Source organism: Enterobacter cloacae complex sp. P12RS, from assembly GCF_014895875.1.
Lineage (GTDB): Bacteria > Pseudomonadota > Gammaproteobacteria > Enterobacterales > Enterobacteriaceae > Enterobacter > Enterobacter bugandensis.
The window spans coordinates 1-57,671 of sequence record NZ_JADBQO010000052.1; the positions used below are offsets into that span (position 1 = coordinate 1).

The following is a 57,671-nucleotide window of genomic DNA, read 5'->3' on the forward strand; positions in this document are numbered from 1 at the left end:
ACATTTTTATAGACATGGCCGAACTCATTTATAGTTCTGGTATTATCCGTAGGAGGGAAATACTCACCTTTGAAACCTTCATGCCATTTGATCGTACAGCCAGTTTTACTTGCAATTAAATCTGCAATATCAGATGCTTTGGTATTTACACCAGAAGCAATGTTATAGATCTGATGTTCATTCTTACGGCTGATGAGGTAAATCATTTCTGCAACATCCGTAACTGAAACATAATCTTTTGCATATGCAGGCGCAACATACATATCAATATGTTTATTCGAAATTGCATTTCTTATTATGCTTGGCAGGAATAACTTACTTTTTAACGCCAAACCGTAAACGTTACTAGGTCTGACAATAATCGTATCTCGGCTGCTTTTAAGGCATAACTCTTCACTTACCAGTTTAGTAAGGTTAAAAAGTCTTCGGTTATCGCTGCTGCATACCGTAAGATTATCATTTTCCGACGCGCTATCTTGTTCCATATATACGCGCGTTGATGAAATATAGATTAATTTCGAGAACTCAGCGCGTTCCAAAATTGATGCCAGCAACTCGGTGTTTGATTTATATACATCAAATGGTGTGTTTGCACAATCACCATTGCCAGCAGCATAGATGACAATGCCCAGATCTCTATCAAAAAGAGTCTCATCATCGCGTGGCGGGACTTCAACTTTTTCCCCCTTAGCCAGAAGGTTTTCCACGATTTCACTACCAATGAAACCACGTCCACCGATCACTGTATAATGTGCTTTCATAACGTTTTCTTATACTCAGCGAGTGTAATTAATTTGATGTCTTTTTCAGAGAGGAGTGGTGATGTTATCGGCCAGTCAATGGCAATATCCGGATCATTCCAGATAATCCCACCTTCATCCTTTGGATCGTAAAAATCAGTACACTTATAGTGGAAATCGGCATAATCGCTTAATACGCAGAATCCATGGGCAAACCCAGGAGGAACGTACAACTGGTTATTCTTCTCGCCTGAAAGAAGTACACCAACATATTGGCCAAACGTATCAGAATCTTGGCGAAGATCCACTGCAACATCATAAACTTCACCGCTGATTACGCTAACTAATTTACCCTGAGGCTTCGTTTTCTGGAAATGCAGTCCACGTAGAACATTTCGACTCGAACGTGAGCGATTATCCTGTACAAAAGTACCTTTAATTCCTGCATCTTCATATTTTTCTTTATGCCAGGCTTCAAGAAAAAAACCGCGAGAATCACCAAAAACCTTAGGCTCAATGATCACACAATCTTTTAAAGGTGTTTGAATTACGTTCATTATAAATCCTTCGGTGGGAAAGAATCTCTTTCCCATCTACTTTGTGAGTTAATTTCAGATTTTGGTACTAACTTAAAATACTTAACTGTTGTTTTCTTTCCAGAGTAAGTCACAGATGTCATCAGTAGGATTAAATGCAGTAGGTGCATTTAGCAATATTTTGCGCACCCGTTCATAATCAAAGTTGCGACATGAGATATCCAATTCTGCAAGAATATTTTTCATTTCACTCCACGGAAGCATGACTTCATTAGCCGTTTTAATTCGTGGATGTTGTGTTATAGAGACGTTATCGCCTATTAAAAGCTCTTCATAAAGCTTCTCACCAGGCCGCAGTCCCGTCGTTTTGATAGCAATATCACCATAAGGATTTTTATCATCACGGACGGAAAGTCCCTGCAAGGCAATCATGCGGTGGGCGAGATCAATAATTTTAACCGGGTCGCCCATATCCAGCACAAAAACATCTCCCCCACTACCCATTGCTCCAGCCTGGATCACAAGCTGCGCTGCTTCAGGAATGGTCATGAAATAACGGGTGATATCAGGGTGCGTTAATGTTACCGGACCACCAGCAGCGATTTGTTTTTCAAATAGGGGGACAACCGAACCGGACGAACCTAACACATTCCCGAACCGGACCATGCTGAAGCAGGTTTTACTCGATTCTGATGCCAGGGCCTGCAGAATCAGCTCCGCCATACGCTTTGTTGCACCCATTGTGTTTGTTGGCCGCACAGCTTTATCTGTAGAGATAAGAACAAAACTTTCGACGCCACAATTTTCGGCAGCTTGAGCGCAGCACAAAGTTCCAAAGATATTGTTACGGACACCGTCAATAACATTGAATTCAACTAGCGGAACATGCTTATAGGCTGCCGCATGGTATATAGTCTCAACGTTAAATGCCTTGATTAGCCTTTCAAGATGTTCCATATCCTGAACGTTACCTAAAATTGGGTAAATCTTAGTATTCAAGGATTGTGTCAGAATTAAATTTCTTAGCTCAGAATCGATAGAATAAAGTGAGTATTCTGATAACTCGAAAAGAATTAGTTGTGAAGGTTTATTTTTGATTATTTGTCGGCATAGTTCAGAACCAATAGACCCTCCTGCGCCAGTGACCATGACCGTTTTATCAAGAATATTCTTTGAGACTAATTCAGGGATCGGTGAAACAGGGTCGCGACCTAACAGATCGGTAATTACTACTTTACGTAAAGCATCGATTCTCGCTTTTCCTTCAACCAAGTCAACCATTCCCGGAATCGAAAGCACCTCACAAGGTAGTCCTTCGAGGGTAGAAATCACCTCATTTTTTCTCGCACGGCTGGCACTTGGCATCGCCAGCAGAATTTTCTTAGCCTCATACTTCTCGATTAGCCATGCCATTTTTTCTGGCGAAAACACACTTACACCATGGATAACCTGCCCCTGTAATGAGCGATTGTCGTCAACAAACGCAACGGGATAGTATTCATCCATCTGGCTCAACGCGGGAAGTAACTGTCGTCCTGAAGCTCCGGCCCCATATATGATGACGCGGGTTCCCAATTTTAAGCCACGATTAACTAGCATTCTCATTCCAAGGCGCGAGCCCGCCACAAGCAATACCCCGAACGAGAAATAAATAAAGGGGATGGTTCTTGGAAGATAGAGGTTTGTGTAAAAAGCGGCAATAATCAGGAGTAACGACGAAATTAGCATTCCAAGAGAAACAACAAGCAGTATTTTCGCGGTTATGTAACGTATTACAGCTCTATAAAGTCCAAGTTTTACAAAGATGGCAAGAGTAATTACTATTATTGATGTGAGCAGTAACCAGTGGGATACGCTAGTTAACGGTGTCATAGAATCAATACGAACCCAAAATGCAAACCAAAATGCACACGTTAACAAAACAACATCAATGGAGAGTGTAATAATCCGTTTTATTGGTCTTGGCAAAGAAATTAAATAAGTTAGCATACTAAAAACTAGTCGCCTCGTTAAAGCTTGCTATTAATTTATAAAATAGTACCGGGAGGGCATATGGCATGCTCATCCACTGTTGCACTATATCCACCCACTGTTCCCGCTTGCAGAAAAGCCGATCTCCCAATATTCGCACCACCGGCAAGATGCACGCCAACCCCTAAGTGGGCAAAATCACCAAGAGTCGAATCATGATCCACCGTCGAATGACTATTAACTATCGTACCTGCCCCTAAGGTTGAGTTTGCGCCAATAACTGCACCGGCTAAAACTACGCTCCCGCTCCCCAAGGTAGCGGACGGACTCACAAATGCAAAGGGGTGTACCAGCGTTGTAGGAGTAATACTTAAACTTTGAAGCTGATGGTGGAATACTTCTCTTAGCTTATTATTGCCAATGCCTATAGCAATATGTTTGGCAGTGTCCGCATAGAGATTAAGATCTGATGTTTTCCCAATAACATGAATCTCTGAAGTATTTAAGCACGATTCATTATCATCGAGGAATACAATCTTTTCATATCCCAAAAGTCTAGCAGTTTCGTACAGCGTACGTCCATGCCCTCCAGCTCCTATAATGATCAGATCATTCATTTATGCATTCTCTTTGTCTTTGACTCCAGCCCCACATTTGAAAGCGATAAATATCAATGGTAGCCACGCGATGATGATGCCAACAATTCCATCAATTTTTGCAGAAACGATTAAGTATGCAATTGGGAACAACCACACAATATTTATTGCAATCGCCGCCAATGTTACCGGAACATGGCTCTTATATTTGCGGGCAAGAATTTGATAGCAATGGCTTGCATGTGCTTCATAAACTTTTTTACCAGCCAGTAATCTTCTAAGCAAGGTAGTAGTTGCATCCACAATAAAAATGCCAAGCAGACAAAGTTCAGCGAACAAGACATGTGAATCTAGCTTTGCAAAATAAAGAATCATCAGGCCAATAGTAATACCTAAAAAACCACTTCCAGCATCCCCCATGAAGATCCTTGCCACAGGGAAGTTCCACACAATGAATCCTGCGGCAGCCCCAGCGAGAGCCAGTGCAATCATCGTCATCGCATCAGGAGAACCAGCGTTTTGGCTAAGCGTTATTATAACGACACTGCACAGAGAAAAAGTAATGGCTTGAGAGCTTGCAAGACCATTAATGCCATCCATAAAGTTATATAGATTCAACATCCACACAAGATAGACGCTTCCTATGATTATTCCAAACCATGACAAAGATACGACATAGCCAAATATATCAATATCCGGAAACGTTCCTAAGAAATAGAGACCTATTGCTGCTGCTAAGAAATGCATCAGCAAACGCCAGCGCGCAGCAATGTGTCCATGATCATCGAGAAAACCGATAACCGCAATCAATAAGCCCGGCACGAAGAAGCCTAAAAATGTCTCATAAGAAATATGTTTTGTCAGTACCAACCATAGTAATGCAGCTAATAATGTTAATACTATAGCAACCCCTCCACCGCGCGGCGTCGGCACACTATGTGAGCTTCTTTGGTTTGGCTGATCAATCACATTATTCTTGATGGCGTACAACCTTAAACCCCAGGTCATCGCGCATGAGATAAAGAATGCAAAAACGACAATCCCCAGATACAACATTATTTTTTACCTTCAATAAAATTCTTCGCTGTTTTTACCATCGTTTCCTGCAACGTAANNCTGTTCCCTTGATTTCGTTGAGTCGACTTCCAGATCGCCATACAGTTGGTCATATATACTTTTTTTCCTCATTGCTGAAAGAAAAATTTTAAGTAATGCCCGAGGGAAATAAACAATCCGCGCTGTCATGCCCATCCCGGTAGAAAATGCCGTAATCATTTCTTCAGTTGAAGGATGCTCCTGGTCAGCCAAAAGATAAAGTTCATTTTTTGACTTTTCATTTGTTGTACATTCGCTTATAAAGCTCACAACATTGTCCAGTGAAACAAGGGCGCGCTTATTTTTTACTGACTTAAAAGGCAGAGGCAGGTTTTTAGACACTAACTTTAATAAGCGTTGAATATTACCCGGAGCATTTGGACCACAGATTAAAGCCGGACGAACGATTGTTATTGCCATATTACTACCTGAAAATGCCTTGAGAAGGCTTTCCTCGGCTTCCAGCTTGGAAATAGCATAATCTGACGTTGGTCTGGCAGGTGTCGATTCACTGAAAGGGATTCCCGATGTGGAATTACCATTTACTCCAATTGAACTGACGAAGATGAAATGTTTTACGCCACAGTTTGCAGCGTCATTAGCTAATTTCATTGTCGCATCATGGTTGACACGACGAAATTCTGTCAGCGCATCTTCAGCATCATCTTTAAGGATATGAGCTCTTCCTGCGGTATGAATGACAGTATCACAACCTTGTAAAAGCGTAGTCCAATTCGTTTGAGCCGAAATATCGCCAAGATTATACATTCCCTGTTCAATATTTTCTTCTCGACGCGTAGTGAAAATTACCTGGTGACCTGCTGATCTTAACGTTTTGACTAAAGCAGTACCGAGAAATCCAGTTCCCCCAGTCACTAAAATTTTCATTGTCGTCCCCTATCAGCTAATTAACCATATAAATATCGAGGCGGACAGCCCTTAACGATTTTGATAATTTTGTACAATCCAGGTCTTATAATTCCCGCTTTTAACGTTTTCTACCCATGTCGTGTTTGCCAAATACCATTCAACTGTTTTACGAATCCCACTTTCAAATGTTTCCGCAGGCTTCCAGCCAAGCTCAAGTCCAATTTTCTCAGCATCAATCGCATAGCGGCGGTCATGGCCCGGACGGTCAGCAACATAGGTAATCTGATCGCGATACGACCCCTCTTTAGGCACAATCTCATCCAGCAGATCGCAAATCGTATGCACCACATCCAGGTTTTGCTTTTCGTTATGTCCACCAATGTTGTACGTCTCCCCCGGTTTCCCTTGGGTGACCACGGTATAGAGTGCACGCGCATGGTCTTCAACATAGAGCCAGTCGCGGATTTGATCGCCCTTGCCGTAAATAGGCAGCGCTTTGCCGTCCAATGCATTCAGGATAACCAGCGGAATCAGTTTTTCCGGGAAATGGTAAGGGCCATAGTTATTTGAACAGTTGGTGACGATGGTCGGGAAACCGTAGGTACGCATCCAGGCACGAACGAGATGATCGCTGGAGGCTTTTGACGCTGAATACGGACTGCTGGGCGCATACGCGGTAGTTTCAGTAAAGAGTGGCAGCTCAGTTGATGCAGGATGCTCATCAGGATGCGGCAAATCTCCATACACTTCGTCGGTAGAGATGTGATGGAAACGAAACGCTTTCTTCGCCTGCTCATCAAGCGTGGACCAGTACGCACGGGCGGCTTCCAGAAGCACATAAGTGCCGACGATATTGGTTTCGATAAACGCTGCCGGGCCCGTAATAGAACGGTCAACGTGGCTTTCAGCAGCCAGATGCATTACCGCATCAGGCTTATGTTTTGCAAAGATCCGATCCATGGCGTCTTTGTCGCAAATATCGGCATGCTCAAAGGCATATCGGTTGCTATCACTAACTTCTGTTAGCGACTCCAGATTTCCGGCATAGGTGAGCTTATCTACATTGACGACATCGTCCTGTGTATTTTTAATAATATGTCGCACAACCGCTGAGCCGATAAAACCAGCCCCGCCCGTCACAAGAATTTTCACGTTATCTGTTCCGTCTAGTGTATATGTCTGGATACTGGGGTTCTGAAACCTGAGTGTTTAATAACGGTTTCAGAAATTGAGCACGCTACCGCCCCTGGCTTAACAGCTACCAGTGCACTGAGCGATGTTTGATTAATGATTTTGCTTGTCTGGTTACAGACAAAAACTGGCGTTAATTGTCGTCCTAAACGACCAGAGAAACAAGCACAAATCGCTACAAAGCTGCTGAGATTTGAATCAGATAACCCTATGTAATCATTAAAATTAATAACAAAAAACGGCAGTTATCATTTTGGTTATGTCTCAACACCAAAAATGATAACTGCCGTTTGTTCTGGACGCGGAATGAATATCAGTCGTTAGCCAACAGCTTCTCAATCCGGCTTCTGAACTTCGCACCTTCCTTCAGGTTGCGCAGCCCATAGTTCACAAACGCCTGCATGTATCCCAGCTTCTTACCGCAGTCGTAGCTGTCACCTGTCATCAGCATTGCGTCAACGGACTGTTTTTTCGCCAGTGCTGCAATTGCATCGGTCAACTGGATACGATCCCAGGCGCCTGGCTCAGTTTTTTCCAGCTCCGCCCAGATATCGGCATTCAGGACATAACGGCCAACCGCCATCAGATCTGAATCCAGCGTCTGCGGCTGATCGGGTTTTTCGATGAACTCAACGATGCGGCTCACCTGCCCTTCTGTCTCCAGCGCTTCTTTTGTCTGGATAACGGAGTACTCGGAAAGATCGCCCTTCATGCGTTTCGCCAGCACCTGGCTACGGCCGGTTTCATTGAAACGAGCCACCATTGCCGCCAGGTTGTAACGCAGCGGATCGGCTGAAGCGGTATCGATGATGATGTCCGGAAGAACAACGATGAATGGGTTATCACCCACTACCGGACGGGCACACAAAATCGAGTGACCCAGACCCAGCGGCTGTGCCTGACGCACGTTCATAATGGTTACGCCTGGCGGACAGATAGACTGCACTTCTGCCAGCAGCTGGCGTTTGACGCGCTGCTCAAGCAGCGCTTCGAGTTCGTAAGAGGTGTCGAAGTGGTTCTCAACCGCATTCTTGGACGAATGGGTAACCAGGACGATTTCTTTGATCCCTGCAGCAACAATCTCGTCGACGATGTATTGAATCATCGGTTTGTCGACGATCGGCAGCATCTCTTTAGGAATGGCTTTAGTGGCGGGCAGCATATGCATGCCCAGGCCTGCTACCGGAATGACTGCTTTCAAATTAATCATTATTTCTTCCACCTTAAAATGGTTGACGAATTATAGCTCTTAAACCTGTTTTCGCCAGCATGATTTGCCGTAATCCTCTGGCAATGTTACGCCTTAGCCCCACAAATTTCTGTAGTTGCAATCTGAATAGATCACACTTCTGTGCCAGGAATAGTCTCAAAAAAGAAAATTGTCGATTATCTGTGCGGAAGCGCAAAATTCAGCCTTTCCACATTCACTACCTGCTGATCCACTCGGTCAATATCCACCGAACTCTGCCCCTTCTCATTCACCGCTTTGATGTTCGCCAGCGACAGCAAGGTTTCGTCTTTGGCCATAAATTTACCCCGCACATCTTTACGCAGGTCGAAGTTGATCTTCAGCGCGGGGCCAATAGCCGCTTCCTGCATCACGTTGATATTACGTAAAAAAAGATGTTGCGGCTTATTGTGCAGCTCAAGCGTCGCCCGCTTCATCTCCACGTTGGTGATCGCTACAAAGGAGGTCGCATTACCGGATGAAATTTGTATTCCGCGCAGCTTATACGCTAGCTGGCGATTATCCAGATGGATATTGTTAAGCTTGAAGTTCTGCGGGATGGACAAATAATCGCCTTTAATTACGCCATAGCCGATTAACATTCCGGCACTATTGACCATGTCGACATTATCAATAACGAAATTATCGCAGCCATAAATGGCGACCGTTGCGTTGTCTATACCCGCCTTTTTACTGAAATCGGGGGTAATATTTTTGGCCTTTATATTGCGGATAACAAAGTGTTTCCCGTTCTCAACGTGCACCAGCTGGCGACAGTTGCTGCCGGTGATATTTGCCACCACGAAGTTCTTTACGGTTTGCTTTTCCGGGTAGTCGTTATCGTAGGTGCTGCCGGCGAGGCCGATGCCGATGCCCCAGTTGATCTTGCCGTTGGTGCAGTTGATGTTATCGATCACATGATCGGAGATGAGGATATTGCGGTCATTGATGGCAACGTTCCACTCGATCGCATCGCCCTGCAGATGGCTGAATTTGCTGTTGGTGATCCGGGCGCCGTCAACCTGATTGTGAAAGCCCTGGCGCAGGATGGCGTAGTTAGCCTGGCTCACGCTGATGTTATCAATCACCAGATTGCGCATCACGCGCGGTTTCTTGCCGCCAATGTAAATCTGCGTCACCGGCCCAAATCCGCTCATTGCCAGCCCTTTGATCGCGCAGTCAGAGCCGCGAACGTCGAGCGTGATGTTCTCCGTGCGCCCGCCGCCTTCACCGATCACTTTGCAGCCTTCCTGCAGCACAAAACGCCCACGTCCGTTGCCGGTTAACGCTCCGCGGATCAGCAGCGTTTTACCGTCGGGAATGAAAATGCCCGTATTGATGTTTTCGCAGGTAAGTCCGGCCGGGACAACGACGGTGTCACCATCCTTGAACGCCTGCTTAAAAGCGGCGATCCAGTCGTTGTTATTGTACTGATTAATGGAGACCGTCTTTCCGCTTGCCGCCCGCGCCATGCGGAACGACAGCAGCGGCGAGGCCGCCAGAACAGACAGAGAAGAGACAAAGGTGCGTCGGGTAATCTTTTTCAGCATACAACCTCGGCGTTACAGCGTTTGCAGCAGGCTCGCTAACTGGCGATTGATTACCTGCTGGTTAAAATCGGTTTCAACTTTTTGTCGGGCATTCTGGAGCACGGGCTCCAGCGCCTGCTGGTCGATGTCGCTAAAGGCAGCCAATCGATCTGCAAGAGCCATCGCGTTATTCTCCGGCACCAGCCAGCCGGAATGATCAGATTTGATCAACTCCGGGATCCCGCTGTGCAGCGTCGATACCACCGGGATCCCAACGGCCATCGCCTCCATCAGCGCCACCGGAATGCCTTCCATATCGCCATCGGCGCCCGTTACCGAAGGCAGCAGGAATACGTCCGCCTCATCAAGCATGGCTTTAACCTCGTGGCTCGGCTTGAAGCCCGGCATCTCCACGACATCGTCCAGCTGATACTGTTCGATAAGCGTGCGCAGACGACGTTCCCACGGACCAATGCCGAGAATGCGATAGTGGAACGCCACCCCGCGCGCCTTCAGCTGTCGGCAGGCTTCGATGGCCACGTGCAGACCTTTCTTCTCGGTCAGACGGGCTACGGAGATGATCTGCAGCGGTTTTCCCGGCACCTTAACCGGGCGGCGAGTGAAGCGCGTTAAATCGACGCCCATACGCGACACGGCAATTTTCTCCCCCGGACAGCCCATGCTTTTCAGGCGACCGGCCCACAGGTCGCTGATGGGCAGCATCATGTCGCCGCGGCGGAAAAGCGCCTGATACTCCGGCGTGTAGTGGTTCAGCACCTCGCGGCTGGAAATGTCGATACCGTGGAAGATGGTCGCAATTTTGCCGTCAATTACGCCAAGCTCACGCAGTTTCGCGGCGGTGACCCCCGCCGGTCCAAAGTGGGCGATAAACACGTCGGCACGATACGGCTGCGCCGTTTGCCCGCAGATGGCCGACAGAATTAAATTGCGAGATTCCGATCCATAGCGGGAAACGTTCAGTGCGCGCCACGTCGACGCGCGGTGGATCCCGCGTAACGTCTGGCTGGCCCGGTAGCGCAGCTTGCTCAGCTTCCCGGCCGGTTCGTCCTGCAGCCAGCGGGTCTTCGCCTCCAGCCCATACTGGGCATACGCCGCATGGGTATTTTTGGTGTCGCCCTTTTGCAGGGCGACGATCTCCACGTCATATCCCATATCGATAAACGCGGTGATTTGGTTCAGTACAAAGGTCTCAGACGACAGCGGAAATTTCAGCAAGAAGAAACCAACCTTCATTTCCCCTCCCGCACGCGGTCAAGTACCGACTTCACCATGTCAATGCCCTTCTCGCGCTCGGCTTTCACCGCCACCGCCAGGCGTTCATTGATCGCGGGCAGTTGACCCAGCGTGTCCCCCACCATTGCACCGAGCGATCCGTCCAGCAGATGACGAATATCCACGGCCATCTCCGGCATGCCAAGCTGCTGCATAATCCCGGCGGACTTGTGCTCATAGTTAATGGCGATGGCCGGCGTGCCAAAGTTCATGGAGATAATCGCCGAGTGCAGTCGGGTACCCACCGTCAGGTCGCAGGCTGCGAGCAGTTTGCCCATCTCCAGGTCGTTCAGCTCGTCCATCACCACGTGATAGCGGGACGGGTCGTTCACCAGGTTGCGCAGGTTCAGCGCCACCATGCGGTCATCTTTGTTGTAGCTGTCGATACCGGTACAGGTTGAGAGCGCCAGCACCTGATAACCGCTGTCCAGTACGCGGTTCACTACGTCGGCGAACGCTTTCTCATAGGCTGCCTGGGTGGTGCCAAGACGCTTATCGAACGGGGCGAGTTCACGCAGGGTAATCGCAACGGTTTTTTGTTTCGCCGTCACGTCGAGCCAGTGCTGCACCGCGTAGCTCGGCTGGAAGTTATCGTCCTGGTGATCCACCAGCCAGGCGGTATCCACGCCGTGTTCAACTTTAGAGGTGTCAATTTCGCTACGCTTCATCATGTCGAGGCTGACCGATTCGCGCAGGATCAGCGCGTCGCAGTGGCCAAACACATAATTTGCCAGCTGGTTAAACTGCGGATCCTGGAACGGCCCGACGCTGTGGCCGATCATAAACAGCGGCTTTTTCGCCATGAACGTGCACAGCGCATGCTCAAACTGCGGCACGCCGTAGAGATCGACGAAGAACGAGCCGCCGACCTGAATAATGGCGTCATAGCCGGACAGCAGACGTACGAAGTCCGTAAAGCCCTGCGCGATAGCAATGTTGCGCAGTTTACCGGTATCGGTCACCCGGGAAAGCAGCACCTGATGCTGGTAGCGACGGCGCAGCACTTTCTTCACGCGCCCCATCACGCCCGCGGCGTTGTTGTGCTGTTTCATCTGGCTGTAGAGCGGGTCGCCCATCACCGGGCGGTTCAGTAACCAGGATGAGCTGACCGGATAACGGCTCATCACGTCCACTTCGGTCTCAGGCTTAAGGGTGTTAATTGCATCCAGTAAACCGCGCAGGATGGCGCTGTCGCCACGGTTGCCGCAGGTATGGTTGCCAAGAATTAATAATTTCATAATGGCCTCTTAAAGAACTAGCCTGCGCGAAGCAGCGTTTTCATTTTTTCGTTACGGCAAAACTGGCGCTTCATCTCTACCACCAGCGCGTTGCGCGACAGCACAATCATCACGCCAAAGGCCAGCGCGCCCGCGGCAACCTGCACCGCCAGCAGCGCGGCGAGCGGCAGATGCCCGCTGAGGATAATGCCCAGACCGTAGCTCACCGCCAGGGTCGGCAATGAGAGATAGAACGGCAGCCACAGGCTCAGGATGTACTGACGGTAGCTGGAGCCCAGCACCGGTTTGATCATGATGAAGTAGCTCAGAACGGTATTGACGATCTGCACCAGCAGGAAGCCCAGCGTGACGCCGATGGCGCCCGCCATATGCCCGCCGACGATAATCGCCGGAATAAACAGGAAAGTTTTGAACACGTTGAACTTAAAGCTGATATCCACGCGCGCCTTCGCCATCAGCAGAGAACCAATCGGATTGCCCACGGAGCGCAGCAGCCCCACCACGCACAACAGCTGCAGGATCGGGATAATGCCGTTCCACTTCTCGCCAAACACCAGCGGCACGAAGTTGCTGGAAACCACCATCAGCCCCAGCAGCACCGGGAAGTTGATAATCCCCACCACGGAAAGCAGCTTGTAGAAGTTGACGCGCAGCTTCTCGGTGTCGTCCTGAATCTTGGCGAACGCCGGGAATAGCACGCGGGTGATAATGGGGTTCAGCTTCATAGGAGGAACAACCGCAACGTTATAGGCCAGGTTGTAGCCCCCCGCCACGCTCGCGCCCAGGATGCGCGCCAGCACCAGCGTCGAGAGGTTGGTATTCACATAGTTAATAATGCTGTCCGCCGTCAGCCACGCACCAAAGCGCAGGTTGGACGAGACGGACGCGAGAGAGAAGTGCAGCCCCGGACGATAAATCTTGCGGCCAAAGTAGCCGAACAGCAGCGTACGCACGGCAGAGTTAACCAGGTAACCGAGGATGGCGGTCATCGCCAGCGGCCAGAAATGGGCGCTCACCACGGTAAAGGTAAAGCCCGCCAGCACCGCGCTGGTTTCAATCATGCCGATTTTGTTGAACTCCAGCTCTTTCTGCATCAGCGCACGGAACTGCTGCCCGTGCGGGATCACCACAAAGGCAAACGACAGCGTGCGCATCAGCGGGGCGAGATCCGGGTTGTGCAGCACGCTGGCTATGGTGTCGCTCAGCAGGAACACCAGCACAAACACGAAAATCCCCAGCCCCACGTTCAGCCAGTAGAGCGTGGTCAGCTCGAGATGGCTAATCTCTTTACGCTGGATAATCGAGTTGGCGATACCAAAGTCAGACAGCGTGTCGGCCAGCGCGATAATCACCAGCGAGACGGTCAGCAGGCCGAACTGGTGGTTATCGATAATGCGCGCCAGCACCGTCATCTGCACCAGGCCGAGGCCAATGATGACGATGGTCGCCATCGCTGACCACTTGGCGCCGCTGATGGTTTTTTCACGTAAGCTCATCTTAGTACGCCGCTTTGTTCACGAAACCTTTGAAGATGGTCAGAAAAACAATCTTGATATCGAACCAGAGGCTCCACTCGCGGATGTACTCCAGATCGAATTCGATGCGTTTTTCCATTTTTTCCAGCGTGTCGGTCTCGCCGCGCCAGCCGTTGATCTGCGCCCAGCCGGTAATACCCGGTTTCACCTTATGGCGCAGCATGTAGCCTTCAATCAGCGAACGGTACTGCTCGTTATGCGCCACCGCGTGCGGACGCGGACCAACAATCGACATGCCGCCGGTAAAGACGTTGATGAACTGCGGCAGCTCGTCAAGCGAAGTGCGGCGCAGGAAGTTCCCCACGCGGGTGACGCGCGGATCGTTCTGCGTCGCCTGGGTCACCACCTTGTCGTTCTCCATCACCTTCATGGAGCGGAATTTCCACACCATGATCGGCTTACCGTCCATGCCGTAGCGGGTCTGACGGAAGATAACCGGGCCGGGAGAGCTCAGCTTCACCGCCAGGGCGATGCAGCACAGCACCGGTGAAATAAGCAGTAAGATCAGCGAAGAGAGTACGATATCTTCCACGCGCTTAAGCACGCGGTTAATACCCGACAGCGGCGTGTCGTACAGCGGTACTACCGGCACGCCGTTCACCTCTTCAATGCGGGAATGCAGAATGTTGAAGGTAAACACGTCCGGGATCAGGATCACCGAACAGGTGGTGTCCGCCAGCTCGCGCATCAACTGCTTGATGCGGGTTTCGTCTTTCATCTGCATGGCGATATAGACGTTATGAATTTTTCCGGCCTTCGCGTCTTCAATCAGCTGCGCGTAATTGCCCGCCCAGTCCGCAGGCACGCCGCCCGGCTTCGCGTCGTGGTAAATCCCCACCACTTCAAACCCTAACCACGGCTCTTTGCGGAAGCTGTCGAGCAGCACTCTCCCGACCGGTAAATCACCCGCCACGGCGACGAAACGACGGTTATAGCCGCGGTTACGCAGCCAGCCCGCGCCAAAGCGGATCAGGGAACGGCACACGACCATGCCGACGCTGGTTAACAGGTACCAGCAGAGATAGGTCACGAAGCGGTTGTCAAAATCATGGCTGAACGCCACCAGACCGGCGCTGAAGATCAGGCTCAGGGTCCAGTTCTGCAGCAGCAGCATCAGTTCGGTGGTCATTTTCACGCCGCGCCACGAGCGGTAGAAATCGGTCATCCCGCCGATCATCTGAAACACAACCAGCGCAATCAGGGCCATCAGAAGATGCATATATAAGAACGGCAGCCCGCTGATCCGACACACCGCCCACAATCCACCGACCATGATGGTGATATCAGAAAAACGCTGCACCATAGAGATTAACGATGCATTCGTTCTCGCTCGTTCGCGTTTTTTTAGATTCGTCATCGTTGTTCCTGTATTCGGTTCCCCCTCCCGCCGGGAGGGGCAATTGTTACTGATTCAACAGCGCCAGAATGTCCTTCGTTCGGGCTTCCATCAGCGCCGTATCAGCGCGGGATTCCACGTTCAGGCGCACCACCGGCTCGGTGTTGGACGAACGCAGGTTAAAGCGCCACTGCGGGAACGCCATGCTGATGCCGTCCGTACGGTCAATCTCCAGCGCGTGAATGGCAAAGTGCTGTTCTACGCGGGCAATCGCCTCGGCCGGCTGCGCCAGCTTGCTGTTGATCTCCCCGCTCGCCGGGAAGGCCGCCATGCGGTCGCGCACCAGCTCGCCCAGGCTCTGCCCCTTCAGGCACAGCAGCTCGGTCACCAGCAGCCACGGGATCATCCCGCTGTCGCAGTAGGCAAAATCACGGAAATAGTGGTGCGCGCTCATCTCGCCGCCGTAGATGGCGTCTTCTTCGCGCATGCGCTCTTTGATGAAGGCATGGCCGGTTTTAGACATCACCGGCTCGCCGCCCGCGGCCTTCACCACGTCGACGGTGTTCCAGGAAAGACGCGGATCGTGAATGATCTTCGCGCCCGGATTTTTCTCGAGGAACGCTTCCGCCAGCAGGCCAACGATGTAGTAGCCTTCGATAAACTGCCCTTTCTCATCAAACAGGAAGCAGCGGTCGAAGTCGCCGTCGAAGGCGATGCCCATATCGGCACCGTGCTCAATCACCGCGTTACGGGTGTCGTCGCGGCACTCCGGCAGCAGCGGGTTAGGAATACCGTTCGGGAAGTTACCGTCCGGCGTGTTGTGTACCTTGACGAAGGTCACCGGCACGTTCAGCGCCTTAAAGCGGGCTTCCAGCGCATCGACAACCGGGCCTGCCGCGCCGTTACCAGAGTTGATGACCAGCTTCAGCGGCTTGAGGTTCGCCACGTTGATGTAGCCCAGCAGGTGGTCGATGTACTCTTTCTGCAGGTTAATCTGCTTGTAGCTGCCGCGCTTCGCGTCGTTCACCGGCGGGAAGTCGTTGGCTTCCGCGAGGCGCTGCACGTCGCGCAGACCAGTGTCGCCGCTAATCGGGCGCGCGCCCTTGCGCACCAGCTTCATGCCGTTGTAGTCCATCGGGTTGTGGCTGGCCGTTACTTCGATACCGCCGTCCACGCCGAGGTGGAAGGTGGCAAAATAGATCTCTTCGGTACCGGACAGGCCGATGTCCAGCACGTCCACGCCCGCGTCCTGCAGCCCTTTTGCCAGCGCCAGCTTCAGGGATTCACTGGTCAGACGCACGTCGCCGCCCAGCACGATGGTCTTAGGTTTTAAATATTCGCCGTACGCGCGACCGATGCGCCACGCGATGTCTTCATTCAGCTCTTCGCCCAGCTTGCCGCGAATATCGTAGGCTTTAAAACAGGTTAATTTTTCCATGATGACCCCTTTTTCAGGCAACAGTTGGCCCTGACCACTTAATGGCCAAATTTATTTTTGTCATTCGTAGGCCCGGCAGGCGCAGCGCCGCCGGGCATGATGCGGCGTGCTACACGCGCCCGTAGCGATCCTGGAAGCGTACAATATCGTCCTCTTCCAGATACGAGCCGGAGCGCACCTCAATTAAGTCGAGAGGAATTTTCCCCGGGTTTTCCAGACAGTGCGTGGCGCCCAGCGGAATATAAATGGACTCGTTTTCACCCAGCAGCTTCACTTCGCCGTCGATGGTCACTTTGGCCGTACCCGCCACCACCACCCAGTGTTCAGCGCGGTGATGGTGCATCTGCACCGACAGCCCCTCGCCCGGCTTCACGGTGATGCGCTTCACCTGATAGCGGTCGCCCGCGTCGATGGAGTCATATTTGCCCCACGGACGGTACACTTCACGGTGAATGTGGTGTTCGTGACGGCCATCGGCCTTGATCTTCTCAACCACTTTTTTAACGTCCTGCACGGCATTACGGTCGGCAATCAGCACCGCGTCTTTGGTCTGGACAACCACCAGATCCTTTACCCCGACGGTGGTGACGAGGCCAGACTCGGCGTAAACGTAGCTGTTTTCGGTTTTGTGGCTAATCACATCGCCGTGATGGACGTTACCCTCCGGGGTATGGGCGCTGATCTCCCACAGGGAGGACCAGGAGCCAACGTCGCTCCAGCCTGCATCCATCGGTACCACCACCGCGTCAGCCGTGCGTTCCATCACGGCGTAATCGATAGACTCTTCCGGGCAGGCGAGGAACGCCTCTTCATCCACGCGGATAAAGTCGAGATCCGGGTCTACCACCGCCATCGCTTTTTCGCAGGCGTTCAGAATATCCGGGCGGTATTTGCGCAGCTCTTCGAGATAGCGTCCGGCGCGGAACAGGAACATCCCGCTGTTCCAGTAATATTCACCGCTGGCGACATAGGCCTGCGCGGTTTCGAGATTCGGTTTTTCGACAAACTGCGCCACGTCAAACGCCACGCTATCGCCCTCACCCGGCGTTACGCTGCCGCGACGGATGTAACCGTAGCCGGTTTCCGGCAGATCCGGCACGATGCCGAAGGTCACCAGCTTGCCACTCTCGGCGTAAGGGATCGCGGCACGCACCGCGTCGCGGAATGCGTCTTCCTGCTGGATAACGTGATCTGCCGCCAGGACCAGCATCAGCGGGTCACAGTCAGGGCTGCTGCGTTTTGCCGCCAGCGCCGCCAGGGCGATCGCGGGCGCGGTATTACGTCCGGCAGGCTCCAGGATGATGTTTTCCGTGAGCTTGTTCAGCTGGCGCAGCTGCTCGGCAACGATAAAGCGGTGCTGTTCGTTACAAATCACCACCGGGCTTTCACACTCCACGCCGTGCAGACGGTTTACCGTCGTCTGCAGCATGGTGAGATCCCCTTTCAGGCAGAGGAACTGTTTTGGATAGAGCACGCGGGACAGCGGCCACAACCGGCTACCAGAGCCACCAGCCATCACAACCGGATACAAAGTGGTTTGACTCATGATTTATCCCCGTATATCTGCAATAAATTGGCTCAGCACGTTCTCTTTCTCGAGCGTGCGTTCGGCATATTCACGTGCCACCGTGTTCACTTTTGGCATGGCGAGTGCCTGTTCAATGCCGGTGACCAGCGCCGGGACCGATTCCGGCTCCACGCACACGGCAATCCCCGGATAGCTGCCACACAGCTGGCCTAATTCAGTTTCGGCTTCGGCCGTAATCACCGCGTTACCGCCCACTGCCAGAATGTTGGTCAGCTTGGACGGCAGCACCGCATCCGCCGCGCCGCGTTTTTGCACGACCAGATGGCAATCCGCCATTTTCAGCAGCGCGGGCAGCGCGTCGTACGATTGCAGCGGGAAAAACTTCACGTTGGTCAGGCCGCGTTCACTGGCCATCTTCTCCAGCCGCGCTTTTCCCCCGCCCTGTCCGACAATCACAAACGTCCACGGCTGTTCGATCAGCAGTTGGGCCGCTTCAATAACGCTCTCCAGCCCCTGCTTTTCGCCGATGTTGCCTGAGTAAAGAATGATTTTTTGGTCTTCAGGCAAGCCGAGCCGGGCGCGCAGTGCCTGAGCCTCTTGCTCCGTCACGTCGCGAAAACGCGCCACTTCGGACCAGTTCGGGAAGAAGATCACCTTCTCCGCCGGGACGCCCTTCTCCTGCGCTTTGTTCATCATCGAGCGAGAGATCGTCGAAACGTAATCCACGTTATGCAGGCCGCTGCGCTCAAAGGCGCTGGCGAGCTTCGCCACCTTGCCGCCCTTGCCTTTCCCGGCCATACCCAGACCGAGCATGGCGTCCACTTCATAATCCTGAATGTGCAGCAGGGTGCGCGCGCCGGAGAGTTTTCCCAGCAGGCGCATGCCCGGCGTGCAGAACAGTGTGGGCACCACGCCGATAATGCGATCCGGCTTCCAGCGACGCTGCGCCATCAGCGGGAAGAAACTGCTGAGGGCAAAGCTGCCCAGATGAATTAAACGTTTCAGCGTCGAGGGCTGTTTCGGCACGTAGAGCGGGCAGCGCCAGACGGTCGCGGCCCCCTCTTCGCGGCGATAGCGCCAGCTGGAATAGCGTTCGCCTACCTTCCACTCCGGGTAGTACGGCGGGGCAGTAATCACCCGCACGTCATGTCCCTGGCTCGCCATCCACTCCACCATCTCGCCGGTGTATTTCCCGATACCGGTTAATTCCGGCGAGTAGTTAATTCCGTAGACGAGGATTTTCATAGTCCTGGCACCTCGGCCTGACGTTCCGCGAGGAAGTACGCCCGACTGTTGTCATGGACGTTGTCGCTTGCCAGCAGCGCCTCTGGCGTTAGCCAGCGGTAATCGTCATGCTGAGAATCAGGCAGACGCAGGTCTGCCTCACTCACCTTCAGGCGGAACCCCAGCACGATGTAGTGCGTGGAGAACCCGGTGCCTGAAAAGTTATCGTCATAGAAGTGCTGCCAGACCCCGTAAAACTGGCCCGCTGCCATCGGCAGCTGCAGGCCCAGCTCCGCCAGAGTGAGACGCTCAAACGCATCAACCAGCGTCTCATCCTTCTGCACGCGCCCGCCGGGCACGAACCAGAAGCCCTGTGCAGGACGATTGGTTCGTTTCCCCAGCAAGAACTCGCCGCGTTCGTTCTCCACGATCAAATCAATCGAGATGAGCGGAGTGGAACGCACTACCGTGGCAAAATCTTCCTGACTTAAAAACATCATTACCCCCGGAAGCGGTGCTGGTTTTCCAGGAACCACTGGTAGGTGCTGGCCAGCCCCTGCTCCAGTGAGACCTCGTGATACCAGCCCAGCTGATGCAGACGGGTCACGTCCAGCAGCTTGCGCGGCGTGCCGTCCGGTTTGGTCGCGTCAAACACCACGCGGCCCTTGTAGCCCACCACCTGCGCGATGGTCTGCGCCAGCTCGCGAATGGTGCAGTCCACGCCGGTACCCACGTTAATGTGCGACAGCATCGGCTCGGTGTTTTCCTGCCACACCTCGCGATCCAGCTCCATCACGTGAATGCTGGCAGCCGCCATGTCGTCCACGTGCAGGAACTCGCGCATTGGCGTTCCGCTGCCCCACACCACCACGTCCGGGGCGTTTTCGGCAGTCGCCTCGTGGAAGCGACGCAGCAGCGCCGGGATCACGTGCGAGTTGCTCGGGTGGAAGTTGTCGTGCGGTCCGTACAGGTTAGTCGGCATCACCGAGCGATAGTCGCGGTTGTACTGACGGTTGTAGGACTCGCACAGCTTGATCCCGGCAATTTTGGCAATCGCGTAGGGCTCGTTAGTCGCTTCCAGCGTGCCTTGCAGCAACTCACTTTCGGCGATCGGCTGCTTCGCCATCTTCGGGTAGATACAGGATGAACCGAGGAACAGCAGCTTGTTCACGTTGTGCAGATGCGCCGCGTGAATGATGTTGCTCTCGATCATCATGTTCTCGTAGATGAAATCCGCCGGGTAGGTGTTGTTAGCGACAATGCCGCCCACCTTCGCCGCCGCCAGATACACCTGGTCAATGCGTTCGTTGGCAAAGAAGTCCTGTACCGCACGGCTGTCGAGCAGGTTCAGCTCGTCACGGGTGCGGACAATCACTTCTACGTCACCGCGCTGTGCCAGCTGGCGGACAATCGCGGAACCCACCATTCCGCGATGACCGGCGACAAAAATACGTTGTTTTGTCATTCTCAGGACTCCAGCGCGATGGCAACCTCGTAGCCATGAGACTTGAGCAGGGAGTGTTTTTTCGCTGCTTCAAGATCTTTGGCCACCATCTCGGATACCATCTCCTGCAGAGTGGTTTCTGGTTTCCAGCCCAGCTTCTCGTGCGCTTTGGTTGGGTCGCCCAGCAGGGTTTCTACTTCAGCAGGACGGAAGTAACGCGGGTCAACCTGCACAATTACGTCGCCTGGCTTCACGCCCGGCGCGTCGTGGCCGGTCACGGACACAACGATACCCTTCTCTTCCACGCCGGTGCCTTCGAAGCGCAGTTTGATGCCCAGCTGCGCCGCAGCCATCTCAACGAACTGACGCACGGAGTACTGCACGCCGGTCGCGATAACGAAGTCTTCTGGCTGTTCCTGCTGCAGCATCATCCACTGCATTTTCACGTAGTCTTTGGCATGGCCCCAGTCACGCAGGGAGTCCATGTTGCCGAGGTGCAGGCAAGATTCCAGACCCTGAGCAATGTTGGCGATCGCGCGGGTGATTTTACGGGTCACGAAGGTTTCGCCGCGGCGCGGGGATTCGTGGTTGAACAGAATGCCGTTACAGGCGTACATACCGTAGGATTCACGGTAGTTCACGGTGATCCAGTAAGCGTACAGTTTCGCCACAGCGTACGGGGAACGCGGGTAGAACGGCGTGGTCTCTTTCTGTGGAATTTCCTGCACCAGGCCGTACAGCTCGGAGGTAGATGCCTGGTAGAAGCGAGTTTTCTTCTCAAGACCGAGGAAGCGAATCGCTTCCAGCAGACGCAGGGTACCCATGGCGTCAACGTCAGCGGTGTATTCCGGGGACTCGAAGGAGACCGCTACGTGGCTCATCGCCCCCAGGTTGTACACTTCATCCGGCTGTACTTCCTGCAGGATACGGGTCAGGTTGGAGGTATCGGTCAGGTCGCCGTAGTGCAGGTGGAATTTCGGGTTTGCCGCGTGAGGATCCTGATAGATGTGATCCACACGTTCGGTGTTGAAAGAAGACGCACGACGTTTAATACCGTGCACTTCATACCCTTTCTCCAGCAGCAGTTCTGCCAGGTAAGAACCATCCTGCCCGGTAACGCCGGTGATGAGAGCGACTTTAGACATGTTTATATTCCTCTACTTATGAATTTAATCAGTTTCAACGCGTTCGCGTATCACCACTGCGGGGTTGCCACGGCAAACTTTATTTGCCGGTAGCGATTTAAAAACGCTGCTGCGGGCACCGACTACCGTGCCATCGCCAACAGAAATACCTGGTGCAACAAAAACATCCGTTGCCAGCCAGCACTTTTCACCGATCACAATAGGCGAAGCGGTAATATCAAAATGCGGGCTCATAAAGTCGTGGCTGCCGGTGCACAAATAACACTTCTGTGAAACCACCGAATTTGCGCCAATCTTAATCTCGCCCAGGGTATATAACACCGCGTCATCCCCTACCCAGGCGTAATCCCCGAGGGTTAATTTCCAGGGGTAGGTAATCTTTACCGAAGGTCGAATAACTACGTTTTTTCCGATTTTTGCGCCAAACAGGCGCAATAAAAAGGCTCGCCAGCGGTACAGTATTTGCGGCGACCAGGCAAATAAGGTTGCCTGAACCGCCCACCACAGCTGTACCTTAATACCGTTCCCGCCCCGAAAACCTTTCGGTACGGAGAAACCTTTTAAATCCTGCATTGCGCTTCCTTATATTCAGGCTTTGTTATATAAGGTTTTCGTTTTACCTGTCGTACGCAGGCGTAATAAATAAGACAATTCCGCCCAGAATCCCGGCACGCGTAATATTTGACGCTGCACCTTTTTTGCATCCTGGCATAATTCCAGATTATTAGACGTTGACACGCCGCCCATCGAAAATTCAGACACCAGCCCTTTAATTCGACGGAACGGGTAACCTGATTTATACAGGCTGGCGGCCAGCGCATAATCGGATGACACCTTGTACTGCAAATCGTAAGGCTGTTTTTTCAGACCGTTTACCGGGAAGAAAATGGCCTGATGGCTGGCCGGCAGGCTGTGGTAGATATACCAGCCTGGCTTGGCGCTGCGGCAGACTTTATGCCCGTCGCCAAAATCGAGCAGCGCATCGCCAATATACATGGCATCCTCTTTCTGGCGCGCCAGCTGACGAGCAAACAGCGCCACGTCGTCGTGGAAAATATCGCCCGAGTTGAGGAAGATGGCATAACGGCCCTGGGCCATAGTAATGCCCTTGTTCATCGCATCGTAGATGCCTTTATCTTTCTCGCTGATGTAGCGTAAGTTGAATTCACCGTTGAGTTTTTCCAGAAACTCCGCCGTGCCATCGTTCGAGCCGCCGTCGACCACGATCCACTCAAAGGTGAGGCTTGGATCGCGCGCCAGGTTGCGCAGCGAGCGCCAGGTTTTTACCACCCCTTCGTAATTACGAAAAGCGACAGTAATGACGCTAAGAAACATAAATCACCTCATTTCGTCATACGTTCGTAATATTAAGCGCCTTACGCAAAATAAACGGACAGACAATCAAGAAAGCATATTCCGGGCTAAATATTGACCCGGTAAAAAACAGCGACACCGGCGTAAAAAGATAAAGCTGCACGCGGAAGTTCTGGTTATCACCAAACGCGTTGATCATCATTTTGAAAACTTTAAACAGATACCACAGCGTCAACAGTACGGCGAACCATGAAAAATAAATAATTAACAGATACAGACCATTGTCTATGGTTTTACCGACATCCGCACCGTTAAAGATTCCGAATGATGCAACATATTCGTAAAGTGAGCCGAATCTTACTACACCATCGATATGGGTTAAGGAATAACCCACCATCACCAGCGGACCAATGATGCGATAATAGGACGATGACCCTTCCGTTCCCAAATCACCCAGACGTTCTGAAATGTACGGAAACGCGAATATGACGCCTACTAAAAATACCGTCAGAGAGATTATCGCCAGCGGCAGTTTTTTCTTAATCGCATCTTTGTTCAGGTACTGGAACGCCCACTCCAGCAGGTAAAACAGGATAAATGTCATTACCCCTGAGAACGATCCAGACAGAACGATTCCTGCAAGAATCATAGCATCGGTCTTAGGCGTTTTGATACCAAACTGTTTGATGCTGAGCCAAATTGAGATTAACGCCAGAGCGAAAAACGCCGGTTCAAAATAGAGCGCCGTTGTACGCTTCCCTCCAAACTTAATGAAGTTCAGTACATAGCTGTTACTGTAAATGAGATATTTCGAAATTATCTCCATCAGGCTGCTGCCGCCCGTGAGAATAATTTGCGCCATCTCCATTGCCGCAAGCACAACAATTAACGCAACGGCAATATAAAAGAACCTGAGGATTTTCCGATAATTGTGCGGTGAAATAGTTTTGAAGCGAATACTCCAGACCATGCCAATAATAATAACGATATAAACAAACAGCATGGTTGAAGTGACGTATTTACTGGCATCCAGCGACTGGCCAAAGATGTAGTTAAACAGCGTCAGACCCGTGCCCAGCCCCAGAGCAATCATCAGCTTCTTCAGGTTGATTTTATCGACATACAGCAGAAGCAGAACGGGCAAAAAAGTCACGATGGTTATCGGGAAGCTTTCGCCGAGCTGGGCAATTTTGACGTTGACCAGCAGGTAGATCAGCGGCAGCAGCAGATAACTACAGATTCTGATAGAACGAGACATACTCCTCCAGCATCTGTTGTCCACTGTAGGCCTTGCGGCTGCGGTTGCGGAACGATTCCAGGTCAGTGCCAAAAACGGCCTCGGCGATCTGCGCCTTCGGCAGTTGCACCAGAGGCAGGACCTCGTGCGCGGCGAAGGTTTTTCCGCCCGATTTTTCCAGCACTTCGCGCGCTGCATCGCTGTGGGTGGCAATCACCGGCACGCCGATGGAGAGCGCCTCGCAGAGGATCAGCGGGTAATTATCAACGCGAGAGCTGAACACCAGCGCGTCCATACCATTCAGGGCGCTCATCAGCTTGCGCTTGTCGGTTTCAAACCCGTGATTCACCACGTTAGCGCCTTCGAACGGCGAGAATTTGCCAAAGGTATGCAGTTCAATTTTGTCGCCGAGCGCCATCATGTCGCGCACCAGCTGCTGGTTGGTTTTGCCGTCGTAGCGCAGATCGTGCGCAACGATGGCAATTTTCGGTTTGCCCGCGGTTTCCGCCACCGGCGTCAGCTCGGCCAGGATGGCTTCCGTCGCCACGTCGATACCGTTGTTGATAATCTGACAGCGCCCTGCCCCATACAGGCTGTTGAAGGCGTCGGCCACGTGCTGGCTCGGGGAGATAAACGTGCAGCCGAGCGAAAGCATGTCGCGGAACAACTGACGCTTTCCGTCTACCAGCTGATGCGCGCGATCCACCTTCACCGGCGGATAGTTGCTCAACGTCGGGCATTTCTGGCAGCTATCTTTCCAGCCTTCGCAGCCGTCGGTAAACGCGCAGCGTCCGGTTACGCTCCAGTGATCGTGCAGCGTCCAGACGAAGCGGGTGTCGGGCTTGTGGGCCTGCACCTTCTGACAAAACGCCACCACCTCTTCCAGATTCAGCCAGTAGCTGTGTAGCACGTGAAAATGCAGCACAACCGGGCCGGTAGTGCGGGTCACGGTGCGATATAGACTGTTCAGGTTGCCAAACAGATCGCGGTTAAACAGGCGGAACAGCGCAATGTTGGCAACAGAGGTCAGACGCGGCGTGTGCTTGTGCACCTGCGGGAAGTTATCATGGCTGACGCTTTTCTTGCCGCCTTTGCCGTAGCCGTAAATAAACCGGGATTGAAGTCCTTTTTGCAGGGCACGCTGGTGCAGATCCAGCGCCACGCCTGCCGCTCCGCCTTCTGCGAGGCGTACGTTAAATTGCAGAATGTTCATTTAATCACCTTCACGCGGGCTTTCTCTCCCACCACCAGCGCGTTATCGGGGATGTTGTCCAGCACCACGCTGCCCGCCCCGATCGTCACGTTGTTACCAATCGTAATGTCGCCAATCATCACCACGTTCGCCCCCAGCTCGACGTTATTGCCGATCACCGGGCAGGCCAGGCTGTCCGGCCCGCGGTTGCCGATCGTCACCCCGTGGCGAATGGTGAAATCATCGCCCGCAACCACGAACTTGTTGATCACCACCGCATAGCCGTGGTGGATGGTAAAGCGGCGGCCAATGGTGGCAGCGGCCTGGATTTCATAGCCAAAAAAGCATTCGGTGATGATGCGGTACAGCACCAGAATCGGTGCCGCCCAGATATTGTTCAGTACGTTTTTCTTGCGCCACACCGAGCAAAAGTGCGCGATGCGGTACGCCAGAACCATGCAGCACGGGCGCAGGCTCCAGCTGTTTGCGCGGCAATCTTCCAGAAACATTATTTCCCCCGAAGCCCGTCAGCCAGACGCTTGCCGTTACGCACCGACAGCAGCGTCAGCAGCGTGCGCCAGTTCATGCGCTTATTGCGGATCTGATACAGGGTAAAGAGCTGATACTTGCGGCTGGCACGGTCAAACTTGTCCTTGTGCTTGCGGTAAAAATGGAAGTAGCCTGAAAACTTCTTCGGTGAGGAGGTGATCTGCATCTCCCCGTGGTTGATGTGCAGGATCTGCGTGGCCTCTTCCACTTTCCACGGCTCGCCGTACTCCACCACCATCCGCAAGAAGATGTCGTAATCCTGCGCGGCCTTCAGTTCGGTATCGAACAGGCACTCCTTAAAGCGCCACGCCCAGGTAAAGACCTGATTACCGATAATGTTGCGCTTGTAGAACAGGCGACGAGAGTACGGTGATTTCGGGTACAGCGGCAGGCTCGCGGGCTGCGAGTAAACCTCGCCCTGGCAGACATAGTCGTTGGCATACAGAAAAGCGTGCGTGACCAGCTGCTCTTTATGCGAAAGGAAGACGGACAGGCGGTTCGGCGTCCATTCGTCGTCATCGTCGATGCCGGTCAGATACTGCCCTTTGGCCTGCATAATCGCCTGATTACGCACCGCGCACGCCCCGGAGTTAATCGGGTTATGGGTATACATCACGCGCGGATCGTTGAGTTCGGTGACAAATTTTTGCAGCTGTTCATACGAGGAAGAACAGTCATCAACGATGATCAGTTCCCAGTTATCGTAATCCTGACGTAAGACTGACTTAATAGCGCGGATCGCCAGCTGCTGACGGTTCCATGTCGGCATATAGATAGAAACTAAAGGGCGTTGTGTGGTCATCTTTTCCTCCTACCCCTCACCCCGGCCCTCTCCCCCTGAGGGGAGAGGGTGAAAGGCGGCACCGGACAGTTCCCTCTCCCCTCTGGGGTGAGGGTTAGGGTGAGGGGGGGTGTTTTGTTATTTGCTGTCAGACTTGTATTCGTACTCGTAATAACCGTAATCCTGGTACCCGGTCGCACGACGGAAGATGGAGTTCAGGATGACCCCTTTCACCTCAATGCCGTTCTGCTCGAAGCGGCTCAGGCTGGTTTCCACTTCCTTCAGGGTATTCACCGCATAGCGCGCCACCATCAGCGTGGTACCCGCATGACGGCCAACCACGGCGGCATCGGTCACGGCCAGAATTGGCGGCGTATCGATCAGCACCAGGTCATAGTTTTTGCTCGCCCACTCAATCAACTGGGTGAAGCGTTCGCTCATCAGCAGTTCAGACGGGTTCGGCGGCACCTGACCACGCGGGATCAGGTCGAATCTCGGAATCGAGGTCGGCTTGGCGCTCTGGCTAATCTCTCCCTGACCCAGCAGGATTTCCGACAGACCGTTCACGTTGTTGGTGCCCAGCAGTTCGTGGGTATAACCCTTACGCATATCGCAGTCGATCAGCAGAACGCGCTTGTTGGTCTGGCTCACCACGGCCGCCAGGTTGGCACAGACAAAAGTCTTACCGATAGACGGGCTGACGCCGGTTAACATCAGGACGTTGTTTTTAGCCTGCATCATGGCGAAGTGCAGACTGGTACGCAGGCTGCGGATCGCTTCAATCGCCAGGTCGGTTGGGTTACCCACGGCCAGCAGCTGGCTCTGTTTGTAACGCTTAACGCCCTTGATGGTCTTGACGCTGTCACGGGATTTTTGCCACTCAGACAGCGGAATGCTGGCATAGACGTTGATACCACTCTCTTCCAGCACCTGCGGGCTTTCGATACCGCGGTTGAACAGCGAGCGCAGCAGGACGCCAACGATAGAGAGCATCAGGCCAAGAATAATGCTGCCGAGAATAATCAGCGCTTTCTTCGGCTTCAGCACGCCAGGCTGGGTAATGGCCGGGTCGACGATACGCACGTCACCCACGGTGCTGGCCTCGGTGATTTTCAGCTCCTGCTGTTTGTTCAGCAGCTGCATGTAAACCTGTTGTCCGGATTCCACGTCGCGGGTCAGACGCACGATCTCCTGCTGCGTTTTCGGCATCGCGGTCACGCGGTCGTTCAGCTTCGCCTTCTCCTCTTCGAGAGTGCGGCGCTTCTCCAGCAGCGTGCGGTAGGCCGGGTGGCGTTTGGTGTAAAGCTTGGAAATCTCTGCCTCTTTGAAGGTCAGCTCGTTGAGCTGCGCATCAATATTCACCATCGAGTCGAGAACCGATTTCGCCTCCAGCGGCAGGTCGACGGAGTCTTTATCCTGACGGTAGGCGTTCAGCTTGTTCTCGGCATCGTCCAGACGGGCACGCACTTCCGGGAGCTGTTTAGCGAGGAACGCCAGGCTTTTCGCCGCTTCCGCCGACTTGCGCTCGACGTTCTGCTCAAGGTAGTTGCGGGTTATGCTGTTCAGGATGTCGCGAATTTGATCCTTATCTTCACCGGTAAAGGTCATGCTCAGCACGCCGGTGTCCTTACCATTTTCGGTGACGGTCAGGTTGTTCTGCAGATTGTTGATCATCCCCAGCGTGGAGAATTTGGTGACGGTGAATTCACCGCCCTCCTGGGCGTGGATCGCGCTAACCATCATGCTAACGCCGTCTTTGTTCAGCATCTGCCCCACTTCGCCGCGTGCGCTAAAGCCCGCATCGCTGGTCAGCTGATACTGTTTCGGGCCCAGCACCGTCAGGGTAAAGGTTTGATCCCCCGCCCCTTTCGGCAGCACAAAGTCAGTGACCTTTACGGTGTCATTGCTGCGCCCCATCAGACGGTCCCAGCCGGCACCGAAGATCGGGAACGTATTTTTGGTGACGGAGATGTCGAGTCCGAGGTCGTGAACCGTTTTACCCAGCACCAGACGCGACTGGATCAGCTGAATTTCAGCGTCGGATGCTGGCGGTTTGTTCGCCAGCGCGGAGCCGATATCCTGCACCAGCGAGTTGCCGGTATTCTGCTCGATCTGCACCAGCGCGTCGGCGCTGTAGATAGGTGTGGCGAACAGCGTATACACGACGGCCGCTGCGGCAAACACGGCAGTAATGCCAAGCACCCACCACTTTGCCTCGATAACCGTGCCGACCAGGCGACCAATATCAATTTCATCACTGCCCGAAGTCGGGGCGGCAGAAGGTCTTGTTTTTTCTGTCATTGTTATCCCTGCTGAGCTTTCAGTGCCTGCGCCCACTGTTGGGCAGACTGGTCAAGTAAGGTGTAAACCGCCTCGAAGGCTTCATGGCTCTTGCGATACGGATCGGGGATTTCGCGTTCGTTGTCCCAGTGACCAAACAGCATCACCTTGCCGCGCATCTCCGGAGCGATATCGCATAGCGCATGAATATGGCGTTTTTCCATTGCCAGAATCAGGTCATACTCCCGGCACATGCGGCCGGTGACCTGGCGGGCGATATGCCCGTCAAGAGAGAGGTTGTGATCGCGGGCCACGCTCGTGGCGCGCTCGTCGGCACCTTTGCCCACCAGCGCGCCCAGCCCTGCGGACTCGACCGTTAACTCGGGCTGGTACTGTTTCAACAGCCGTTCAGCCGTGGGGGAACGGCAAATGTTCCCCACGCATACCACCAGAATTTTGTTAAACATCGCGGATTACCAGGTATGAATGTCGCGCGCCGTATCCGTCATGTAGCGAACGCCACTGATGGTTGGCAGCAACTGGTTGATCAGACGGTTCCAGCGGGCAACCGGCGCGGTGGTGACGTAAACCACATCGTATGGCTGGAGACGGAACTCCGTCGCCATCACCAGAGACGTCGCATCGGACATATCCAACTGGTAGATGTTGGCAATCTTGCCCTTCGCACTGCCTTCACCCTTCAGCGGACGGATGACGAAGATACCGGTCGCGTTAGAGGTGGTCAGATCGATACCTTCAGCATTGCCCAGCGCTTCGGTCAGGGTCATGCCGCTGAAGTCCATTTTGAGAGTGCTCTGTTTCTTCACTTCACCCATCACGAAGACTTTCAGATCGTCGTTGCGCGGTACGTAGAGAATATCGCCCGGATAGAGCAGGCGGTTCTGGGTCAGGTCGCCGTTTTGCATCAGCGCCTGCAGCGAAATGCGCTGCTCTTTGCCGTTGTGGGTCAGCACCACGTTGCGCCAGTCGGCGCCGTCGGTTAAGCCGCCCGCGGCGTTAATGGCGTCCAGAACGGTGAGCGGAACGTTGGTGATGGCCTGCTGGCCGGATTTGTTCACCTGACCGGAGATATAGGCTTTTTGCGAGCGGAATGCGGCGATATTAACGTCCACCTGCGGGTCGGCGATGTACTGCGCTAAGCGGCCGGTAATATCACTACGGATCTCGGCAAGCGTTTTCCCGGCGACATGTACTTTACCAATGTACGGATAGAACATGGTGCCATCTGACTGTACCCAGTTCCCGGTGTCGCTTGAGCTACGGTACTGGCCCGCTGGCGTGGTCAGTTCAGGGTGGTCCCAGACGGTCACGTTGATCACGTCGCCCGGCCCCACGCGATACTGATAGGAGGCAATTTCCTGGTCCAGAGACATATTCGGCTGGGCAACATTCGGACGTGGACGTAATTGTTCGACCAGACGTGGCGTAAGTGGATAAACATTCACCATTTTGTCGAGATCAAAATCGGCATCCTGTTGCTTGATCACATCCTTACCCATTGTTGACATATTGCTGCCGGGAAAGACCGTGCAACCACTCATCAAGGTCACAGACACCAATAATGGCATCAATTTCATTTTGGATTTCATCATTGATTATTTATCACTTTGGCAGAGTAATTATCCTGTGCAATTTAAATAAGCCTGAGACGTATTGGGTTTCAGCATGCAGTTAATCAAATAGAATATAACTGGCATCAGTCCTAAAAAAAGCTTATTCATCCATTGGCTATTGACAGAATAATCGAGGCTGATTCACACGCTTTCAGGCACGCTACCGCCCTTGGCTTTCAGTTACCAATCCACTGACTAAACAATGTGTTATGGATAGACACCCTCTTGAGTAAGGTCTTCTGGAAATATATCAGCCGCTTGAAATACACAACGGATAATGAATGACCATTCCGAAGACCAAAACAATAATAGCAACAACAAGATTTAACATTTGATGCTGGGAGAATTGTTGCAGCTAACCTAATAGCAGGCAAGGAGACAACTGTCCTAATATCTGTTTTTAAGATTAATATTAAGAGCAAAGTTTTGACCTTTTAGGATTTTCTTTATATTGACAAAAAGAGAGTAAAAACCATTATCTGCGATATATCCTAAAAAGCACTCAAAATAATAAAATATACGTATTTTGCTTATTTACACTCATCTGAGACTGCTCTCTTTTTTACGCATCGTATTAAGAGAAATCTCAGCCCGACATTGCATTTTCTCCCAGCTTTATCCATGATCGAAGTGTGACATTCGTCATATAACAGAAGGTATTGCTATTACTATGGAATGGATTGCCGATCCATCAATCTGGGCCGGGCTGGTGACGCTGGTCGTCATCGAATTAGTGCTCGGTATTGATAATCTGGTGTTTATCGCCATCCTCGCTGAAAAACTGCCCCCTTCCCAGCGCGACCGCGCGCGCGTGACGGGTCTGCTGCTGGCGATGGTGATGCGTTTACTGCTGCTGGCCTCTATCTCCTGGATGGTCACGCTCACTCAGCCTCTGTTCTCCGTTCGCGGCCTGAGCTTTAGCGCGCGCGACCTGATCATGCTCTTCGGCGGGCTGTTCCTGCTGTTCAAAGCCACGGTGGAGCTTAACGAGCGGCTCGAAGGCAAGGACAGCGAGAACCCGACCCAGCGACGCGGGGCGAGATTCTGGCCGGTGGTGGCGCAAATTGTGGTGCTCGATGCAGTCTTCTCCCTGGATTCGGTGATTACCGCCGTCGGGATGGTGGAGCATCTCGCCGTCATGATGGCCGCGGTAATTATCGCCATCACGCTGATGGTGATGGCGAGCAAAGCACTGACCCGCTTTGTGAACAGCCACCCGACAATCGTGATCCTCTGTCTCAGCTTCCTGCTGATGATTGGCTTTAGCCTGGTCGCCGACGGTTTCGGCTTCCACATTCCGAAAGGCTACCTGTACGCCGCCATTGGCTTCTCAGTCATGATCGAAGCGCTCAACCAGCTGGCGATATTTAACCGCCGCCGGTTTCTCTCCGCGAATCAGACCCTGCGCCAGCGCACGGCCGACACCGTGATGCGCCTGTTGAGCGGCAGGAAAGAGGATGCCGAGCTGGACGCCGAATCCTCTGCCCTGCTGGCCGATCACAGCGACGGGCAGATCTTTAACCCGCAGGAGCGGCTGATGATCGAGCGCGTGCTCAACCTGAATCAGCGCACGGTCAGCAGCATCATGACCTCCCGGCATGACATTGAGCATATTGACCTCACGGCACCGGAAGAGCAGATCCGCGCCCTGCTGGATAAAAACCAGCACACCCGCGTGGTGGTCACCGGCGGTGAAGAGGAAGAGGAGCTGCTGGGGGTGGTACACGTGATTGACCTGCTCCAGCAGCAGCTACACGGCGAGCCGCTCAACCTGCGCGCGCTGGTACGCCAGCCGCTGGTCTTCCCGGAAGCGCTTCCGCTGCTCTCCGCGCTGGAGCAGTTCCGCAACGCGCGCACCCACTTCGCGTTTGTGGTGGATGAATTTGGTTCGGTGGAAGGGCTGGTCACGCTCAGTGACGTAATGGAAACCATCGCCGGTAATCTGCCAAACGAGGTGGATGAGATTGATGCCCGCCACGACATTCAGAAAAACGCTGACGGCTCGTGGACGGCCAACGGCCACATGCCGCTGGAAGACCTTGTGCAGTACGTGCCGCTACCGCTGGATGAAAAACGGGAATACCACACCATTGCCGGTCTGCTGATGGAGTATTTGCAGCGCATCCCGCAGCCGGGAGAAGAGGTTCAGGTGGGCGACTATCTGCTTAAAACCCTGCAGATTGAAAACCATCGCGTGCAGAAAGTGCAGCTAATTCCACTGCGGGATGAGGAAGAGCTGGATTTTGAGGTTTAGGTAAACCAAAACGGCAACCCCGTTGCCGTTTTGGTGTTTGCTCCCTCTCCCGTGGAGAGGGTCCGGGTGAGGGCATCAGGCCGCACCGCCGTCAAAGCTTATCCAGCAGCTTCTTCACATCCTTGCCGTTCTGGGAATCTTTATTACGATCCGCCCAGCTGTTGAGCCGACGCTTCGCTTCATCCTGCAGATGCTTACGCAGGATCTGATCTACCTGAAGGCTGTAGTTCAGCGCCTGCCATTTGCCGTATACGCTAAGCGGAACCGGCGTCTCTTTGAGGAAGTCAATCAGCTTGCTTTCGCCCTGCCAGCCGGAAAGCACCCGGACGTTAAAGCGCGTGTCCGCCGTCTCTTTGACGAGATCCAGCGAGCCTTCTCCGGTTAACGACAGCATAGATGAAGTTCCCTGCATCCCGGCCAGCGTCAGCACCCCGTTATCCAGCGTCAGGTCAGTGGTGAAGCTGTCGAGGCGAGTTGCGCTGTCGTAGTTTTCCTGGGCTTTAACATCGCTGCTGCGCTCCACCGCCTGCTGAACCAACTGCTGGAAGTTGAGCCCTTCCATTCGCGAATCTTTCAGGTCAACATGCGCCTCGCCCTGCCACTCACGGCGGAAGGCGTTGGCATCAATTTTGGTGCCTGAGAAATCGCCCGCCAGCGTCAGCTGACCCGTCAGGGATATCGGATAGTTAAAGGCTTTGAGGATGCTGCCAATCTCAACGTTGTCGAGACGCGGCTGGAATTCAGCGCTGGCAACGTCCTTACGCACGTCCAGCGTACCCGGAAGTGACAGGTGACCCGCCCCCATTTTGCCGCTCAGTTCTGAAATAACCAGCAACCCGTTGTGGTTGAACATCTGGCCGTTCACGTCGGTAAAATCAATACCGCGCCAGCGCACGCTGTTGGCTTTCAGCAGAATATCCGCCGTGAAGCCGCGCAGCACGTTATAGTCAGGCTGTTCAAGGTTGGATGAGATAACCGGACGCGACACCGGTGACTGGCTTTGCCCCGTCTGCACGGCATCGCTGTCCGTTGCGCTTGCCGGCACCGGTGGCAGGATGTTCTCCAGGTTGAGCTTGTCAAACTGCAGGTTCAGCACCCACTTCGGCTTATCGTCGAGCGTGACGCTCGCCTGACCTTTCAGGCTGCTGTCGTTGGCCTGCAGATTAAGGTTTTCCAGCGCCAGCTGTTTTTGCTCTTCGCGCCATACGGCCTGCAGCGTCCCCTGCCCGGCGATCCCCTGGGTAGGGAGATCCGCTCCCGTCAGCTGCCAGCTAAGCTGCTGGATGTCGGCCGTCAGCTGATGCGGGTAGTCCGACGCATTCACGTTTGCATTCAACGAGAGGGACAGATCGCGCTGGTCGCGGTTTACCCGTCCGCTAAATTCCAGCGACGCAAGATGGTGTTCATCCTGTTCCATCTGCAGGTTGATGTTGCGAACGGTGACCTGCTCCTGATCCTCATGCTGGAACACCAGCACGCTATCGGCCACTTTCAGTTTGCCTATATCAAAGGACCAGCCCGTATCGGACGGTTCATCCGGTAAGGTATTCTCGCGCGGCGCAACCGGCGCATTCGCGTCGCGCACGGCTTCGGTCTGCGGGGTAAGCTGAATGACCGCGCCCTTCAGCATCACCTGATTAACCTGCAGCTGATGGGAGATGAGGGGGATCAGCGCCACATCGAGACGCATGTTGTCCGCAGAGACCAGCGGCTGTGCCGCGCCCGGCGCGGTTAACGACATGCGGCCAGAGAGAATGCTGAGCTGCGGCCAGACGTGCCAGCGCAGCGGCCCGTCAAGATTCAGTTGGTAACCACTGCGTGCCTCGACCTGCCGCACCATGTAAGCGCGGAAATCATTCGGGTTAACCAGCAGAACCAACGCCGAAAGGCCAGCAACCAGCACTACCAGCAAAATCATCAGCGTTGTCAGAACTCTTCTCATGGCATCCTCAATGGACTTAACGATCAGTCTTTATCAATACGGCTGGCAACCGCACCCTGCTGGTCGCGGTATTTTGCGTCCTGGCGGCGGTTATAAGGCCTGTCTGCCGGGCCTGTCAGCGGTTCAAAGCTTAACGCACCGATCATCATTCCGGGGCGCAGCGCCAGCGGCAGTTTACCGGCATTGAAGAACTCCAGCACGATACGGCCGGACCAGCCTGGGTCGATACGGTGCGCGGTCACGTGAACCATCAACCCCAGGCGGGCCAGAGAAGAACGGCCATCAAGCCAGCCGACGAGATCCGCAGGCAGGGTCACGGATTCATACGTCACCGCCAGCGCCAGTTCACCCGGGTGCAGATAAAAAGCTTCGCCTTCGTCAATGATGATTTCATCACTCATGACGCGATCGAGCGCGGCGCTGACTTCATCCTTCGGCCCGCTGAGGTCGATGAACGGCGCGGTATGACCGCTAAAGGTGCGGAATTTATTCCCCAACCGTACATCAACGGTCACCCCATTGATACGCTCCACGGGGGGACGTGGGGTAATAGACAAGCGGCCTTCATCCAGCCAGGCTTCAATATCACGATCGCAAAGACGCATGGTACTTTCTCCTTTCATGCATCGTACCCTGAGCCGTTGAACGCTCAGGGTAAAACCAGGTTATCTCTGAACGGTACACAATTCGCGCGGCTTATTCAAAAAACTGGCTGATTTTCGCTTTTAAGATATCAATAGCAATGCGGTTTTTGCCCCCGCGAGGCACGATGATATCGGCGTATTGTTTGGATGGTTCAATAAACTGCAGGAACATCGGACGGACCGTTTTCTGGTATTGCGCCATGACGGAGTCCATCGAACGGCCGCGCTCGTTAACGTCACGCTTGATGCGGCGCATCAGGCAGATATCCAGCGGGGTATCGACGAAGATGGAGAAGTTCATGGATTCACGCAGGCGGGCATCGGTCAGGAGCAGGATGCCTTCAAGGATAATGACCTTCTTCGGCTCGATGCGGATCGTTTCCTGGGTACGGGTGTGTTCTACGTAACTGTAAACGGGCAGTTCGATCGCCTGGCCGCTCTTAAGCGCTTCTAAATGCTGGAACAGTAAACTGTGATCCATCGCATTCGGGTGGTCGTAGTTGGTTTTTACACGTTCTTCCATCGACAGATGGGATTGATCTTTGTAGTAGCTGTCTTCGGGAATGACGCCGATATGCTCATCACCTACCTGTTCACGCAGTTCGCGATAAAGCGTACTGGCAATTAGACTTTTACCTGAAGCCGATGCGCCGGCGATGCCTATAATGACGCACTGATGAGACTTATCAGTCATAAATTTAGCGACCTGAATAACCTGGATGTTAAGGAAGGACGACGCCGGAGCGTCAAACGCGGCAATTATAGGGATTTCGCGGGCGTGATACCAGTCGAATGCGCAGGTTCTGCGAGACAGGCTGAAAAGTGGCGCATTGATCCCTGAGAGAAATTTTAATGAACGTTTTTTCAGCGTTTAAAAGGAATTTTTTAGCGAGTAACTATTTAATAAGTCTATGATGTCAAATTATGAGCAGTCGCCATATGAATTGTAAATTGTTTGTACTAGCATAAACCAAATTATCAAATTCACTCGTGCGCACTTCTCTCCTGACGGCATGGCGTCTCTGGATAAAGCGGTAATGAATAAACAATACCAGCGGGTTTTGGTTACCACCCCACATCCTTTATTACGACTTGTCTGTCTGGGCCTGGTCACCTTTATCTTTACCTTATTTTCGCTGGAGCTTACCCGCTTCGGTACCCTGCTGGCGCCACTCTGGTTTCCTACCGCCATTATGATGGTGGCGTTTTACCGCCATGCAGGAAAAATGTGGCCCGGGATAGCCCTGGCCTGTTCATTTGGCAATATTCTGGCCTCGTGGATGCTGTTCTCCTGGGCGTCGATAAACCCCACCTACACCGCAATAAACGTTATTGAGGCCATCATCGGTGCCGTGTTACTGCGCAAGCTGCTTCCGTGGTACAACCCGCTGCAAAATCTAAACGACTGGATCCGCCTGGCAATAGGCAGCGCGCTGGTGCCGCCGCTGGTGGGCGGTATTCTGATGACGCTTCTGATCCCCGGCCCTGAGCCGCTGCGTAATTTCATCGTCTGGGTGCTATCTGAATCCATTGGCGCGCTGGCGCTGGTGCCGCTGGGGCTGCTGTTTAAATCCCATTACCTGCTCCGCCACCGTGATCCGAGATTGCTGCTGGAAACCCTGGTTACCATGGCCGTAACGCTGGCCCTCAGCTGGGCATCCATCACCTGGCTGCCATGGCCCTTTACCTGCGTGATTGTCCTGCTGATGTGGAGCGCCGTGCGCTTGCCGCGGATGGAAGCGTTCATGGTGTTTCTGGTTACCGTGATGGTCGTTTCACTGATGATTGCCCATAACCCTTCGGCGCTGACCACCCAACATGCCGGGCCGATGATGAACGCGCCGTGGCTGCCGTTCCTGATGCTCCTCCTCCCCGCTAACGTGATGACCATGGTGATGTATGCCTTCCGTGCCGAACGCAAACACATCACCGAGAGCGAAGAGCGCTTTCGTAATGCAATGGAGTATTCCGCCATCGGTATGGCGTTAGTCAGCATGGAGGGCCAGTGGCTTCAGGCCAACAAGGCGCTGTGCAATTTCCTCGGTTACAGCCAGACCGAGCTACAGTCGCTCACCTTCCAGCAGCTCACCTGGCCGGAAGATTTGCATACCGACCTGGAACAGCTGGAACAGCTGGTCAACGGCGAGATCAACACCTACACCCTTGAAAAGCGCTATTACACGCGCAACGGAGAGGTCGTCTGGGCACTTTTGGCCGTCTCCGTCGTGCGCCATGCCGATGGCTCGCCGCTCTATTTTATCGCCCAGATTGAAGACATTAACGACCTGAAGCAGACCGAGTGGGTCAATAAACGGCTGATGGAGCGCATTACGCTGGCCAACGAAGCGGGCGGCATCGGCATCTGGGAGTGGGATCTGGAGCCAGACATCATCAGCTGGGATAAGCGGATGTTTGAGCTGTATGAAATTCCGCCGCACATCAAGCCCACCTGGCAGCTCTGGCACGAAAGAATATTGCCTGAAGATCGCGCCCATGCGGAGCAGGTACTGCGGGATTCACTGGTTTCGCGTCTGCCGTTTAAGCTTGAATTCCGTATCCGCGTGAAGGAAGGCGTGCGCCATATACGCTCCCTGGCCAACCGGGTGCTGAATAAAGAGGGTGAAGTCGAACGTTTGCTCGGCATCAATATGGACATGACCGAGGTGAAGGAGCTTAACGAAGCGCTGTTTCAGGAAAAAGAGCGTCTGCACATCACGCTCGACTCCATCGGCGAAGCGGTGCTCTGTACCGATATCGACATGAACGTCACCTTTATGAACCCGGTCGCCGAGAAGATGAGCGGCTGGCTGCAGACCGAGGCCATCGGCCAGCCTATCCTGAAGGTGTTACACATCACCTTTGGGGAACGGGGCCCGCTGATGGAGAATATCCACAGCGGCGATATGTCACGCTCCGATATCGACCAGGATGTAGTGCTGAACTGCCGCACCGGCGGATCGTTTGATATTCACTACAGCATTACGCCACTCAGTACCCTTGATGGGCACAGTATTGGCTCGGTGATCGTTATTCAGGACGTCACCGAGTCGCGCAAAATGCTGCGTCAGCTAAGCTACAGCGCGTCGCACGATGCCCTCACCCACCTGGCAAATCGGGTCAGCTTCGAAAACCATCTCAAACGGCTTCTGCAAACCGTTCGCGAGACGCGTCAGCGTCATGCGCTGGTCTTTATCGATCTGGACCGCTTCAAAGCCGTCAATGATAGCGCAGGCCATGCGGCGGGAGATGCCCTGCTGCGGGAACTCTCTTCCATGATGCTAACCATGCTTCGCTCCAGCGACGTGCTGGCGCGCCTGGGCGGTGACGAGTTTGGGCTGCTGCTGCCGGACTGCAATATTGAGAGCGCGCGCTATATCACCGGTCGTTTGATCCATACCATCAATGACTATCACTTTATGTGGGAAGGTCGCCTGCACCGGATTGGCGCCAGCGCAGGGATCACGCTGATTGATGAGCATAATAACCAGGCGTCAGAAGTGATGTCGCAGGCGGATATTGCCTGTTATGCCTCGAAAAACAGCGGTCGCGGCATCGTGACGGTGTACGAACCGCAGCAGGAGCGGGATCGGAGCGCGCGCAGCATGATGTCGCTGGACGAACAGTGGCATATGATCAAAGACAATCATCTGATGATGATAGCCCGCAGCGTCGCCTCTCCGCGCATACCGGAAAGCTGTAACTTCTGGCTGATTTCGCTACGCCTGTGGACCAGCCAGGGTGAAGTCCAGGAGGAGCACGCCTTCCGTTCTGGTCTGGCGGAGCCCGAACTGCTGCACGCCCTCGACAGACGTATCTTTGGTGAGTTTTTCCGCACCTCTGCCGCACAGGTCGCCCGTAAAGGGATGGGGGTAGCACTGCCGCTTTCTGCCGCCGGTTTAGCCAGCGTAACGCTGGTCGATGAACTCCTCGACCTGCTCGATAACAGCCCCATGCCGGGCCGTCTGCTGCATCTGGTTATCGCGAGCGACGTGGTGTGTAATCCGGATGAGAACCTGCAGCGAGGGCTGCAAAAGCTTCGCCAGGCGGGCTGCCGGGTGATCTTCAGCCAGATAGGGCGCGACATGAACGTCTTCAGCCACCTGAGCCCGAACATGGCCGATTATCTGATGCTCGACGCCGAGGTGGTGAGCAACGTATATGGCAATCTGATGGATGAGATGATGGTGACCATCGTTCAGGGCCACGCCCAGCGTCTGGGGATGAAAACCATCGCGGGCCCTTGCAACCAGCCCATCATGATGGATACGCTTTCCGGCATCGGCATTGATTTTATCTATGGCGACACCATCGCCGAGCCGCAGCCGCTGGATCTACTGCTCAACACCAGTTATTTCGCCATCAACTGACGGCGTCCAGCCGTCGGTATACCAGATGTGCAGCAGCGCGTAGGAGCGCCACGGCTGCCAGCGCTCGGCGTAACGATGGATCTGCGCGGGAGTCATCCCGGCGAAGCGTTGCTTAATCAGATAATCATCCGGCAGGAACACATCTTTCGCCTGCCAGCCTCTCAGGGCCAGGTAATTTGCCGTCCAGCGCCCGATGCCCGGCCGCTGCTGTAGCGCCTTCATGCCTGCCTCAACGTCCTCGGGCGGCGTCAGCGGAAACGTCCCGTCAACAACCGACTGCGCCAGATGAATCAGCGCCTCCGCGCGTTTTACCGGCATCCCGAGCGCCTTGAGCGCCAGCGGATCGGCAGCGGCCAGCGCTTGCGGGGAGGGAAAGCAGACATAACCCGGTGCATCCTTCACCGGCTCACCGCACAGGGCGACAACGCGGGAAGCCAGTTTCGCCGCCATCGCCACGCTGACCAACTGCCCGAGAATGGCCCGGACGCCCTGCTCGTACGCATCCATCGCCCCCGGCAGACGCAAGCCGGGGCGGGCAGCGCCGAGATCCCCCAGCGTATCCGCGATGTGCTGCGGGTTACAGGCGAGATCGAACAGGCGCGCGATACGTTCAAGACACGTCTGCGCAACCGGAACCAACCCCGGGCTGAGCGTCACAATCAGCGTGTGGGTAGCGATATCCGGCGTCACGCGAAATATCCCCTGATGGCCATCGCAGGCAAAGCTGCGCTCGTAGTAGTCGCTCGTGACGGTTTCAATGCCCGTCACCGCACGCGCGCCAAGAAAGCCAAACATCCACTGCCAGTCGTAAGGGGGTTGCCACGTCAGGGTATACATCGCTGCTCCTTTTTTATTTTTATCAGCATAAACGGAAAGACCTTGTTTTGCCTTGCTTTCATATTCCTGTTGTCGCGATGCAGACATTTCGTTAAAGTCTCGCCCCTTCTCACCGGCATGGGGATTAATCGTGTTTATTGGATTTGACTACGGTACGGCAAACTGCTCGGTTGCGATCATGCAAAACGGCCAACCGCAGCTTCTGAAAATGGAAAAAGAGAGCACGCTGCTGCCATCAATGCTCTGCGCGCCGACGCGCGAAGCGGTGAGCGAGTGGCTGTTCCGCCACCATCAGGTTCCGGCTACCGCGGCGGAGACCCAGGCGCTGCTGCGTCGGGCGGTCAGCTTTAACCGCGAGGAAGACATCGACGTTACCCCTTCCAGCGTGCAGTTTGGCCTCTCCTCGCTCGGGCATTACATTGAAGATCCGGAAGAGGTCTACTTCGTTAAATCGCCAAAGTCCTTCCTCGGCGCGAGCGGCCTGAAGCCGCAGCAGGTGGCGATGTTTGAAGATCTGGTGTGCGCCATGATGCTGCATATCCGCAATCAGGCGCAGTCGCAGGTGACGGATACTATCACCCAGGCGGTGATTGGCCGCCCGATCAACTTCCAGGGGCTGGGCGGTGACGAAGCCAACCAGCAGGCGCAGGGGATCCTTGAGCGTGCGGCGCACCGGGCGGGATTCCACGACGTGGTGTTTCAGTACGAGCCGGTTGCGGCGGGGCTGGATTTTGAAGCCACGCTGACGGAAGAGAAGCGCGTGCTGGTCGTCGACATCGGGGGCGGTACAACGGACTGCTCGCTTCTGCTAATGGGACCGCAGTGGCATCACCGTCGTGACCGCGAAAACAGCCTGCTCGGGCACAGCGGCTGCCGCGTAGGCGGTAACGATCTGGATATCGCCCTGGCCTTCAAGAGCCTGATGCCGCTGCTGGGCATGGGCGGGCAAACGGAAAAAGGCATTGCCCTGCCGATCCTGCCGTGGTGGAACGCGATTGCCATCAACGACGTTCCGGCGCAGAGTGATTTTTACAGCACCGCGAACGGGCGCTTCCTCAACGATCTGGTGCGCGACGCGCAGGATGCCGAGAAGGTCGCCCTGCTGTATAAAGTGTGGCGTCAGCGCCTGAGCTACCGCGTGGTGCGTACTGCGGAGGAGTGCAAAATCGCCCTTTCCGACCGTCCTGAACATGCGGTCTCCTTGCCGTTTATCCGCGACGATCTGGCCACGGCGATTTCACAGGAGGGGCTGGAAACGGCGCTTGCTCAGCCGCTGCAGCGCATTCTGGAGCAGGTCCAACTGGCGCTGGAGAACGGCAAAGAGAAGCCGGATGTGATCTACCTGACCGGCGGTAGCGCCCGTTCGCCGCTGATCAAGAAAGCGCTGGCGGAACAACTGCCGGGCATTCCGATTGCCGGTGGGGATGACTTTGGCTCCGTTACCGCAGGGCTGGCGCGCTGGGCGCAGGTGATGTTTAGCTAATGCGGTTGTGCCGGGTGGCGGCTTCGCCTTACCCGGCTAAAACGATCGCCACACTCAGACCATTCCTGACAGTCTTCCATATTTCCTCCATTTTTCCGCTGTGTTAGCTGACTAAACTAGTATCATTCCCCGAAGTATTCAGGATGAGAACGTATAACGATGAAAGGCAGTAACAAATCCCGCTGGGCAATCGCCGCTGGCATCATTGTGGTGGTCCTTGCCGCCGCCTGGTACTGGCACAGTCAATCTGCGAACTCCGCCGCTCCCGCCGGCGCCAGCAGCCAGGCCCAGCGCCCGGCTGGCGGCGGCCGTCACGGCATGCGCGGCGGCGCGCTGGCACCGGTTCAGGCGGCAACGGCGGTGAGCAAAGCCGTTCCGCGTTATCTGACGGGGCTCGGAACCATTACCGCCGCCAACACCGCCACGGTGCGCAGCCGCGTTGACGGTCAGCTCATCGCGATCCACTTCCAGGAAGGTCAGCAGGTCAAAGCGGGCGATCTGCTGGCGGAAATCGACCCGAGCCAGTTTAAAGTCGCCCTCGCTCAGGCGCAGGGGCAGCTCGCGAAAGACAAAGCCACCCTCGCCAACGCCCGTCGCGATCTGGCGCGCTACCAGCAGTTGGTGAAAACCAACCTCGTTTCTCGTCAGGAGCTGGACACCCAGCAGTCGCTGGTCAGCGAAACGCAGGGCACCATCAAAGCCGACGAGGCCGCCGTCGCCAGCGCGCAGCTGCAGCTGGACTGGAGCCGCATCACCGCGCCGATTGACGGACGCGTGGGCCTGAAGCAGGTCGATATCGGTAACCAGATCTCCAGCGGCGACACCACGGGCATCGTGGTGATCACCCAGACCCACCCGATTGATTTAGTCTTTACCCTGCCGGAAAGCGATATCGCAACCGTCATGCAGGCGCAAAAAGCCGGTAAAGGCCTGGTGGTGGAAGCCTGGGACCGCACCAACAAGCAGAAGCTGAGCGAGGGTTCCCTGCTCAGTCTGGACAACCAGATCGATACCACCACCGGCACCATCAAGCTGAAGGCGCGCTTTAACAACCAGGACGATGCCCTCTTCCCGAACCAGTTCGTCAACGCGCGAATGCTGGTCGCTACCGAAGAGAACGCGGTGGTGATCCCCACCGCAGCGCTGCAGATGGGTAACGAAGGAAGCTTTGTCTGGGTGCTGAACAGCGACAATAAAGTGAGCAAGCATCTGGTGAAAACCGGGATTCAGGACAGCCAGACGGTGGTCATCAGCGCCGGGCTCTCCGCCGGCGACCGCGTGGTCACCGACGGCATCGACCGCCTCACCGAAGGCGCGAAAGTTGAGGTGGTTGAACCTGCAAAACAGGGAGCGACCTCCTGATGCAGGTTATGCCCCCGAGCTCTACAGGTGGGCCGTCACGCCTGTTTATCCTCCGCCCTGTCGCCACCACGCTGTTGATGGTGGCGATCCTGCTGGCCGGGATCATTGGCTACCGCTTCCTGCCCGTGTCGGCGCTGCCGGAGGTGGATTACCCAACGATTCAGGTTGTCACTCTCTATCCTGGCGCCAGCCCGGACGTGGTGACGTCCGCCATTACCGCCCCGCTGGAGCGCCAGTTTGGCCAGATGTCCGGGTTAAAACAGATGTCCTCCCAGAGTTCCGGCGGGGCATCCGTCGTGACGCTGCAGTTCCAGCTAACGCTGTCGCTGGACGTCGCCGAGCAGGAAGTGCAGGCTGCCATCAACGCCGCCACCAACCTGCTGCCGTCGGACCTGCCTAACCCGCCGGTCTACAGCAAGGTGAACCCGGCGGATCCGCCGATCATGACGCTGGCCGTCACCTCCTCCGCCATGCCGATGACCCAGGTCGAAGACATGGTCGAAACCCGCGTGGCGCAGAAGATTTCTCAGGTCTCCGGCGTCGGCCTCGTCACGCTGGCGGGCGGCCAGCGCCCGGCCGTGCGCGTGAAGCTTAACGCACAGGCGATTGCCGCGCTGGGGCTGACCAGCGAAACCATCCGCACCGCCATCAGCAGTGCCAACGTCAACTCGGCGAAAGGCTCGCTGGACGGCCCGACCCGTGCGGTCACCCTCTCGGCAAACGACCAGATGCAGTCCGCCGACGAATACCGTCAGCTGATTGTGGCGTACCAGAACGGCGCGCCGATCCGCCTGGGCGATGTCGCCACCGTGGAACAAGGCGCGGAAAACAGCTGGCTCGGCGCGTGGGCGAACAAGCAGCAGGCGATCGTGATGAACGTGCAGCGCCAGCCGGGCGCCAACATCATCGAAACCGCCGACAGCATCCGCACCATGCTGCCGCAGCTGATTGAAAGCCTGCCGAAATCGGTCAGCGTAAAAGTCCTTTCCGACCGCACCACCAACATTCGCGCGTCGGTCACCGATACCCAGTTCGAGCTGATGCTGGCGATTGCGCTGGTGGTAATGATCATTTACCTGTTCCTGCGCAACGTTCCGGCAACCATTATCCCCGCCGTCGCCGTGCCGCTCTCGCTGGTCGGGACCTTTGCGGTGATGGTGTTCCTCGACTTTTCGATTAACAACCTGACGCTGATGGCGCTCACCATCGCCACCGGGTTCGTGGTGGATGACGCCATCGTCGTTATCGAGAACATCTCGCGCTATATCGAGAAAGGTGAAAAGCCGCTGGCCGCCGCGCTGAAGGGCGCAGGGGAAATCGGCTTTACCATTATCTCGCTGACCTTCTCGCTGATTGCGGTGCTGATCCCGCTACTGTTTATGGGCGACATCGTCGGGCGGCTGTTCCGCGAGTTTGCCGTGACGCTGGCGGTCGCCATTCTGATCTCTGCCGTGGTGTCGCTGACCCTGACGCCGATGATGTGCGCCCGCATGCTGAGCCACGAGTCCCTGCGCAAGCAAAACCGCTTCTCCCGCGCCTCCGAGCGGATGTTCGAGCGAATTATTGCCGCCTACGGTCGCGTGCTGGCGAAAGTGCTGAACCATCCGTGGGCAACGCTTGGCGTGGCGCTGGGCACGCTGGCGCTCAGTGTAATGCTGTGGATTTTTATTCCGAAAGGTTTCTTCCCCATCCAGGACAACGGCATTATTCAGGGCACGCTTCAGGCTCCGCAGTCGGTCTCCTTCGCGAACATGGCGCAGCGCCAGCAGCAGGTGTCTGAAATCATCATGAAAGACCCGGCGGTGGAGAGCCTGACGTCCTACGTGGGGGTGGATGGCACCAATCCGTCGCTCAACAGCGCGCGTCTGCAGATCAACCTCAAGCCGCTGGATGAGCGCGACGACCGCGTGAACGCCGTCATCGAGCGCCTGCAAAGCGCCGTGGCCCGCGTGCCGGGCGTTGAGCTTTACCTGCAGCCGATTCAGGATCTGACCATTGATACCCAGGTCAGCCGCACACAGTATCAGTTCACGCTCCAGGCTACGTCGCTTGACGCCCTCAGCACCTGGGTGCCGCAGCTGGTTGAAAAACTTAACACCCTGCCGCAGCTCGCCGACGTCAGCAGCGACTGGCAGGACAAGGGGCTGGCGGCCTACGTCAACGTTAACCGCGACACCGCCAGCCGTCTGGGCATCACCATGTCGGACGTGGACAACGCCCTGTATAACGCCTTCGGTCAGCGCCTGATCTCCACCATCTACACCCAGGCGAACCAGTACCGCGTGGTGCTGGAACACAACACCGAGAACACCCCCGGCCTGGCCGCGCTGGACTCGGTGCGCCTGACCAGCAAAGACGGCGGCATTGTGCCGCTGAGCGCCATCGCCACGGTGGAGGAGCGCTATACCCCGCTGTCGATTAACCACCTGGATCAGTTCCCGTCCACCACCATTTCCTTCAACGTGCCGGACGGTTACTCGCTGGGCGAGGCGGTGGAAGCCATCCAGGCTGCTGAAAAAGCGCTCAGCTTCCCATCCGACATTCAGACCCAGTTCCAGGGCAGCACGCTGGCGTTCCAGGCCGCGCTGGGCAACACCGTCTGGCTGATCGTCGCGGCGGTCGTGGCGATGTACATCGTGCTTGGCGTGCTGTACGAAAGCTTTATCCACCCAATCACCATCCTCTCTACCCTGCCAACGGCGGGCGTGGGGGCGCTGCTGGCATTGATGCTGGCGGGCAGTGAGCTGGACGTTATTGCCATCATTGGCATCATCCTGCTTATCGGGATCGTGAAGAAAAACGCCATCATGATGATCGACTTTGCGCTGGCCGCCGAGCGCGAGCAGGGCATGTCGCCGCGCGATGCTATCTTCCAGGCCTGCCTGCTGCGTTTCCGCCCGATCCTGATGACCACGCTGGCCGCCCTGCTGGGGGCGCTGCCGCTGATGCTCAGCACCGGCGTCGGCGCGGAGCTGCGCCGCCCGCTGGGTATCGGTATGGTCGGGGGCCTGCTGGTGAGTCAAGTGCTGACGCTCTTCACCACGCCGGTGATCTATCTGCTGTTTGACCGCCTGGCGCTGTGGACCAAAAGCCGTTTCCCGAAACGTGAAGAGGAGGCGTAAGTGAAGTTTTTCGCCCTCTTCATTTACCGTCCGGTGGCGACGATTTTACTCTCCGTCGCCATTACACTGTGCGGCGTGCTGGGCTTCCGGCTGCTGCCAGTAGCCCCCCTGCCGCAGGTGGATTTCCCGGTGATCATGGTCAGCGCCTCGCTGCCGGGTGCGTCACCGGAGACCATGGCCTCGTCCGTTGCCACGCCGCTGGAGCGTTCTCTTGGGCGGATTGCGGGGGTCAACGAGATGACCTCCAGCAGCTCGCTGGGCAGCACACGCATCATTCTGGAATTCAGCTTCGACCGGGATATTAACGGTGCCGCCCGTGACGTGCAGGCGGCCATCAACGCCGCGCAAAGCCTTCTGCCGAGCGGGATGCCGAGCCGTCCAACCTACCGCAAGGCCAATCCGTCCGACGCGCCAATCATGATCCTGACGCTGACCTCGGACACCTATTCTCAGGGGCAACTCTACGACTTTGCGTCGACCCAGCTGGCGCAGACGATTTCACAAATCAACGGCGTGGGTGACGTGAGCGTTGGCGGCAGTTCTCTGCCCGCCGTGCGCGTGGGCCTCAACCCGCAGGCGCTGTTCAACCAGGGCGTGTCGCTGGACGACGTGCGCTCCGCCATCAGCAGCGCCAACGTGCGTAAACCGCAGGGGGCGATTGAGGACGGCAGCCACCGCTGGCAGATCCAGACCAACGACGAGCTAAAAACCGCCGCGGAATACCAGCCGCTGATTATTCACTACAACAACGGCGCGGCGGTACGCCTGAGCGACGTCGCCAGCGTCACCGACTCTGTGCAGGACGTGCGCAACGCCGGGATGACCAACGCTAAACCGGCCATCCTGCTGATGATCCGCAAGCTGCCGGAGGCGAACATTATTGAGACGGTGAACAGCATTCGCGCCCGCCTCCCGGAGCTGCAGGAGACCATCCCGGCAGCAATCGATCTGCAGATTGCCCAGGATCGCTCCCCGACCATCCGCGCTTCGCTTGAAGAGGTGGAGCAAACGTTGATTATCTCCGTCGCGCTGGTGATCCTGGTGGTGTTCCTGTTCCTGCGCTCCGGCCGCGCGACGCTGATCCCGGCGGTGGCCGTGCCAGTGTCGCTGATTGGGACCTTTGCCGCCATGTACCTGTGTGGCTTTAGCCTTAACAACCTGTCGCTGATGGCCCTGACGATTGCGACGGGCTTCGTGGTGGATGACGCCATCGTGGTGCTGGAGAACATTTCCCGCCACCTTGAAGCGGGCGTGAAACCGCTGCAGGCCGCGCTACAGGGCACGCGCGAGGTGGGCTTTACGGTACTTTCCATGAGCCTGTCGCTGGTGGCGGTCTTCCTGCCACTGCTGCTGATGGGCGGGCTGCCGGGCAGGCTGCTGCGGGAGTTTGCCGTCACGCTCTCGGTTGCCATCGGGATTTCGCTGGTGATTTCCCTGACGCTGACGCCGATGATGTGCGGCTGGATGCTCAAGCGCAGCAAGCCTCACTCGCAGCCGCGCCGCAAAGGCTTTGGTCGTTTTCTGATGGCGATGCAGGAAGGCTACGGCAAATCACTGAAGTGGGTGCTGAACCACACGCGGCTGGTCGGCCTGGTGCTGATCGCCACCATTGGGCTCAACGTCTGGATGTACATCACCATCCCGAAAACCTTCTTCCCGGAGCAGGACACCGGCGTGCTGATGGGCGGCATTCAGGCGGACCAGAGCATTTCATTCCAGGCGATGCGCGGCAAGCTGCAGGACTTTATGAAGATCATTCGTGAGGATCCGGCTGTAGACAACGTCACTGGCTTTACCGGCGGCTCGCGCGTTAACAGCGGGATGATGTTCATTACCCTTAAGCCGCGCGGCGAGCGCAACGAAACGGCGCAGCAGGTGATTGACCGCCTGCGGGTGAAGCTCGCCAAAGAGCCGGGCGCAAACCTGTTTTTGATGGCCGTTCAGGATATCCGCGTCGGCGGGCGGCAGGCGAACGCCAGCTACCAGTACACGTTGCTTTCGGATGATTTAGCCGCCCTGCGCGAATGGGAGCCGAAGATCCGTAAGGCGCTGGCCGCCCTGCCGGAGCTGGCGGACGTGAACTCCGATCAGCAGGACAACGGCGCGGAGATGGCGCTCACCTACGACCGCGAAACCATGTCGCGGCTGGGCATCAACGTTGAAGCCGCCAACAGCCTGCTAAATAACGCCTTCGGCCAGCGGGAGATCTCCACCATCTACCAGCCGATGAACCAGTACAAGGTGGTGATGGAGGTGGATCCGCGCTACACCCAGGACATCAGCGCGCTGGATAAAATGTTTGTGATTAACAGCGACGGCAAGGCGATACCGCTCTCCTACTTTGCCAGCTGGCGGCCAGCCAACGCGCCGCTGTCGGTGAACCATCAGGGGCTGTCGGCGGCGTCGACCATCTCCTTTAACCTGCCCGCCGGTTCGTCGCTTTCCGAGGCCAGCGACGCGATCAACCGCGCGATGACGCAGCTCGGCGTGCCGTCCACCGTGCGCGGCAGCTTTGCCGGGACCGCGCAGGTATTCCAGGAGACGATGAACTCGCAGGTGATTTTGATTCTGGCCGCCATCGCCACGGTCTATATTGTGCTGGGCGTGCTGTATGAAAGCTACGTGCACCCGCTGACCATTCTCTCAACGCTGCCGTCGGCGGGCGTGGGGGCGTTGCTGGCGCTGGAGCTGTTTGGCGCGCCATTCAGCCTGATCGCGCTTATCGGAATTATGCTGTTAATCGGCATCGTAAAGAAAAACGCCATCATGATGGTGGACTTCGCGCTGGACGCCCAGCGCAACGGCAACCTCTCGCCGGAGGAGGCGATCTTCCAGGCCTGCCTGCTGCGTTTTCGTCCGATCATGATGACCACCCTGGCGGCGCTGTTTGGCGCGCTGCCGCTGGTTATCTCGGGCGGCGACGGCTCAGAGCTGCGCCAGCCGCTGGGGATCACCATCGTCGGCGGCCTGGTGATGAGCCAACTGCTGACGCTGTACACCACGCCGGTGGTCTATCTGTTCTTCGACCGCCTGCGGCTGCGCTTTTCGCGTAAAAACAGAGAAACGGTAAACGGGTAAATGACTGAGCTTCCCAGCAACGTTCGCTGGCAATTGTGGATAGTCGCCTTCGGCTTCTTTATGCAGTCGCTGGATACGACCATCGTCAACACCGCCCTCCCCTCCATGGCGAAAAGCCTGGGGGAGAGCCCGCTGCATATGCATATGGTGATTGTCGCCTACGTGCTGACGGTGGCCGTGATGCTGCCTGCCAGCGGCTGGCTGGCGGACAAAGTGGGCGTGCGGAATATCTTCTTTACCGCCATCGTGCTGTTTACCGCTGGCTCGCTGTTTTGCGCCCAGGCCAGCACCCTAGACCAACTGGTGACGGCGCGCGTGCTGCAGGGCGTCGGCGGGGCGATGATGGTGCCCGTCGGGCGGTTAACGGTGATGAAGATTGTGCCACGCGAGCAGTACATGGCGGCGATGACCTTCGTCACGCTGCCCGGCCAGGTAGGGCCGCTGCTGGGCCCGGCGCTGGGCGGGATGCTGGTGGAGTACGCCTCCTGGCACTGGATCTTCTTGATCAATCTGCCGGTGGGCATCATCGGCGCCATCGCCACCCTGACGCTGATGCCGAATTACAAAATGCAGACGCGGCGCTTTGATTTCTTCGGCTTTATTCTGCTGGCGGCGGGCATGGCCACGCTCACCCTGGCGCTCGACGGGCAAAAGGGACTGGGGATCTCCGCCCTGACGCTCGGGGTGCTGGTGGTTATCGGCATCACCGCCATTTTGTGGTATCTGTGGCATGCTCGCGGGAATGACCAGGCGCTGTTCAGCCTGAACTTATTTAAAAATCCCACCTACCGCCTTGGCCTGTTCGGCAGCTTCGCCGGACGTATCGGCAGCGGCATGCTGCCGTTTATGACGCCCGTGTTTCTGCAAATTGGCATGGGGTTTTCGCCGTTCCACGCGGGCCTGATGATGATCCCGATGGTGCTCGGCAGCATGGGGATGAAGCGCATCGTGGTGCAGGTGGTGAACCGCTTTGGCTACCGTCACGTGCTGGTGGCCGCCACGCTGGGGCTGTCGCTGGTCAGCCTGCTGTTTATGGCCGTGGCGCTGATGGGCTGGTACTACGTCCTGCCGCTGGTGCTGTTCTGCCAGGGGATGATCAACTCCATGCGCTTCTCATCGATGAATACCCTGACGCTGAAAGACCTGCCGGACGATCTGGCGAGCAGCGGCAACAGCCTGCTGTCGATGATCATGCAGCTCTCCATGAGCGTCGGCGTGACCATCGCGGGTTTACTGCTCGGCATGTACGGCCAGCATCACCTCAGCGTCGACACGCCGGTGGCGCATCAGGTCTTTTTGTATACCTATCTCAGCATGGCGGTCATTATCGCCCTGCCCGCTTTCATCTTTGCCCGCGTGCCGGATGATACCAGCAAGAACGTCGTGATTAGGCGCGGCAAAAGGAGTGGCTCATGAAATTCTGGCGTCCGGGTATTACCGGCAAGCTCTTCGTGGCGATTTTTGCCACCTGTATCGTCCTGCTGATCACTATGCACTGGGCGGTGCGGATCAGCTTTGAGCGCGGTTTTATTGATTACATCAAGCATGGCAATGAACAGCGTTTACAGGGCTTAAGCGATGCGCTGAGTGAACAGTACGCCCAGCACGGCAACTGGCGTTTTCTGCGCAATAACGACCGATTTATTTTTCAGATCCTGCGCTCGCTGGAGCACGATGCCGGCGACGATCGGCCTGGCCCGGGCATGCCGCCGCACGGCTGGCGCACCCAGTTCTGGGTAATCGATCAGGATATGCGCACGCTGGTTGGGCCGCGCGCCCCGATACCGCCGGACGGCACCCGCCGGGCGATTAAGGTGAATAACGCGACCGTCGGCTGGGTTATCGCCTCACCGGTGGAGCGCCTGACGCGCAACACCGACATCAACTTTGACCGCCAGCAGCGCCGGACCAGCTGGCTGATCGTCGCTCTCTCCACCCTGCTCGCCGCGCTCGCCACCTTCCCGCTGGCGCGCGGTCTGCTCGCGCCGGTGAAACGGCTGGTGGAAGGCACGCACAAGCTGGCCGCCGGGGATTTCACCACCCGCGTCGACACCCGCAGCCAGGACGAACTGGGCAAGCTGGCGCAGGACTTTAACCAGCTCGCCAGCACGCTGGAGAAAAACCAGCAGATGCGCCGCGACTTTATGGCCGATATTTCCCACGAGCTGCGCACCCCGCTGGCGGTGCTGCGCGGTGAGCTGGAGGCGATTCAGGACGGCGTACGCCAGTTTACCCCCGAATCGGTGGCCTCCCTGCAGGCGGAGGTGGGTACGCTCACCAAGCTGGTGGATGACCTCCACCAGCTTTCCATGTCCGACGAAGGCGCACTGGCCTACCAGAAGGCGCCCGTCGATGTCATTAACGTGCTCGAAGTTGCCAGCGGCGCCTTCCGGGAACGGTTTGCCAGCCGCAACCTAAAAATCGACCTCTCCCTGCCGGACAGCGCGGTGGTGTTTGGCGACAAAGACCGGCTGATGCAGCTGTTCAACAACCTGCTGGAGAACAGCCTGCGCTACACCGACAGCGGTGGCGGGCTGCATATCTCCGGCAGGCAGGACAACGGGCGCTTCGCCCTCACCTTCGCGGATTCCGCCCCCGGCGTGCAGGACGCACAGCTGGAAAAATTGTTCGAGCGCTTTTACCGCACCGAAGGCTCCCGCAACCGCGCCAGCGGCGGTTCCGGCCTGGGGCTGGCGATTTGCGTTAACATCGTCGAGGCGCATAATGGCACCATTCGCGCCGCCCATTCGCCTTTTGGCGGGGTTAGCATTACAGTAGAGTTACCTCTGGAACGGGATTTATCGAGAGAAGTATGACCGAGTTACCGATTGACGAAAACACGCCGCGCATTTTGATCGTCGAAGACGAACCCAAGCTGGGACAGCTGCTGATCGACTATTTACGCGCGGCCAGCTATGCCCCGTCACTGATCAGCCACGGCGACCAGGTGCTGCCGTACGTGCGCCAGACTCCGCCGGATCTTATCCTGCTGGATTTAATGCTGCCTGGCGTTGATGGCCTGACCCTGTGCCGGGAAATTCGTCGCTTCTCCGACGTGCCGATCGTCATGGTTACCGCCAAAATCGAAGAGATTGACCGTCTGCTGGGGCTCGAAATTGGCGCGGACGACTACATCTGCAAGCCCTACAGCCCGCGTGAGGTGGTGGCCCGCGTGAAAACCATTCTGCGCCGCTGCAGGCCGAAGCGCGAGCTTCAGATGCTGGACGCCGAAAGCCCGCTGATTGTGGATGAGAGCCGCTTCCAGGCGAGCTGGCGCAGCAAGCTGCTGGACCTTACCCCTGCGGAGTTCCGCCTGCTGAAAACCCTCTCCCACGAGCCGGGAAAAGTCTTCTCCCGCGAACAGCTGCTGAACCACCTGTACGACGATTACCGCGTGGTGACCGATCGCACCATCGACAGCCACATCAAAAACCTGCGCCGCAAGCTGGAGGCGCTGGACGCCGAGCAGTCATTTATTCGTGCGGTGTACGGCGTGGGGTATCGCTGGGAAGCGGATGCGTGCAGGATTGCCTAGTTAGCCGCTGGTTAATCCAGGCCGGGTAAGGCGAAGCCGTCACCCGGCACAATAACTTTACCTCCCTGCCCCGCAGCGCTACAATGCCCGCCCTTAAAGTGGGGGATCTCCCCTTACCGCTGCACCAGGTGCCGCGGATCTGACCTGTCATCAGAACGAGAACAAACATGTTTAAACCGGAACTCCTTTCCCCGGCGGGAACGCTGCAAAATATGCGTTACGCTTTCGCCTATGGTGCCGACGCCGTTTACGCGGGCCAGCCGCGCTACTCGCTGCGCGTGCGTAACAACGAATTCAACCACGAGAACCTGCAGCTCGGCATCAACGAAGCGCATGCTCTGGGTAAAAAATTCTACGTGGTGGTCAACATCGCGCCGCACAACGCCAAGCTGAAAACGTTTATCCGCGACCTGAAGCCTGTGGTGGATATGGGGCCGGACGCGCTGATCATGTCGGACCCGGGTTTAATCATGCTGGTTCGGGAGAACTTCCCGGAGATGGATATTCACCTCTCCGTACAGGCTAACGCCGTCAACTGGGCGACGGTGAAGTTCTGGAAGCAGATGGGGCTGACCCGCGTCATTCTGTCTCGCGAGCTTTCCCTTGAAGAGATCGAAGAAATCCGCACTCAGGTGCCGGACATGGAAATTGAAATCTTCGTTCACGGCGCGCTGTGCATGGCCTACTCCGGCCGCTGCCTGCTCTCTGGCTATATCAACAAGCGTGACCCGAACCAGGGCACCTGCACCAACGCCTGCCGCTGGGAATATAACGTCCAGGAAGGCAAAGAGGACGATATCGGCAACATCGTCCACAAGCATGAGCCGATTCCGGTGACGAACGTTGAGCCGACGCTGGGCATCGGCGCGCCAACCGACAGCGTGTTTATGATTGAAGAAGCCAAACGTCCGGGCGAGTACATGACCGCCTTCGAAGACGAGCACGGCACCTACATCATGAACTCAAAAGATCTGCGCGCCATCGCCCACGTTGAGCGCCTGACGCAGATGGGCGTGCACTCCCTGAAGATCGAAGGCCGCACCAAATCCTATTACTATTGCGCGCGTACCGCACAGGTGTACCGCAAAGCCATCGACGATGCGGCGGCCGGTAAACCGTTCGATACCAGCCTGCTGGAAACGCTGGAAGGCCTGGCGCACCGCGGCTATACCGAAGGCTTCCTGCGCCGCCATACCCACGACGACTACCAGAACTACGAGCACGGCTACTCCGTTTCCGAGCGCCAGCAGTTTGTCGGCGACTTCACCGGCGAGCGCAAAGGCGCGCTGGCGGCCGTGGCGGTGAAAAACAAGTTCACCAAAGGCGACAGCCTGGAGCTGATGACCCCGCAGGGCAACATGAACTTCACGCTGGAGCATCTGGAAAACGGCAAAGGCGAAGCGATTGACATCGCGCCGGGCGACGGGCATACCGTCTGGCTGCCGGTTCCGGAAGAAGTGGAGCTGAAGTTCGCGCTGCTGATGCGTAACTTCAACGGTGAAAGCACCCGAAACCCACACGGCAAATAGTCAATCAGGGAAATTTTTTCGCGCTGGGATAATTCTTAGAATCGGATCACATACCGCTTCGTTCAATACGGGTATTATCCCCCCGCTGAAAAACATAACCCATAAATGCTAGCTGTACCAGGAACCACCTCCTTAGCCTGCGTAATCTCCCTTACGCGGGCTTATTTTTTTGCCGCATTCAGTCCACTTATCAAAAATCAAATTGCGTAGACCCACCAATTGAAGGGTGTTGATTCGTAATAGCGTCTGCTGGAAGATCTTTTCGAGAATCGGGCAGGTATACGACATTCATCACAACTTTTAATGGATCTGGCGGGATGGCGCATTATTCGGATCATTCCTAATTCCGGTCTACAACATGCCCTTTACTCTTGATTTCTTGACGATATACGATTTCACATGGATGGAGAGACGACATGACATTTCCTGGCCAGATTTCAAAGGATTTTCCAGATTATGAACTCGCACGTAGTCTGGGTCTTGCCTCCGGCGGGGATATAAATTTCACCGCCCTTGCCAATCAGTTGGACTGTTGCCGTAACTTTAGCCAGGTTGGGATCATCTACTCGGACGGTGCGCGTCAGTGGTTAGTAAGACCCTCAAGGCGGATTGCGACACCAAACGAAAGCTCTGTAAGCCATGTCGTCATCACTAAAGTAAATGCCTCATTAAATAATCCCATCCAGGCAACGACGACGACGATTCAGTCACCGTCATTAGCGACTGAAATAGGTTCTACGGCGATTTCTTGCGGAGCCGCCATTCTTACTGTCGTCCTTGCTGCAGGCGCAGGTATGGCAATTCCTCTCACCGCAGGTTCTTCCGGTGCTGTTGCCGCTGTGATTGTCGCAGGCGGTGTAGCAACAGGAATTCAGTGTGCAAACGGGCTTGGCCGCTTGTCACTTATTGCCATGAATCATAATGACTATGTTGCCTGGATGGACTCCCAGGAGTGGTATACCGCAACCAATACTGCTCTGGATGCGATTTCACTTGCCGGGGCAGCTGCAGGTCTAAAAAGCGCTGTATTAACCTACCGCCTTCTTAATCGCTCGACGTCTGAAAGTTTACTCTCGTTATTACAAAAAATGAGCCGAGCGGACCGCACGCGGTTAACGGAGGAGATCATTCGTATCCGAAATCCCGGGATCTCGAATTCAGGGGTTAAGGCGGCAATGAAAGCTGGGGTTTACCCTAAACGTTATCCATCGGAAGCGCTGCAGTTGCTCTTACAGCGAGAGCTGTTGAATGCTATTTCAAACTCCTCAGCATTTGTTGGAAGTGCTCTCTCGGGTACAATCCGGAATCCTCAGAATATTACACAATCTGGTAAATACGTTTTTGGTCTGATTCAGTCTTTTTCATTTACAGGAAGTTATTGACCCGGACATGATAAATTACATCAAGAAGAGCCTTGCATTAAGTACTGTGATAACAGGTGAAATGGCGACTGACGATTGTCAACGGCTTGAATCATTGAAAGATCGCTTAAAAGATCAGCACGGTGTTCCTGTGGGTGTACATATGACTGGCATACCCTTAGCAATAAGTACCTTACTCAGTATTTTTTGCTACGCTATGCTACAAGTTTCTGTCTGGATGTTGCTATTTCGCTTGATCGGCTTACCTGAATTTCAAGTAATGATGGGTGTATTCCTTGGAGCAGTGGTGTATTGCATGGTTGTGATGTGCACGATGTTTTTAACTGCCAGAGGGTCATTGACGGGATTTAAACTGCATATTTCTGTCATTACACTGACTGGCTTGATGAGCATCGTTTATTTTATCTGGACGTGGGTTTCGCTTTTATTCAGCTCTGTAGAGAATTACACACCGCAAATAACTTCATTATTAGGGTTGGGATTTTTCTGCTTGAATATCGTGTGGATGAATACATCGGTCTTTTACCGTTCAATTGCGCTAACGCTACATAATCGGGTGTGGCGTAAGCAGTTGAAAATTGAGAACAGGAACATGACAGGGCTCAAACGTTGACAGCAAGAGTCAATTGAGAGACTGGCCTATAAAAGGTAAACGCCTCAAAGGGGGATACCCCCCTTTCCGCAGCCATATTTTTGTCTTTCATCCTGTTCTTACCCGCTTTTTCCCTCTCTGCTATACACTCTTACTAACGCTAAAAAAGGGAGCAGCGAGGATGGCAACCTATCCAGACAGTTTATTGATTCTCAATGGCAAAAGTGCAGGCAACGATCCGTTGCGTCAGGCGATTATGGGTTTGCGTGACGACGGCGCACGTATCCACGTGCGCGTGACGTGGGAAAAAGGCGACGCGGCACGCTATATCAACGAAGGCTTAGCGTTAGGTCTCAGCACCATCATTTCCGGCGGCGGCGACGGCACCATCAATGAGATCGCCTCTGCGCTTATCGACCTGCCACCGGCAGATCGCCCGGTGATGGGCATATTACCGCTCGGCACCGCCAATGATTTTGCCACCAGCGCCGGGATCCCGGAAGATTTAGAGAAGGCGCTTCAGCTGGCGATCCTCGGCAAAGCCACCGCCGTGGATATCGCCCAGGTGAATGACAAAACCTGCTTTATCAATATGGCGACGGGTGGATTCGGCACGCGCA

General features: G+C 55.3%; 45 protein-coding genes (1 of these 45 running past the window's edge). 13 read left to right on the forward strand and 32 right to left on the reverse strand.

From position 1 onward, the window contains the following. From IM284_RS20870 to IM284_RS21005, 28 genes are all read right to left on the reverse strand, one after another. Positions 1–761 (reverse strand): NAD(P)-dependent oxidoreductase (locus tag IM284_RS20870; RefSeq protein WP_193055881.1); only part of this gene is annotated, 761 nt, incomplete at its 3' end. Next, entirely contained in the window at positions 758–1,297 is a 540-nt protein-coding gene (gene rfbC, locus IM284_RS20875) for a dTDP-4-dehydrorhamnose 3,5-epimerase (protein ID WP_028013780.1), read from the reverse strand. The genes IM284_RS20870 and rfbC, both read right to left, overlap by 4 nt. Positions 1,298–1,378: 81 nt before the next feature. After that, positions 1,379–3,265, reverse strand: coding sequence for a nucleoside-diphosphate sugar epimerase/dehydratase (locus IM284_RS20880; protein ID WP_047367924.1), 1,887 nt, complete (start codon positions 3,263–3,265; stop codon positions 1,379–1,381). A gap of 38 nt (positions 3,266–3,303) precedes the next feature. Next, complete coding sequence (locus tag IM284_RS20885) at positions 3,304–3,864, reverse strand: sugar O-acyltransferase (protein ID WP_072058741.1); 561 nt, start codon at positions 3,862–3,864, stop codon at positions 3,304–3,306. Continuing rightward, entirely contained in the window at positions 3,865–4,899 is a 1,035-nt protein-coding gene (locus IM284_RS20890; protein ID WP_047367925.1) for a glycosyltransferase family 4 protein, read from the reverse strand. It lies immediately after the preceding gene. A gap of 12 nt (positions 4,900–4,911) precedes the next feature. Next, the gene (locus tag IM284_RS20895; RefSeq protein ID WP_226838895.1) at positions 4,912–5,826 is read right to left on the reverse strand and encodes an NAD-dependent epimerase/dehydratase family protein; all 915 of its coding nucleotides are present in this window, start codon (positions 5,824–5,826) and stop codon (positions 4,912–4,914) included. Between the two features lie 51 nt (positions 5,827–5,877). After that, positions 5,878–6,960: a dTDP-glucose 4,6-dehydratase gene (gene rfbB, locus IM284_RS20900; protein WP_047367927.1), complete on the reverse strand. Its 1,083-nt coding sequence runs from the start codon at positions 6,958–6,960 to the stop codon at positions 5,878–5,880. Between the two features lie 352 nt (positions 6,961–7,312). Beyond that, a complete protein-coding gene (galF, locus tag IM284_RS20905) occupies positions 7,313–8,209 on the reverse strand; it encodes a GalU regulator GalF (protein WP_041909139.1) in 897 nt (298 codons plus the stop codon). A gap of 176 nt (positions 8,210–8,385) precedes the next feature. After that, positions 8,386–9,777: a colanic acid biosynthesis protein WcaM gene (gene wcaM, locus IM284_RS20910; RefSeq protein ID WP_047367928.1), complete on the reverse strand. Its 1,392-nt coding sequence runs from the start codon at positions 9,775–9,777 to the stop codon at positions 8,386–8,388. Positions 9,778–9,789: 12 nt separating this feature from the next. Then, complete coding sequence (gene wcaL, locus IM284_RS20915; RefSeq protein ID WP_047367929.1) at positions 9,790–11,010, reverse strand: colanic acid biosynthesis glycosyltransferase WcaL; 1,221 nt, start codon at positions 11,008–11,010, stop codon at positions 9,790–9,792. Beyond that, on the reverse strand, positions 11,007–12,287 hold the full coding sequence (gene wcaK / locus IM284_RS20920; protein ID WP_028013788.1) for a colanic acid biosynthesis pyruvyl transferase WcaK: 1,281 nt from the start codon (positions 12,285–12,287) through the stop codon (positions 11,007–11,009). The genes wcaL and wcaK overlap by 4 nt, the downstream gene beginning before the upstream one ends. A gap of 17 nt (positions 12,288–12,304) precedes the next feature. Continuing rightward, positions 12,305–13,783: a colanic acid undecaprenyl disphosphate flippase WzxC gene (wzxC, locus tag IM284_RS20925; RefSeq protein WP_044596701.1), complete on the reverse strand. Its 1,479-nt coding sequence runs from the start codon at positions 13,781–13,783 to the stop codon at positions 12,305–12,307. A gap of 1 nt (position 13,784) precedes the next feature. After that, complete coding sequence (gene wcaJ / locus IM284_RS20930) at positions 13,785–15,179, reverse strand: undecaprenyl-phosphate glucose phosphotransferase (protein WP_041909129.1); 1,395 nt, start codon at positions 15,177–15,179, stop codon at positions 13,785–13,787. Between the two features lie 46 nt (positions 15,180–15,225). Then, positions 15,226–16,596, reverse strand: a complete 1,371-nt coding sequence (cpsG, locus tag IM284_RS20935; protein ID WP_041909126.1) for a colanic acid biosynthesis phosphomannomutase CpsG — start codon at positions 16,594–16,596, stop codon at positions 15,226–15,228. Between the two features lie 109 nt (positions 16,597–16,705). After that, positions 16,706–18,142: a mannose-1-phosphate guanyltransferase gene (cpsB, locus tag IM284_RS20940; protein WP_028013792.1), complete on the reverse strand. Its 1,437-nt coding sequence runs from the start codon at positions 18,140–18,142 to the stop codon at positions 16,706–16,708. A gap of 3 nt (positions 18,143–18,145) precedes the next feature. Continuing rightward, on the reverse strand, positions 18,146–19,369 hold the full coding sequence (gene wcaI / locus IM284_RS20945) for a colanic acid biosynthesis fucosyltransferase WcaI (RefSeq protein ID WP_045260413.1): 1,224 nt from the start codon (positions 19,367–19,369) through the stop codon (positions 18,146–18,148). After that, complete coding sequence (locus IM284_RS20950; protein WP_074135958.1) at positions 19,366–19,845, reverse strand: GDP-mannose mannosyl hydrolase; 480 nt, start codon at positions 19,843–19,845, stop codon at positions 19,366–19,368. The genes wcaI and IM284_RS20950 overlap by 4 nt, the downstream gene beginning before the upstream one ends. Positions 19,846–19,847: 2 nt before the next feature. After that, positions 19,848–20,813 (reverse strand): GDP-L-fucose synthase, encoded by a 966-nt coding sequence (locus tag IM284_RS20955; RefSeq protein ID WP_193055882.1) that lies wholly within the window; start codon positions 20,811–20,813, stop codon positions 19,848–19,850. Positions 20,814–20,815: 2 nt separating this feature from the next. After that, a complete protein-coding gene (gmd, locus tag IM284_RS20960) occupies positions 20,816–21,937 on the reverse strand; it encodes a GDP-mannose 4,6-dehydratase (protein ID WP_003863514.1) in 1,122 nt (373 codons plus the stop codon). Between the two features lie 24 nt (positions 21,938–21,961). Continuing rightward, positions 21,962–22,510: a colanic acid biosynthesis acetyltransferase WcaF gene (gene wcaF / locus IM284_RS20965; protein ID WP_047367931.1), complete on the reverse strand. Its 549-nt coding sequence runs from the start codon at positions 22,508–22,510 to the stop codon at positions 21,962–21,964. Between the two features lie 15 nt (positions 22,511–22,525). After that, positions 22,526–23,272, reverse strand: coding sequence for a colanic acid biosynthesis glycosyltransferase WcaE (gene wcaE, locus IM284_RS20970; RefSeq protein WP_028013796.1), 747 nt, complete (start codon positions 23,270–23,272; stop codon positions 22,526–22,528). Positions 23,273–23,288: 16 nt separating this feature from the next. Continuing rightward, the gene (gene wcaD / locus IM284_RS20975) at positions 23,289–24,509 is read right to left on the reverse strand and encodes a colanic acid polymerase WcaD (protein WP_045260416.1); all 1,221 of its coding nucleotides are present in this window, start codon (positions 24,507–24,509) and stop codon (positions 23,289–23,291) included. Further along, on the reverse strand, positions 24,484–25,701 hold the full coding sequence (gene wcaC / locus IM284_RS20980) for a colanic acid biosynthesis glycosyltransferase WcaC (protein ID WP_041909114.1): 1,218 nt from the start codon (positions 25,699–25,701) through the stop codon (positions 24,484–24,486). Before wcaC ends, wcaD begins: the two co-directional genes overlap by 26 nt. After that, on the reverse strand, positions 25,698–26,189 hold the full coding sequence (gene wcaB / locus IM284_RS20985) for a colanic acid biosynthesis acetyltransferase WcaB (RefSeq protein ID WP_045629830.1): 492 nt from the start codon (positions 26,187–26,189) through the stop codon (positions 25,698–25,700). Before wcaB ends, wcaC begins: the two co-directional genes overlap by 4 nt. Further along, positions 26,189–27,031, reverse strand: coding sequence for a colanic acid biosynthesis glycosyltransferase WcaA (wcaA, locus tag IM284_RS20990; protein ID WP_028013800.1), 843 nt, complete (start codon positions 27,029–27,031; stop codon positions 26,189–26,191). Before wcaA ends, wcaB begins: the two co-directional genes overlap by 1 nt. A gap of 117 nt (positions 27,032–27,148) precedes the next feature. After that, the gene (gene wzc, locus IM284_RS20995; protein WP_041909110.1) at positions 27,149–29,311 is read right to left on the reverse strand and encodes a tyrosine-protein kinase Wzc; all 2,163 of its coding nucleotides are present in this window, start codon (positions 29,309–29,311) and stop codon (positions 27,149–27,151) included. Positions 29,312–29,313: 2 nt separating this feature from the next. Further along, positions 29,314–29,757 (reverse strand): low molecular weight protein-tyrosine-phosphatase Wzb, encoded by a 444-nt coding sequence (wzb, locus tag IM284_RS21000; RefSeq protein ID WP_045629833.1) that lies wholly within the window; start codon positions 29,755–29,757, stop codon positions 29,314–29,316. A gap of 6 nt (positions 29,758–29,763) precedes the next feature. After that, positions 29,764–30,903, reverse strand: a complete 1,140-nt coding sequence (locus IM284_RS21005; RefSeq protein WP_014170829.1) for a polysaccharide export protein — start codon at positions 30,901–30,903, stop codon at positions 29,764–29,766. A gap of 691 nt (positions 30,904–31,594) precedes the next feature. Here IM284_RS21005 and IM284_RS21010 point away from each other — a divergent pair. Continuing rightward, positions 31,595–33,178: a TerC family protein gene (locus IM284_RS21010; protein ID WP_047367932.1), complete on the forward strand. Its 1,584-nt coding sequence runs from the start codon at positions 31,595–31,597 to the stop codon at positions 33,176–33,178. 91 nt (positions 33,179–33,269) lie between these two features. Here the strand turns inward: IM284_RS21010 and asmA are convergent, their stop codons facing one another. The 3 genes from asmA to udk all read right to left on the reverse strand — a co-directional run bounded on the left by asmA (position 33,270) and on the right by udk (position 36,458). Then, complete coding sequence (gene asmA, locus IM284_RS21015) at positions 33,270–35,120, reverse strand: outer membrane assembly protein AsmA (RefSeq protein WP_047367933.1); 1,851 nt, start codon at positions 35,118–35,120, stop codon at positions 33,270–33,272. 23 nt (positions 35,121–35,143) lie between these two features. Beyond that, positions 35,144–35,725, reverse strand: coding sequence for a dCTP deaminase (gene dcd, locus IM284_RS21020; RefSeq protein ID WP_028013805.1), 582 nt, complete (start codon positions 35,723–35,725; stop codon positions 35,144–35,146). 91 nt (positions 35,726–35,816) lie between these two features. Then, a complete protein-coding gene (gene udk / locus IM284_RS21025; protein WP_008500855.1) occupies positions 35,817–36,458 on the reverse strand; it encodes a uridine kinase in 642 nt (213 codons plus the stop codon). A gap of 343 nt (positions 36,459–36,801) precedes the next feature. On the opposite strand from udk, the gene IM284_RS21030 reads away from it, so the two are divergent. Continuing rightward, positions 36,802–40,131 (forward strand): diguanylate cyclase, encoded by a 3,330-nt coding sequence (locus IM284_RS21030; protein WP_047367934.1) that lies wholly within the window; start codon positions 36,802–36,804, stop codon positions 40,129–40,131. On the opposite strand, the gene alkA is transcribed toward IM284_RS21030, so the two are convergent. After that, positions 40,096–40,968, reverse strand: coding sequence for a DNA-3-methyladenine glycosylase 2 (gene alkA, locus IM284_RS21035; protein ID WP_047367935.1), 873 nt, complete (start codon positions 40,966–40,968; stop codon positions 40,096–40,098). The genes IM284_RS21030 and alkA overlap by 36 nt on opposite strands. Positions 40,969–41,098: 130 nt before the next feature. Here alkA and yegD point away from each other — a divergent pair, with 130 nt between their 5' ends. The 11 genes from yegD to yegS all read left to right on the forward strand — a co-directional run. Continuing rightward, positions 41,099–42,451 (forward strand): molecular chaperone, encoded by a 1,353-nt coding sequence (gene yegD / locus IM284_RS21040; RefSeq protein WP_047367936.1) that lies wholly within the window; start codon positions 41,099–41,101, stop codon positions 42,449–42,451. 159 nt (positions 42,452–42,610) lie between these two features. Next, positions 42,611–43,813: an MdtA/MuxA family multidrug efflux RND transporter periplasmic adaptor subunit gene (locus tag IM284_RS21045; protein WP_041909096.1), complete on the forward strand. Its 1,203-nt coding sequence runs from the start codon at positions 42,611–42,613 to the stop codon at positions 43,811–43,813. Next, positions 43,813–46,935, forward strand: a complete 3,123-nt coding sequence (locus IM284_RS21050) for an MdtB/MuxB family multidrug efflux RND transporter permease subunit (protein WP_028013810.1) — start codon at positions 43,813–43,815, stop codon at positions 46,933–46,935. The genes IM284_RS21045 and IM284_RS21050 overlap by 1 nt, the downstream gene beginning before the upstream one ends. Beyond that, entirely contained in the window at positions 46,936–50,013 is a 3,078-nt protein-coding gene (gene mdtC / locus IM284_RS21055) for a multidrug efflux RND transporter permease subunit MdtC (protein WP_047363143.1), read from the forward strand. After that, on the forward strand, positions 50,014–51,429 hold the full coding sequence (locus IM284_RS21060) for an MFS transporter (protein WP_047367937.1): 1,416 nt from the start codon (positions 50,014–50,016) through the stop codon (positions 51,427–51,429). Continuing rightward, complete coding sequence (gene baeS, locus IM284_RS21065) at positions 51,426–52,829, forward strand: two-component system sensor histidine kinase BaeS (RefSeq protein ID WP_028013813.1); 1,404 nt, start codon at positions 51,426–51,428, stop codon at positions 52,827–52,829. The genes IM284_RS21060 and baeS overlap by 4 nt, the downstream gene beginning before the upstream one ends. After that, entirely contained in the window at positions 52,826–53,548 is a 723-nt protein-coding gene (gene baeR, locus IM284_RS21070) for a two-component system response regulator BaeR (RefSeq protein WP_047367938.1), read from the forward strand. Before baeS ends, baeR begins: the two co-directional genes overlap by 4 nt. Before the next feature lie 167 nt (positions 53,549–53,715). Beyond that, on the forward strand, positions 53,716–55,077 hold the full coding sequence (gene yegQ, locus IM284_RS21075; protein WP_047367939.1) for a tRNA 5-hydroxyuridine modification protein YegQ: 1,362 nt from the start codon (positions 53,716–53,718) through the stop codon (positions 55,075–55,077). A gap of 416 nt (positions 55,078–55,493) precedes the next feature. Then, positions 55,494–56,459 (forward strand): hypothetical protein, encoded by a 966-nt coding sequence (locus IM284_RS21080; RefSeq protein ID WP_047367940.1) that lies wholly within the window; start codon positions 55,494–55,496, stop codon positions 56,457–56,459. A 61-nt stretch (positions 56,460–56,520) separates the two neighbouring features. Next, positions 56,521–57,072: a hypothetical protein gene (locus IM284_RS21085; protein ID WP_041911991.1), complete on the forward strand. Its 552-nt coding sequence runs from the start codon at positions 56,521–56,523 to the stop codon at positions 57,070–57,072. A gap of 160 nt (positions 57,073–57,232) precedes the next feature. Continuing rightward, on the forward strand, positions 57,233–57,671 hold the 5' portion of the coding sequence (gene yegS / locus IM284_RS21090; protein ID WP_047367941.1) for a lipid kinase YegS. The gene runs 461 nt beyond the window's last position; 439 of the gene's 900 nt are visible here — the first part of the coding sequence; it begins with the start codon at positions 57,233–57,235; the stop codon falls past the right edge of the window.

Coding starts and splice junctions, on each gene's coding strand:
- IM284_RS21005 (WP_014170829.1), bottom strand. CDS start 30,903: ATGATGAAATCCAAAATGAAATTGATGCCATTATTGGTGTCTGTGACC.
- wzxC (WP_044596701.1), bottom strand. CDS start 13,783: ATGAGCTTACGTGAAAAAACCATCAGCGGCGCCAAGTGGTCAGCGATG.
- wcaK (WP_028013788.1), bottom strand. CDS start 12,287: ATGAAATTATTAATTCTTGGCAACCATACCTGCGGCAACCGTGGCGAC.
- wcaM (WP_047367928.1), bottom strand. CDS start 9,777: ATGCTGAAAAAGATTACCCGACGCACCTTTGTCTCTTCTCTGTCTGTT.
- baeR (WP_047367938.1), top strand. CDS start 52,826: ATGACCGAGTTACCGATTGACGAAAACACGCCGCGCATTTTGATCGTC.
- wcaI (WP_045260413.1), bottom strand. CDS start 19,369: ATGAAAATCCTCGTCTACGGAATTAACTACTCGCCGGAATTAACCGGT.
- IM284_RS21050 (WP_028013810.1), top strand. CDS start 43,813: ATGCAGGTTATGCCCCCGAGCTCTACAGGTGGGCCGTCACGCCTGTTT.
- wcaF (WP_047367931.1), bottom strand. CDS start 22,510: ATGCAGGATTTAAAAGGTTTCTCCGTACCGAAAGGTTTTCGGGGCGGG.
- wcaD (WP_045260416.1), bottom strand. CDS start 24,509: ATGTCTCGTTCTATCAGAATCTGTAGTTATCTGCTGCTGCCGCTGATC.
- yegQ (WP_047367939.1), top strand. CDS start 53,716: ATGTTTAAACCGGAACTCCTTTCCCCGGCGGGAACGCTGCAAAATATG.
- wzc (WP_041909110.1), bottom strand. CDS start 29,311: ATGACAGAAAAAACAAGACCTTCTGCCGCCCCGACTTCGGGCAGTGAT.
- IM284_RS21045 (WP_041909096.1), top strand. CDS start 42,611: ATGAAAGGCAGTAACAAATCCCGCTGGGCAATCGCCGCTGGCATCATT.
- cpsG (WP_041909126.1), bottom strand. CDS start 16,596: ATGGAAAAATTAACCTGTTTTAAAGCCTACGATATTCGCGGCAAGCTG.
- IM284_RS21085 (WP_041911991.1), top strand. CDS start 56,521: ATGGCGACTGACGATTGTCAACGGCTTGAATCATTGAAAGATCGCTTA.
- IM284_RS20955 (WP_193055882.1), bottom strand. CDS start 20,813: ATGACAAAACAACGTATTTTTGTCGCCGGTCATCGCGGAATGGTGGGT.
- IM284_RS21080 (WP_047367940.1), top strand. CDS start 55,494: ATGACATTTCCTGGCCAGATTTCAAAGGATTTTCCAGATTATGAACTC.
- wcaC (WP_041909114.1), bottom strand. CDS start 25,701: ATGAACATTCTGCAATTTAACGTACGCCTCGCAGAAGGCGGAGCGGCA.
- udk (WP_008500855.1), bottom strand. CDS start 36,458: ATGACTGATAAGTCTCATCAGTGCGTCATTATAGGCATCGCCGGCGCA.
- wcaJ (WP_041909129.1), bottom strand. CDS start 15,179: ATGACGAATCTAAAAAAACGCGAACGAGCGAGAACGAATGCATCGTTA.
- IM284_RS21030 (WP_047367934.1), top strand. CDS start 36,802: ATGAATAAACAATACCAGCGGGTTTTGGTTACCACCCCACATCCTTTA.
- rfbC (WP_028013780.1), bottom strand. CDS start 1,297: ATGAACGTAATTCAAACACCTTTAAAAGATTGTGTGATCATTGAGCCT.
- asmA (WP_047367933.1), bottom strand. CDS start 35,120: ATGAGAAGAGTTCTGACAACGCTGATGATTTTGCTGGTAGTGCTGGTT.
- gmd (WP_003863514.1), bottom strand. CDS start 21,937: ATGTCTAAAGTCGCTCTCATCACCGGCGTTACCGGGCAGGATGGTTCT.
- cpsB (WP_028013792.1), bottom strand. CDS start 18,142: ATGAGTCAAACCACTTTGTATCCGGTTGTGATGGCTGGTGGCTCTGGT.
- IM284_RS20880 (WP_047367924.1), bottom strand. CDS start 3,265: ATGCTAACTTATTTAATTTCTTTGCCAAGACCAATAAAACGGATTATT.
- IM284_RS21010 (WP_047367932.1), top strand. CDS start 31,595: ATGGAATGGATTGCCGATCCATCAATCTGGGCCGGGCTGGTGACGCTG.
- galF (WP_041909139.1), bottom strand. CDS start 8,209: ATGATTAATTTGAAAGCAGTCATTCCGGTAGCAGGCCTGGGCATGCAT.
- IM284_RS20885 (WP_072058741.1), bottom strand. CDS start 3,864: ATGAATGATCTGATCATTATAGGAGCTGGAGGGCATGGACGTACGCTG.
- wcaL (WP_047367929.1), bottom strand. CDS start 11,010: ATGAAGGTTGGTTTCTTCTTGCTGAAATTTCCGCTGTCGTCTGAGACC.
- wcaE (WP_028013796.1), bottom strand. CDS start 23,272: ATGTTTCTTAGCGTCATTACTGTCGCTTTTCGTAATTACGAAGGGGTG.
- wcaA (WP_028013800.1), bottom strand. CDS start 27,031: ATGACCACACAACGCCCTTTAGTTTCTATCTATATGCCGACATGGAAC.
- wzb (WP_045629833.1), bottom strand. CDS start 29,757: ATGTTTAACAAAATTCTGGTGGTATGCGTGGGGAACATTTGCCGTTCC.
- alkA (WP_047367935.1), bottom strand. CDS start 40,968: ATGTATACCCTGACGTGGCAACCCCCTTACGACTGGCAGTGGATGTTT.
- IM284_RS20950 (WP_074135958.1), bottom strand. CDS start 19,845: ATGTTTTTAAGTCAGGAAGATTTTGCCACGGTAGTGCGTTCCACTCCG.
- wcaB (WP_045629830.1), bottom strand. CDS start 26,189: ATGTTTCTGGAAGATTGCCGCGCAAACAGCTGGAGCCTGCGCCCGTGC.
- IM284_RS21060 (WP_047367937.1), top strand. CDS start 50,014: ATGACTGAGCTTCCCAGCAACGTTCGCTGGCAATTGTGGATAGTCGCC.
- dcd (WP_028013805.1), bottom strand. CDS start 35,725: ATGCGTCTTTGCGATCGTGATATTGAAGCCTGGCTGGATGAAGGCCGC.
- baeS (WP_028013813.1), top strand. CDS start 51,426: ATGAAATTCTGGCGTCCGGGTATTACCGGCAAGCTCTTCGTGGCGATT.
- IM284_RS20890 (WP_047367925.1), bottom strand. CDS start 4,899: ATGTTGTATCTGGGGATTGTCGTTTTTGCATTCTTTATCTCATGCGCG.